Consider the following 57384-nt stretch of genomic DNA (forward strand, 5'->3'; position numbering starts at 1 on the left):
GGTCAGATCGCGGCCGTACTTGTCGAGGGTCGGCGTGGGCCCGCGCTGCTGACGGTCGGGGCGGGTCTGGACGCCCGGCGGGTAGCCCGCCGCCGAGGGCTCCGGTGACTCGGGCGGCAGCGACGGAGGGGAGAACCGGGCGGCGTTCAGGATGTGCCCGGCCGCCGAGTCCGGGTTGGCGGCCAGGGCGCTGAGGACGTGCTCGGGACCGATGTAGCCGGAACCCCTGATCCGGGCCAGCTCGTGGGCGTCGAGGAGGGCGCGCTTGACCGCGGGGGTCAGGGCGAGAGACGCGGGCGACGGGCCGTTTCCCTGCTGCTGTCCGGCCGGACCGATGCGTTCGTCGATCTCGGTGGCCAGTGAGTCGGGGTCGGCGCCGGCGCCCGCCAGCAGACTTCGGGTGGGTTCGATGGATACCGCGGCGCGCAGCAGGTGCTGCGTGTCGAGGTCGCTGCTGCCGTGATCGGCCGCGTACGCGGCCGCGTCGGCGACCAGTTGCCGGGCCTGCCTGCTCATCAGCCGTCCGATGTCGACGCGCTGGGGGTGCGGCCCGCCGAAGAAGCGTGCCAGGAACTCTCCGAAGGGGTCCGGGCCGTAGCCCTGCGGACCGGGAAACCCGCTGGTCATGGCCATCCGTTCCGGGGCCGGGGCCGGACTCGTGGCACGGCTCCGGGCGCCCTCGCCGATCGAGGTGTTCGTTCGGCACGCGAGTGCCCGATCACCCCTGTGTTACACCTGACCTCCCTGGTCCTGGAGTGCCGCGAGGCGGCCGACCGCGGTGGCGGTCCAGGTGTACTCGATCTCGTCGGCCTCGATGCCGTCGGCGATGGTCACCGAACGCTCGGCGGTGGCCAGGCCGCCCGCACGCTCGTAGAAGGCGATCGCGGCAGCGTTGCCCCGCAGCACCTCCAGGAAGACGTCCCGCCCCGGGTGCTCGCGGGCGGCCCAGGCGAAGCCGTGACGCAGCAGGCGGTACCCGATCCCGGTGCCCGTCCGTCCGGGCCGGACATGCAGGTTGTCCACGTGGACGCGCCCGTCCCGAACGTCGAGATGGATGAATCCGACCAGCTCGTCACCCTCCTCGGCCAGCAGCAGCCGTCCCGAGGGCTCTGCCGTGCGGGCCCGCCACCTGGCGCGGTGCTCCTCGCGCAGGGGGCCGTCGAGGTACTCGGCGGGCAGCAGCCCGACGTAGGCACTGCGCCGGCTGGCGGTGTGCAGGGCGGCGATGCGGTCGGCGTCGGAGGGGGTGCCGTAGCTGAGATGCATGGGGCAGGTTATCCAGCGCCTCTCGGGTCGCGCCCCTGATAAGGGGCGCGGGGCTGTGACACCGTGCGGCTCCGCCGCGCGGGCGCGACAAGCCACGGACAACCCGCAGCCGGAGACGAGCCGCACTGCAACGGCGCTCACCGTTCAGTGAGCACCCGCGGCCCCGACTCCGTGATCGCCACCGTGTGCTCCGCATGAGCCGCCCGGGACCCGTCGTTGGTCCGCAGAGTCCACCCGTCCGGCGCCTCGTGGTACCCGTCCCCGCCCCCACCGATCACCATGGGCTCGATGGCCAGCACCATCCCGTGCCGCAGCCGCATCCCACGGCCGGGACGGCCCTCGTTCGGCACTGGAGGGTCCTCGTGCATACGGCGCCCGATGCCGTGGCCGCCGAAGCCGTCCGGGATGCCGTATCCGGCCGAACGGCACACCGAGCCGATGGCGTGCGCGATGTCGCCGATGCGGTTGCCGACCACCGCGGCCCGGATGCCCGCCTCCAGCGCGCGTTCGGCCGTCTCGACCAGCCGTAGGTCGGCCGGGCGCGGTGTGCCGACGACGAAGCTGATCGCCGAGTCGCCGGCCCAGCCGCCGAGCTGGGCACCACAGTCGATGGACACCAGGTCGCCGTCCCGCAGCCGGTACGCCGTCGGGATGCCGTGCACGATCGCGTCGTTGACCGAGGCGCAGATCACGGCCGGGAAGGGCGTGGGCGCGAAGGAGGGGCGGTAACCGAGGAAGGGCGACCCGGCGCCCGCCTGGCGCAACACCTCCCGCGCCACCTCGTCCAGCTCCAGAAGCGAGACCCCCACCTCCGCGGCCTTCCGTACCGCCGTGAGCGCCTGCCCGACGACCTGTCCCGTCTCGTACATCGCGTCGATCGACGCGTCCGTCTTCAGTTCCACCATGCCAATTACTATACCGGTGTTGCGCAATTACTATACCGCCAGGGTCTTGCTGTCGTGACGGTCCGGCCGGCGGCGATCGGTATTAGAATGGGTCCATGGTCCGCAACCCCCTGACACCCGAAGAGCGTGAGCGCGGCGAGCGGCTCGGGAGGTTGCTGCGCGAAGCCCGCGGCGGCCGGAGCATGGCGGAGATCGCCACGGCCGCCGGGATCTCCGCCGAGACCCTCCGCAAGATCGAGACCGGCCGCGCTCCGACCCCGGCCTTCTTCACGGTGGCGGCGCTGGCCCAGGTGCTCGGTCTGTCGATGGACGACCTCGTCGGCCGGTGCGTACCGGTGGCCGCGGCCTAGGGTCGGCCCCGCGGGTCACGCACAGGCATCACTCGACCCCGCAGAGCGCACTGCGCCTCGTACGAAAAGCCCCTGTAGCAGTCCCGTAACACGGCTGGTGTTTTCTACGAGCCCGGAGCACTCCAGTCTGGCGGGAGTCGAGCGATGGCTGTGGACCAACTCCCCGTGCAGGCGAGGGAGTTCGCGAGCTACCTGAACAAGCTGCTGACCCGGCTCGATCCGGCCGGCGGCTGGTGCGCGGTGTTCTGGCAGCGGGATCCCGAGGGCATGCGTGCCTGCCTCGACGGCCGGGAGGTCCCTCCGTGGGACGTGGTGGAGGCCCTCCTCCAGGACCTCGCCACGGCATACGGCCCCGTGGCCGCGGCCCAGGAGGCCGAGCGGGCCCGCGCGCTGCACAGCGCCTCGGTCGTCGCCCACGACTCCGGGCCAGGAGCCCGCGACGCGCTGGGCGACCACCTCAGCGTCATGATCCGCGAACAGCGCCACGCCGCCGAACGCGCCGCCGAGCTGTCCCACCGGCTGCGCGCGGCCGCCACCCTGGACGAGGCCGAGTCCCTCCGTCTCGACCTGGCCTGGGCCCAGGACGACCACCAACGCGCCACGGCCCGCTGCGCCGAGCTCCGCGCCCGCCTCGCGGACCTCGACCACCGCGCCGCGCCTGCGCCCGCGCAGCGCTTCCCGGACGCGGACGCCGGAGCCGTCTTCCGGGTACGGGACCGCGGTGGACACGGCCGCACCGGCGGGGCGCCGGACCGTCACGAACACCCGGCGGAAGCAGCGGCAGGCGCCCGACACGCGGACGAAACCGACTCTCGGGCCGGAGCCCGCGCCCATGCCGCCGTGGCCTCCGACGCCCCACACGCCCACGATGCCCCCGCGGCCCCAGGCGCCGACGAGCCCTTCGGTCCCGCGTGGCAGGGCCGTACCGCCCCCGTCCCCGACCCGGCCCCCGAGTCGCCCACCGAAACCTTCGCCGACCCGGTCCCCGGCAGGACCGCCCCCGCCCCCGAGCCCCCCACCGAAACCTCCGCCGACCCGGCCCCCAAGCAGCGCACCAAGACCAAACGCCGCCCCCGCGGCGGCGCCCGCTACGCCTGGATGACGGACGCCGAGGAGACGCCCCCGGCCGCCGCCCCCGCAGCGGCACCGGCCCCTGCCGCCCCCAGGAGCCGTTCACCCCGGGGCGCCCGTTTCGCGGGTGCCGCCGACACGGCCGGGGCCCCGCCGCCCCAGCCGGAGGGCCGCCGGCCGCTCGACGACGCCGAGCGCCAGGAGGTCACCCTGACCGTCGAGAGACTGATCGCCCTGCGGCGCGAGGGGCGCAGCGGCGAGGCGCACGCCCTGCTCGTCGAAGCCGCCCACTGGCCCGCCGCCCGCTACCCGCTGCTCGCCGCCGCACTGCACCGCGCGGGCCTCGGCGCCGACTGGGCCACTCTCCTGTGGGAGGCCGCCTCACTGCCCGCGGAGAAGCTGGTCGCCGCCGCGGACGCGCTGGCCGCGGCGGGGCGCACCACCGACGGCGAGCAGATGCTGCGGCAGGGCGTGGCCCGCCCGGCCGGCGAGATCGGTGGCGCGGTCCTCGCGCTCGCCCGTGAGGGGCGCGACCGGGAGGTGCGCGCGCTCCTGGACGCGTACGTGCGCATCCGTACGCCCGAAGAAGCCGCCCGGAGCGCCGAGGCCGACCCGCAGCGCGTCGGACCCCTGCTCCTTCAGGCCGCGCGGCGCGTGTCGGAGGAGCGCTACTGGGACCTCGTCCACGCCCTCCGGGTCGCGGGCTTCGCCGCCTGAGGCGGCACACGCGGTCACCCGGAGGGGTGTGAAACATGATCGACTCGTACCGTTGACGGCGATGGTCTTGCCCAGGTGGGCGGGGAGGCTTACGTTCGAGCCTCTATGACCTGCTTCTACGGGCGTAGAGGCTCTCTGACGTCCCCCGTCGAAGGAGCAGCTGACATGGCCAACGTCGTACGCGCCGCTCTGGTCCAGGCGACCTGGACCGGGGACACCGAGTCCATGGTCACCAAGCACATCGAGCACGCCCGCGAGGCGGCCAGGCAGGGCGCCGCGATCATCGGCTTCCAGGAAGTGTTCAACGCCCCCTACTTCTGCCAGGTCCAGGAACCCGAGCACTACTCCTGGGCCGAGCCCGTGCCCGACGGACCGACCGTGACGCGGATGCGCGAGCTGGCCCGCGAGACCGGCATGGTGATCGTCGTCCCGGTGTTCGAGGTCGAGCAGTCCGGCTTCTACTACAACACCGCGGCCGTGATCGACTCCGACGGCACCTACCTCGGCAAGTACCGCAAGCACCACATCCCGCAGGTCAAGGGCTTCTGGGAGAAGTACTACTTCAAACCGGGGAACCTGGGCTGGCCCGTCTTCGACACGGCCGTCGGCAAGGTCGGCGTGTACATCTGCTACGACCGCCACTTCCCGGAGGGCTGGCGGCAGCTCGGCCTGAACGGCGCCCAGCTCGTCTACAACCCGTCCGCCACCCACCGGGGCCTGTCCTCCCACCTGTGGCAGCTGGAGCAGCCCGCGGCCGCCGTCGCCAACGAGTACTTCGTCGCCGCGATCAACCGTGTGGGCCGGGAGGAGTACGGGGACAACGACTTCTACGGGACGAGCTACTTCGTCGATCCCCGAGGACAGTTCGTGGGAGGGACCGCGAGCGACCAGGACGAGGAACTGGTCGTACGGGATCTCGACTTCGACCTGATCGAGGACGTACGACAGCAGTGGGCGTTCTACCGTGATCGCCGACCCGACGCCTACGAAGGACTGGTACAGCCGTGACAAGTGAACTGCTCGGGCGCCACAAGGCCGTCATGCCCGACTGGCTCGCCCTCTACTACGCGAACCCCGTCGAGATCACCCACGGCGAGGGCCGCCACGTGTGGGACTCCGACGGCAACAAGTACCTCGACTTCTTCGGCGGCATCCTCACCACGATGACCGCCCACGCGCTGCCCGAGGTCACCAAGGCGGTCAGCGAGCAGGCCGGGCGGATCATCCACTCGTCCACGCTGTACCTCAACCGGCCGATGGTCGAACTCGCCGAGCGGATCGCGAAGTTGTCCGGCATCCCGGACGCGCGCGTCTTCTTCACCACCTCCGGCACCGAGGCCAACGACACCGCGCTGCTTCTCGCCACGACCTACCGCCGCAGCAACCAGATCCTGGCGATGCGCAACAGCTACCACGGCCGCTCGTTCAGCGCGGTCGGCATCACCGGGAACAAGGGCTGGTCCCCGACCTCGCTCTCGCCGCTGCAGACGCTGTACGTGCACGGCGGCGTCCGCACCCGCGGCCCGTTCGCCGACCTGAGCGACGCCGACTTCATCGCCGCCTGCGTCGAGGACCTCACGGACCTCCTCGGCCACATCCGCCCGCCCGCCGCCCTCATCGCCGAGCCCGTCCAGGGCGTCGGCGGCTTCACCGCACCCCCCGACGGCCTGTACGCGGCCTTCCGCGAGGTGCTCCAGGCGCAGGGCATCCTGTGGATCGCCGACGAGGTGCAGACCGGCTGGGGCCGCACCGGCGACCACTTCTGGGGCTGGCAGGCCCACGGGCAGAACGGGCCGCCGGACATCCTCACCTTCGCCAAGGGCATCGGCAACGGCATGTCCATCGGCGGTGTCGTCGCCCGCGCCGAGATCATGAACTGCCTGGACAGCAACTCGATCTCCACCTTCGGCGGCACCCAGATCACCATGGCCGCGGGCCTCGCCAACCTCACCTATCTGCTGGAGCACGACCTCCAGGGCAACGCCCGGCGCGTCGGCGGGCTGCTCATCGAGCGGCTGCGGGCGATCGCCGCGCAGATTCCCGCCGTACGCGAGGTACGCGGCCGGGGGCTCATGATCGGCGTCGAGCTGGTGAAGCCCGGCACGGACGAGGCCGACCCGGACGCGGCCGCCGCCGTACTGGAGGCCGCCCGGGAACAGGGCCTGCTGATCGGCAAGGGCGGCGGCCACAACACCAGTGCGCTGCGCGTCGCCCCGCCCCTGTCGCTGACCGTCGCCGAGGCGGAGGAAGGCGCGGAGATCCTGGAGAGCGCCCTGAGGACGCTCTTGTAACACCTGGTCGGACCCGGCGCTGCCTGGTCATTCCTGAGCAAGGGGTACGCACCATGACCACCGCCCTGGAGCCCCTGGCACCCGCGCTGTCGGTGCGCCAGGTCCTCACCCTGGACCGGGTGCTCGCCGGAGAGCCCGAGGTGGTGGCCGGGGCCAAGCACCTCGACCGGCCCGTGCGCTGGGTGCACGTCGCCGAGGCCGCCGACGTCGGCGTGATGCTCAGCGGCGGCGAGATGGTGCTCACCACCGGGGTGCTGCTCGCCGGCGACACCGAGGCGCAGGCCGAGTACATCCACTCCCTGCACCGCGCGGAGGCCGCGGCCGTCGTCCTCGGACTCGGCCGGGCCTTCCCCTCGCCGCCCGACGTGATGCGCCGGGCGGCGGAGCGGTGCGGGCTGCCCATGGTGGTACTGCACCGGCCGTTCCCCTTCGCCGAGCTGACCGAGGAGGTCCAGTCGCGGCTGGTGCGCCGCAAGTTCGCGGCCGTCAGCCTGTCGGAGGCCGTACGGACGGCACTGACCGGGCTCATCACCGCGGGCGCCCCGCTGCAACGCCTCCTTGAGGAGATCGCGAAGCACGCGGGATGTCCCGTCGTCGTCACCAACCTCGCCCACCGGGTGCTCGCCACGGCGGGGGAGCGGTCCGCGGTCGACGACGTCCTGCGTGACTGGGAGCGCATCTCCCGCCAGGCCGGCGGCAACGAGGGCGACGGCTGGGTGCGCGCCGAGCTGGGCGGGCGCGGGGAGCGCTGGGGACGGATCGTGCTGTGCGGCTACCGCGGCGACACCGCCACCGGGCGGCTGCTCGCGGACCGCGCCGCCGAGGCCCTCGTCCTGCACCACATGCTCGGCGGCTCCGTGCACAGCTGGGAGGAGGAGTCGGCGCAGAGCCTGCTGACCGACCTGATCTCCGGGGTCGTTCCCGCGAGACAGCTGCTCCCGAGAGCCCGGGCGGCCGGTCTCCCGGTCAACCGCCGCACCTTCGTCCCCCTCGTCGTCCGCCACGGCGAACCCGCCGAGCTCGACCGCGTGCTGCGCATGGTGGGGCTCTCGGGTCTCGTCGCCGAACTCGCCGAGGGTGCCACGGCCGTCCTGCTGAGCCTGGCCCGCGACCAGGACGCGGAAGCTCTGGCCGCGCACTTCGCGACCCGGCTGCGGACGGAGTCGGGGAGCCACCGGACGGCCGTGGCCGCCGCGGACGCCCGTACCGCCTGGGAGGACGTGCCCGCCGGGCTGCGCGAGGCCCAGCACGTGGCCGACGCCGTGGCCCAGTCGGCGGCCGGACTCGATCTGCCCGTCGTCGTCCGTCTGCGGGACGTCCACCTGCGCGGGCTGGTCAGGCTGCTGCGGGACGACCCGCACGTACAGGCCTTCGCCGAGCGGGAGCTGGACGGCCTGCTGTGCGGCGACCGCCACGCCGAACACGACCTCCTTCCCGTGCTGCGGACCTACCTCGCGACCGGCCGCAACAAGTCCCGCACCGCGCAGCTCCACCACGTCAGCCGGCCCGCGCTGTACCGCCGCCTGGAGGCCATACAGACCCGCCTCGGCGTCGACCTCGACGACTTCGAGCAGGCCGCCTCCGTGCACATCGCGCTCCTCGCGCACGACGCGCAACAGGGCTGAACCCGGTTCGCCGCTTCAGCCGCGCCCGCACCCCGCGCAACAGCTGTGAAACATGGGAAGACCTGGGAAAACGGCGGTGAAACATGGGTCAGGACAAGGGTGACACCGTGGCACGCGACACGCCCCCAGACGTGACACCGTGCAACTCAAAGCCCGCTTCCAAGCTCCCTAAGCTCGCCGCACACCGAGCGACCGGAGGTCCCGATGAGCAGAGTGATCCGTGCCGCCGTCTTCCAGACCGCGTGGACCGGCGACAAGGAATCGATGATCCAGGTACACGAGCAGGCCGCCCGGGACGCGGCCGCGCAGGGCGCTCAGGTCCTGTGCTTCCAGGAACTGTTCTACGGGCCGTACTTCTGCCAGGTGCAGGACAAGGCGTTCTACGAGTACGCCGAGCAGATCCCCGGGGGGCCGATCGTCCAGCGCTTCCAGGCGCTCGCCAGGGAGCTGAACCTCGTCCTCGTGCTGCCGATGTACGAGGAGGAGCAGCCCGGCGTCCTCTACAACACCGCCGCCGTGATCGACGCGGACGGCTCGTACCTCGGCAAGTACCGCAAGCACCACATCCCGCAGGTCCCCGGCTTCTGGGAGAAGTTCTACTTCCGCCCGGGCAACGCCGGCTGGCCCGTCTTCGACACGGCCGCCGGCCGGATCGGCGTCTACATCTGCTACGACCGGCACTTCCCGGAGGGCTGGCGCGCGCTGGGGCTCGCGGGCGCCGAGATCGTGTTCAACCCCTCGGCCACCTCGCGCGGCCTCTCCCGCTACCTGTGGCAGCTGGAGCAGCCGGCGGCGGCCGTCGCCAACGAGTACTTCATCGGCGCGATCAACCGGGTCGGCGTCGAGGACCTCGGCGACAACGACTTCTACGGCACCTCGTACTTCGTGGACCCGGAGGCCCAGTTCGTCGGCGAGGTGGCGAGCGACAAGGAGACCGAACTCGTCGTCCGCGACCTCGACATGACCAAGCTCCGCGAGGTCCGCGACCGCTGGCAGTTCTACCGCGACCGCCGCCCGGAGGCGTACGACCCGCTGACGGCGCCGTAATCACGTGGGTTCTTCGCGCCCCTGAAAGGGGCGCGGGGAACCGCGCGATCAACCACATACGCCCCGCAGGCGACCAACTACCGCTCCGGAGACGGAACATGACCAGCCGTAAAATCATCCGCGGCGGTCTCGTCATCACCGCGTCCGACGAGATCCACGCCGACGTCCTGATCGAGGACGGCCGCATCGCCGCCCTCGCCGCGAGCGGCACCCCGGCCGCCGAGGCCTGGACGGCCGAGCACACGATAGACGCCACAGGGAAGTACGTGATCCCCGGCGGCGTCGACGCGCACACGCACATGGAGCTGCCGTTCGGCGGCACCTTCGCCTCGGACACCTTCGAGACCGGCACCCGGGCCGCGGCCTGGGGCGGCACGACCACCATCATCGACTTCGCCGTGCAGAACGTGGGCCACTCGCTCAGGGAAGGCCTGGACGCCTGGCACGCCAAGGCCGACGCCAACTGCGCCATCGACTACGGCTTCCACATGATCGTCTCCGATGTGAACGAGGAGACGCTCAAGGAGATGGACCTGCTCGTGGCGGAGGGTGTCACCTCCTTCAAACAGTTCATGGCCTACCCCGGCGTCTTCTACAGCGACGACGGCCAGATCCTGCGCGCCATGCAGCGCTCCGCCGAGAACGGCGGCCTGATCATGATGCACGCCGAGAACGGCATCGCGATCGACGTGCTCGTCGAGCAGGCACTGGCCCGCGGCGAGACCGACCCGCGCTACCACGGCGAGGTCCGCAAGGCCCTGCTGGAGGCCGAGGCCACCCACCGCGCCATCAAGCTCGCCCAGGTGGCCGGTGCGCCCCTGTACGTCGTGCACGTCTCGGCGATGGAGGCAGTCGCCGAGCTGGCCAGGGCACGCGACGAGGGGCTCAACGTCTTCGGCGAGACCTGCCCGCAGTACCTGTTCCTGTCCACGGACAACCTGGCGGAGCCGGACTTCGAGGGCGCGAAGTACGTGTGCAGCACACCGCTCAGGCCGAAGGAGCACCAGGCCAAGCTGTGGCAGGGCCTGCGCACGAACGACCTGCAGGTGGTCTCCACCGACCACTGCCCCTTCTGCTTCACCGGCCAGAAGGAGCTCGGCCGCGGCGACTTCTCCAAGATCCCGAACGGTCTCCCCGGCGTCGAGAACCGCATGGACCTGCTTCACCAGGCGGTCGTCGACGGACACATCTCGCGGCGCCGCTGGATCGAGATCGCTTGCGCCACCCCGGCCCGCATGTTCGGCCTGTACCCGAAGAAGGGCACCATCGCCCCGGGCGCGGACGCCGACGTCGTCATCTACGACCCGCACGCCGAGCAGGTCATGTCCGCCGAGACCCACCACATGAACGTCGACTACTCGGCGTACGAGGGCAAGCGCACCACAGGCCGGGTCGAGACGGTCCTCTCGCGCGGCGAACTCGTCATCACTGAGCGGGAGTTCACCGGACGCGCGGGCCACGGCGTCTACACCCCCCGCTCCACCTGTCAGTACCTGACCTGAACCAGGAGTGGCGCACATGGACTTCGGACTCGTCCTGCAGACCGACCCGCCGGCCTCGCGTGTCATCGAGCTGATGAAGCGGGCGGAGGACAACGGCTTCACCTACGGCTGGACCTTCGACTCCGCCGTGCTGTGGCAGGAGCCGTTCGTCATCTACAGCCAGATCCTGTCGAACACGTCGAACCTGATCGTCGGCCCCATGGTCACCAACCCGGGGACCCGCACCTGGGAGGTCACCGCCTCCACGTTCGCCACGCTCAACGACATGTTCGGCAACCGGACCGTGTGCGGCATCGGCCGCGGTGACTCCGCGATGCGGGTCGCCGGCCGCAAGCCCAACACCCTGGCCCGCATCAGCGAGGCGATGAAGGTGATCCGGTCGCTGGGCAGCGGGGGAGAGGCCGACCTCGGCGGCGGCACCGTCATCAGGTTCCCCTGGATCAGACCTGGGGCCGAACTCCCGGTCTGGATGGCCGCGTACGGGCCGAAGGCCCTGAAGATGACGGGCGAGGAGGCCGACGGCTTCATCCTGCAGCTCGCGGACCTGTACCTGACCGAGTACATGGTCAAGGCGGTGAAGGACGCGGCCGTCGCCGCCGGACGTGACCCGTCCGACGTCAGGATCTGCGTGGCCGCCCCCGCGTACGTCACCGAGGACGACTCGCCCGAGGCACTCGCCCACGCGCGTGAGCAGTGCCGCTGGTTCGGCGGCATGGTCGGCAACCACGTCGCCGACCTCGTCGCCAAGTACGGCGAGCACTCCGCGGCCGTACCCGACGAACTCACCGACTACATCAAGGCCCGTGAGGGGTACGACTACTCCCATCACGGGCGTGCCGACAACCCGGACACCCAGTTCGTGCCCGACGAGATCGTCGACCGGTTCTGCGTCGTCGGACCCGTCGAGAAGCACATCGAGAAGCTGAACGCGCTGCGCGAGCTGGGCGTGGACCAGTTCGCCGTGTACGACATGCACGACGCCCAGGAAACCGTGATCGACACCTACGGCTCACAGGTCATCCCGGCCGTCAACGCCTGACCCGCAGCACCACCGCTCTTCCCACGACCCCCCACTCCTTGTCCCCCTCCCCGCCCCCCCGGGGAGGGACTGGGTGCCGCAGGGCGCCGCCCAGGCCACCGCACGGCCTTTCCCGTCCCACCTCCCCTGATTGGCCTGCCCATGACCGAAACAGTCCCCACGGGGTCGCCGATATCCCAGACCGCCGACCGTGACGGCCGGATCGAGCTCGCCCCGGAGGCATTCCCCGCCGACAGTCCCTTCGCCAACGAGGACCTGCGTCCCGTCCCGGTCTCCGAGCGCAAGTGGACGACGTACAACTTCGCGGCCCTGTGGATCTCCATGGCCCACTGCATCCCCAGCTGGACCCTCGCCTCCGGCCTGGTCGCCCTCGGCATGGACTGGAAGCAGGCCGTCTTCACCATCGCCCTGGCCAACGTCATCGTGCTGCTGCCGATGCTGGCCACCGGGCACGCCGGACCCAAGTACGGCATCCCGTTCCCGGTGCTCGCCCGCGCCTCCTTCGGTCTGCGCGGCGCCAACATCCCGGCGCTGATCCGCGCCGCCGTGGCCTGCGGCTGGTTCGGCATCCAGACCTGGATCGGCGGCAGCGGCATCTTCCTCCTGGGCTCCAAGCTCACCGGCGGCGGCTGGGAGAACGCCGGCGAGATCGCCGGTAACCCCTGGCCGCTGTGGCTCTGCTTCGTCCTCTTCTGGGCCGTGCAGATCGCCATCATCTACCGGGGCATGGACTTCCTGCGGCACTTCGAGAACTGGGCCGCGCCCTTCGTGATCGTCGGTGCCTTCGTGCTGCTGATCTGGATCGCGGTCAAGGCGGACGGCTTCGGCGCGCTGCTCGACCAGCCCTCGAAGCTGGGCTGGGGCGCCGACTTCTGGCCGGTCTTCTTCCCGTCCCTCATGGGAATGATCGGCTTCTGGGCCACCCTGTCCCTCAACATCCCCGACTTCACCCGCTTCGGCGCCAGCCAGAAGGCGCAGACCTGGGGTCAGTCGCTGGGCCTGCCCACCACGATGACGCTCTTCGCGATCCTCGCCGTGCTGGTCACCTCCGGCTCCGAGGTCGTCTACGGCGAGGCGATCTGGGACCCGGTCGCCCTCGCGGCCAAGACCGACAACGCCTTCGGCCTGCTCTTCGCGCTCGTCGTCGTGCTGGTCGCCACCGTCTCCGTGAACATCGCGGCGAACGTGGTCTCCCCGGCGTACGACCTGGCCAACCTCGCCCCGAAGCTCATCAACTTCCGTACGGGCGCGCTGATCACCGGTGTCATCGGCGTACTGATCTTCCCGTGGAAGCTGATCTCCACGCCCGAGTTCTACATCTTCACCTGGCTCGGCGTGGTCGGCGGTCTGCTCGGCACGGTCGCGGGCATCCTGATCGCCGACTACTGGATCGTCCGCCGCACGGTCCTGCACCTCGCGGACCTGTACACGCCGGGCGGCCGCTACTGGTACTCGTCCGGCTGGAACTTCAAGGCCGTGGCCGCCTTCGTGGTCGGCGGTGTGCTCGCCGTGGGCGGCTCGTACTCGGGCGTCGACGCCAAGGGAGTGAAGACCGGCCCGTTCCCGGTCGACGGACTGATCCCGTTCCTGAAGCCGCTCGCCGACTACGGCTGGGCCGTGGGCCTGGCCGCGTCGCTGGTGCTGTACGTGGTGCTGATGGGTGGAAGGGAGCGGCAGCCTGCCCGTGCCTGAGCCGGCGGAGACAACCGCCCGACGGTGTGGCCGTGCCGGGACGCCCCGTTCTACTGGGCGTCGTCCAGCGCGGCCACCGCCTCCTTCGCGGCCTTGATGGCGCCCTTGTTGATCACGTCGGTGCCGGGCGCCTTCTTGGTCTCGAAGTTGCTGCCGTTGTACGTGACGATCACCAGCGCGTTGGAGGCGCGGGCGATCACCACGCCCTCGCGCGTCTGCTGCTTGTCGTCGGTCGTGAGGTTCACGACGGAGTAGCCCGCGTCACCGAGGCCGGGCACCGCCCCTCCGCCGCTCTTCTCCTTGGTGCGCTGCTCGTAGGCGGCCCGGGCCTTGGCGTCGGTGTCCTTGATCTCGTACGAGACGTCGAGCCAGCGGTAGTCGTACCCCTTGAGGGCGTTCCAGGAGCAGGTGCGGCGTACGGTCTTGTCGGTCGACGTTATCTCCTTGCCCGCCGTTTTCGCTCCGGGAACAAGGGATTTGACCGTCTTTCCCGAGATGCCCGTGCAGGGTGCGGGTGCCTGCTGGTACGTCTTGGAGGCCGCCGACGTCGCGGGAGCGGACTCGTCGGCCCCGGTCGCGGCGGCGTTCCTCCGGGCCGCGTCCTGGTCCCCGGCCGGCGTCGCGGCGGGGCCGGACGACAGCGCCCAGCCCGCCGCGGCGAGCACGACGACGGGTGACAGACGCGCGGTGAGGGCGAGCGGCAAAGGAAGGGAACGCACGGCGCACTTCTCGTGGGGGACGGTGCGGAGGGGGTCCGCACTGCGGACGGAACGCCAGTGTCACATGACTCCCTGTGGGGCGGAAGTGCCAACTCGCTCCGTGCCGACGCCGTTACGGGACGGCGGCGATTGTGCGGCGCCCTGGGTGGGTTGCCCTGCTTCAGGTGTGAAGCGGGCGGAAAACGCGCTTTCGATACGGTCCACGGCCGTGAACGCGCCGTACGCGACCAGGTGCACCAGACAGTGGTCGGTGTGCTCCGGACGCCGCCAGGCCGCCACGTCCTCGTCCGTGATGCGGTACGGAGCGAGCGCGGCCAGCAGCGCGAGCCGCGCTCCCGGGTGCTCCCGACGGTCGGGGAAGCCGTCCAGGGTGAGCGGCGGATGGGTGCCGTCCCAGTCGTGCAGGGCGGCCTCCACGAGGTCGTGGTCGTCGGCGTCGAGGAGGCCCGCGCCCGCCATGGCCGCCCTGAGCAGCGCCGCGTAGGCGAATCCGACGGGCGTGCCGCGCGCCCAGGCGGGGGCTTCGCCGGGTTCGACGTGGCCGAGCAGCGCGAGGGACTGGCCGGGGCGGGCGGTGCGGCGCACGGTCCGGGAGAGCGCCCGGCCCGTGAGGCTCCGTACCGCCCGGAAGCGCTGGGCGCCCGCCGGGAGCAGGTTCTCGGTCAGCAGGGCCGACGCGATCCGGTTGATGAAGTGGAAGGTGAGCGCGGTGCCGAGGTAGGCGGGGGCGTGCTCGCGCGGGAACGGGTACGGCTCCAGGGCGGCGCCGGGCACGCGCGTGCGCTGCCCCCAGGCGAGCAGGCGCGCGTGCTCCTCGCTCCGCGGCGGCTGACCGCCGGCCACCCGCTCGGCGAGCGCGTGGTCGCCGGTGGCGTGCAGGAGCACGGTGTGCGCGTCCACGCAGAACGGGCACCTGTTGGCGAGTGACACCCCGAGTGCCACCAGTTCCTTGCCGGTCCTGCCGCCGGCCCCCGCGATGAGCGACTCGCGCAGTAACGCCCAGGTGGGCGCGAGGAGTTCGGGGGCGGAGGACAGGACCACGAAGGTGGAGGGTTCGGCGATGCCGAAGTCGAGGGCGATCTGCCGGTACACGTCGGCGACGGTCCCGGTGGACGACCTGGGCGGGAGGGGCTCGGTGTGACGGAAGGGTGTGGACATGGGCATCAGCGTGCGCCGCGGGGGCGGGCCGGGTCGTCGTACGGCCGAAGGGAGTTGAGGCTGCGACGGCGGGGCGGCCCGGTGCCCGGCACTACTACCCGGGGAGTAGCCCAGGAGCCGTCCACAGGGCTGACGCCGTTGTCGGTGGGGCCGTCTACTGTGCGGGCATGAGCGGGCGACGCATCACACGTGAGCGGCTCGCCGACGCGGCCCTCGCGGTCGTGGTCGGCGCGATCACCGTGCTCGCGGCGGTGGCGGACGACCGCGCGGGACCCGTCGACTGGGCGCTGATCACGGCCGGCTCGCTGGCCCTGACCGCGCACCGCACCGCCCCGCGCCTGGTGCTCGCGGTCACCACGGGCTGCCTGCTCGCCGACGTCGTCCACGCCGGGCCGGCGAGCACCCTCGCCATGCCCGTGGTGGGCGCGGTGCACACGGCGTCGCGGACCGGGCATCGGGGCACGGCCGCCGCGGCCGCCGCCGTCTTCCTCGGCGGATACGCGGCGGCGGGCTCGGCGACCTCCGATATCAGACGCGAGACGCTGCTGCTCGCCGGCTGGTTCCTGTGCGCGGTGGTGACGGGCCTGGCCGACCGCAACTGGCAGGCGTATCTGCGGCAGACCGAACAGCGCGCGCTGGAGGCCGAACGCACCCGGGAGGAGGCGGCCCTGCGCAGGGCGGGCGAGGAACGCCTGCGCATAGCGAGGGAGTTGCACGACTCCCTCACCCACAGCATCTCGATCGTCAAGCTCCAGGCGGGCGTCGCCGTGCACCTGGCCCGGAAGCGGGGCGAGGAGGTGCCGCCCGCGCTGCTCGCCATCCAGGAGGCGAGCGGCGAGGCCATGCGCGAGCTGCGCGCCACGCTGGAGGTGCTGCGCACCGACGAGCAGGCCGGCACACCCGCCCAGCTCGTGGAGCGGGCCCGGGCAGCGGGACTCGCGGTCGACCTGACGGTGACGGGGGAGGAGCGGCCGCTGACGGCGACCGTCGACCGGGCGATGTACCGCATCGTCCAGGAGGCACTCACGAACGCGGCCCGGCACGCGGGCCCGGCGAAGGTGAGCGTACAACTCACTTACGCCGATCGAGACTTGGCGATATGCGTCGAGGACGACGGCACCGCCCACCCGTCCCGTCCGCCCACACCCGGCATCGGCCTGACCGGCATGCGCGAACGCGTCACCGCCCTCGGCGGCACACTGGACGCCGCCCCGCGTGAAGAGGGCGGATTCGCCGTGCGGGCGCGGCTGCCGGTGGGGGAGGCGGGATGACGGACGACGTGATCCGGGTGGCGCTCGTCGACGACCAGGCGCTGATGCGGGCGGGCTTCAGGGCCCTGCTCGACGCCGAGGACGGCATCGAGGTGGTGGGCGAGGCCGCGGACGGCGAGCAGGGGGTGGCCCTCGTGCGCGCCGAGGTCCCGGACATCGCGCTCATCGACGTGCAGATGCCGGTGATGACGGGCATCGAGGCCACCCGCCGCATCGCGGCCGACCCGGCCCTGTCCGGCGTGCGTGTCGTGATCCTCACCAACTACGGCCTGGACAGCTACGTCTTCGAGGCGTTGCGCGCCGGTGCCAGCGGCTTCCTGCTCAAGGACACCGAGCCCGCCGACCTGCTGCAGGCCATCGAGGTGGTGGCGGGCGGGGAGGCGCTGCTGTCGCCGTCGGTGACGCGGACGCTGATCGGCGAGTTCGTGGCCCGGCCGCCGGACCGGGCCACGGCCCCCGGCCTGGAGTGCCTCACCCGCCGCGAACGCGAGGTCACCGCTCTGGCGGCGCGCGGGCTGACCAACGAGGAGATCGCCGAGCACATGGTCATCAGCCCCTTCACCGCCAAGACCCATGTCAGCCGCGCGATGACCAAGCTCGGCGCCCGCGACCGCGCCCAGCTCGTCGTGTTCGCCTACGAGTCGGGGCTGGTGACGGCACGCGGGCGAGCGGAGTGAACCCTTCCGCGGAGGGCGCGTGCGAGGATCGGCACGTGATCGCGATACGACGCACCTCGTCCCGGCACGCCCTCCTCGTCGGCGTGCTGGCGCTGTGCGCGAGCGGATGCGGGCTCTCCGCCGAACTGGATCGTGAGATCGACCCCGATCCCGAACGTCCGCCGGCCACGACCCGGCCGCCCGCTCCACCGCCGGCGTCCGCGTCCGTGGCTCCCGACGCCTCGCCGTCGGCGGCGCTCCAGCCCCAGGGCTGCCCGCCGTCCGGCGTGCGCTTCGGCACCGGTCTCGTCGACGCCGCCATGGGACTGCGCGCCACGACCCTCACCGTGACCAACTGCTCGTCCAAGCCGTACCAGCTGAAGGGCTACCCCTCCGTCACGGTGCTCGACGAGTCGGGTGCCCCCATGGAGGGCGTACGCACCGTCGAGGGCACGGACGAGGTGCCCATGGCCCCGGACGACCCCGGCCCCGAGCCGCTGACCCTCGCTCCGGGCGAGACGGCGGGCGCGGGACTGTACTGGCGGATGCACGCCGAGAAGAGCACGCATCTGAAGGTCGCCCTGGGGAAGGGAGACGACGCCACGACCATACGTGCCCAGGACTACCTGGACATCGGCCCGGAGAACGTCCTGGGGACGACGGCGTGGAAGAAGATCCCCTGAGAGCGGGGCCGGCCGCCCGCCCCCGCGGCCGGGATTAACCGGTTGCGGGGCCGTGTACGGGATCAGCAGCCTTGACGTATGACCCAGTCACAGGCCGCCACCGAGTCCCAGCCACCCTCCCTGCGCGAGGAGATCCTCGCCTACTACGAGCGCGGTGAGGAGGACGGCCGTCTCAGACGGGGTGCCGGACGGCTGGAGTTCTGGCGCACCCAGGAAGTGCTGCGCCGACTGCTGCCCGGCGCGCCCGTGCGCGTGCTCGACGTCGGCGGCGGGAGCGGCGTGCACGCTCAGTGGCTGGCGGCCGACGGGTACGAGGTGGAGCTCGTCGACCCCGTACCCCTGCACCTCGAACAGGCCGCGCGCCTGCCGGGCGTCAGCGTCCGGGCCGGCGACGCCCGCGCGCTGCCCGCAAAGGACGCGGCGTACGACGTGGTGCTTCTCCTCGGGCCTCTCTACCACCTGCCGGAGCGCGTCGACCGGGTGCGTGCCCTCAGTGAGGCGTTCAGGGCGGTCAAGCCGGGTGGGCTGGTCGTCGCGGCCACGATCAACCGGTTCGCGTGTCTCCACGACGGCCTTCAGCTGGGGCACTACTTCATGCCCGCGCGCCGCGCACGGACCGACGCCGTCCTGTCCGACGGCCGGCACATGCCCGCACCCGAGGACCCGCTCTTCACCACCGCGTACTTCGCCGACCCGACCGAAGTCCCCGGCGAGTTCACCGACGCGGGCCTCGTCTGCGAGGGCCAGTACGGCGTCGAGGGCGTGGCCTGGCTGATGGGTGGCGTGGAGGAGTGGCTGGACGACCCGGAGCGGCGGGAGGCCGTCCTCGCGGCGACCCGGCGTATCGAGTCGGAGCCGTCGCTGCTGGGCGTGAGCGGGCACCTGCTGACGGCGGGCAGGCGGCGGCCGTAGCCCCCCGGGGGAGCCGGGTGTCGGGGACCGCACGGCGCGGTGCGAGCTCGGCGACCGCGGACTCCCCGGGGCTGACGGAAACGTGGCACGGCCTTTACTGCGACTTAGTTGCAGCTGCTATGCCCCCGCACCAGGCTGAAAGGGCGCTCACCACGAAGAAGACCCGCCCGGCACGAGAAGAAGGCACGCACATCCCCATGGCCCCCAGTCACCACTCCACCCGCTCGGCCATGGTCACGAAGAGCGGTATCTCAAGGCGCGGGATCGGCGCCTCGATGACACGCGGGGAGTGGGCGAGCCTGGGCGGGATGGCCGCGTTCATCCTGGCGCTGCACGTCATCGGCTGGTTCACCCTCGTGGTGATCGTGGCCCCCGAGCACTACAGGCTCGGTTCCGCGACCTTCGGCGTGGGGATCGGCGTCACCGCGTACACCCTCGGCATGCGGCACGCGTTCGACGCCGACCACATCGCCGCCATCGACAACACCACGCGCAAGCTGATGAGCGACGGGCAGCGCCCGCTGTCGGTCGGCTTCTGGTTCTCGCTCGGCCACTCGAGCGTCGTCTTCGCCCTCACCTTCCTGCTCTCGCTCGGCGTCAAGGCGCTCAGCGGACCGGTGCGCGACGACGGATCCCGGCTGCACGACATCACCGGCTGGATCGGCACCACCGTCTCCGGAACCTTCCTGTACGTCATCGCGGCCGTCAACCTCGTGATCCTGGCGGGGATCTGGAAGGTCTTCCGCGCGATGCGCTCCGGGTCCTTCGACGAGGAGGCGCTGGAGGAACAGCTGAACAACCGCGGCTTCATGAACCGGCTCCTCGGCCGGCTGATGAGGTCGATCACGAAGCCGTGGCAGATGTACCCGCTGGGCGTGCTCTTCGGCCTCGGCTTCGACACGGCGACGGAGGTCGCCCTGCTGGTGCTGGCGAGCTCCGGCGCGGTGTCCGGGCTGCCCTGGTACGCGGTCCTGTGCCTGCCGGTGCTGTTCGCGGCCGGGATGTCGCTGCTGGACACGATCGACGGCTCGTTCATGAACTTCGCGTACGGCTGGGCCTTCTCCAAGCCGGTCCGCAAGGTCTACTACAACCTCACGATCACGGGCCTGTCGGTGGCCGTCGCGCTCATCGTCGGCACGGTCGAACTACTGGGGCTGGTCGCCGAGAAGGCGGATCTGCACGGCCCGTTCTGGGACCGGGTCTCCGGGCTCGACCTCAACGTCGTCGGCTACGTCGTCGTCGGGATCTTCTTCGCCACGTGGGCGGTCGCCCTGCTGGTGTGGAAGGTGGGCCGGATCGAGGAGAAGTGGACGGCGGATCTCGCCCGGCCCGCCGCCGAGTGCTCGGCCGAGTGACCCGCGCGGCGAGGGGGACACGGGGGAGCCAAGACGCATGCCGCCTGCTCGGGTGGGCAGGTCCTGAGGGTCGACCGGACGGTCGGACGTGCGCGAACAGCGAGGTGAGAGCTGCATGTTCACCACCAGGCCCACCCTCACGGGCACCTTCGGCATGGTGTCCTCCACCCACTGGCTCGCCTCACAGTCGGCGATGGCCGTCCTGGAGGACGGAGGCAACGCCTATGACGCGGCCGTGGCCGCGGGTTTCGTCCTGCACGTCGTCGAACCCCACCTCAACGGCCCGGCGGGCGAGGTACCGATCATCCTCGCGCCGGCGGGCGGCGAGGTCAGGGTGCTGTGCGGGCAGGGCGTGGCCCCCGCCGGCGCCACGATCGGGCACTACAGGGGACTCGGCCTCGACCTCGTACCCGGTACCGGCCCGCTCGCGGCGGCCGTGCCGGGCGCCTTCGACGCCTGGATGCTGTTGCTGCGCGACCACGGGACGAAGTCCCTGGCCGACGTCCTGAAGTACGCCATCGGCTACGCGGAGGACGGGCACGCGCCCGTGGAGCGCGTCGGCGAGACCGTCGAGACGGTGCGCGCGCTCTTCGAGGAGGAGTGGCTCTCGTCGGCCGAGGTCTACCTGCCCGGCGGGAAGGCCCCGCGCCCGGGCGAGCTGCTGCGCAACCCGGCGCTCGCCGCCACCTGGAAGCGGCTGCTCGCCGAGGTGTCGGACGCGGGGGACCGGGTGGCCGAGATCGAGGCGGCACGGCAGGTGTGGCGGTCCGGCTTCATCGCCGAGGCGCTGGTACGGCAGGCCGCGCGCCCCACGATGGACACCAGCGGCGAGCGCCACACCGGCACGCTCACGGCCGCCGACCTGGCGTCCTGGTCCGCGTCCTACGAGCCGCCGGTGACGTACGACTGGAACGGCTGGATCCTGTGCAAGGCGGGCCCGTGGAGCCAGGGCCCGGTGCTGCTGCAGCAACTCGCCCTGCTGCCGCCTAAGTTGCCCCGGTACGGGTCCGCCGAGTACGTGCACCTGCTGATCGAGGGCTGCAAACTCGCGATGGCGGACCGGGAGGCCTGGTACGGGGACGCGGCCGACGTGCCGGTCGCCGACCTGCTGTCGGAGGAATACAACGCCGACCGGCGCGCACTCGTCGGTGACACGGCGTCGTACGAGCTGCGACCGGGCAGCCCCGGCGGGCGGGTTCCGCGGCTGAGTGGCCATGCGCGCGTGGTGGCGAGCGGTGAGCCAGGCTTCGGCGAGCCCGGCTTCGACGCGCTGGGCGTCGGTGAGCCGACGGTCGCGAAGAGCCCGCTGTCGCCGGTCCCCGGTGAGCCGGACGTCGCGGAGCACGGTGGTACCCGAGGCGACACCTGCCATCTGGACGTCGTCGACCGCTGGGGCAACATGGTCGCGGCCACGCCCAGCGGCGGCTGGCTCCAGTCCAACCCGGTGGTACCCGAGCTCGGCTTCCCGCTCGGCACCCGGCTGCAGATGGCGTGGCTGGACGAGGGCCTGCCGAACTCCCTCACTCCCGGCCGTCGGCCACGCACCACACTCACGCCGTCGCTCGCGCTGCGTGACGGCGTGCCGGTCATGGCGTTCGGCACGCCCGGCGGCGACCAGCAGGACCAGTGGCAGCTGCACTTCTTCCTCGCGGTCGCCCTGCGCCCCCACGTCCGCGGCGGCCTCGACCTCCAGGGCGCGATCGACGCGCCGAACTGGCACAACGACTCCTTCCCCGGCTCCTTCTACCCCCGCGGCATGCGCCCCGGCAGCGTCACCGTCGAGTCCCGCATGCCGTCCGGGGTGGTCGAGGACCTGCGGCGGCGCGGGCACGACGTACTGGTCGGCGACGCCTGGTCCGAGGGCCGACTGTGCGCGGTCGCCCGCGACCCGGAGACCGGGGTACTGTCCGCGGCGGCCAACCCACGGGGAATGCAGGGCTACGCGGTCGGCCGCTGACCACGACCCCAAAGTCCCCTGCCGCCCACCCCACCGAGCCGCCCACCTCACCGGGCCGCCCGCCTCACCGGGCCGCCCGCCCCACCGGGCCGCCCACCCCACCGGGCCGAACCTGCCCTCAGACTGCGGCGCCGCGGGCTGCGGCGCCTGGGGTTCCGGCGTTGGGGTTCCGGTGTCTCGGGTTCCGGTGCCTGGGGTTCCGGTGCCTGGGGTTCCAGCGACCTTGGGCGCCGCGCTCCTGGCGACGTGGCGCCTGAGGTCTCCGGAGCCCTGGGGCTTCGGCGCCTAGGGGTTCGGGGCCGGGAGCCCGGATCCGGCCCCCCGCCCCCCGCCCCCCGCCCCCCAGGCCCCGGTCCCCGGCCAACTGGTGTTCAAGATGATTCCACCCAGAGCGCACCAGACCGGTGGGGATTGTCAGTGGCGCGTGCTCTCATGGGGGCATGATCGAAGACAGTGAAACCATCGACGAGTTTCTCGCCCGGCACGGCACCGACGTCGAGGAGGCCATCCGCAAGGCGGCCGCCGCCGAGATCATGCCGCGCTTCCGTCGGCTCGCGGAGCACGAGGTGGACCAGAAGAGCGGCCCGCACGACCTGGTGACGGACGCCGACCGCAAGGCCGAGCTGTATCTGACGGAGGCGCTCACCGAGCTGCTGCCCGGTTCCGTCGTGGTCGGCGAGGAGGCGGTGCACGCCAACCCGGCGTCGTACGAGGCGCTCCAGGGCGAGGCGCCGGTGTGGATCGTCGACCCGGTGGACGGCACCCGCCAGTTCGTCCGCGGCGAGCCCGGCTTCTGCACCCTGGTGGCGCTCGCCCAGCACGGCGTCCTGAGGGCCTCCTGGACGTACGCTCCCGCCCTCGACATCCTCGCCGTCGCCATACGGGGCCGGGGCGCCACCCTCGACGGCGAGCCCCTGCGGGCCGGCTCACCCGTGCCGGGGGAGGACCTGCGGGTGGCCCACTCCCACCCGGACTACACGACCGACGAGCAGAAGCGGGCCCTCCTCGGCCTGCGCACCGACGGCGTCGCCGCGCGCCCGTGCGGCTCGGCCGGGCTGGAGTATCTCTCCATCGCCCGCGGTGAGTCGGACGCCACCGCCTTCTCCTGGGAGGCCGCGTGGGACCACGCCGCGGGCATCCTCCTGGCCGAGGAGGCCGGCGGCACCCACCTGACCCGTACGGGCGAGCCGTTCCGCATCACCGGGGGCAACGCCCTGCCGTTCACCACGGCCCGGGACGAGGCCACGGCGCGCCGGGTGGTGGACCTGCTGTCGGACGGAGCTTGAGGGCGCGGGGCGGGGCGTGCCGCCCGTCGCAGCCCCCACCCGTGGCCCGGCGCTGTCAGTCCCCCGGCATATCCTGATCCCGAGTGGCCATCGGCTGACGAAGGAGTCCGAAGGTGCCGTCGATGCTCGATGCCGTCGTGGTGGGTGCGGGACCGAACGGACTGACGGCTGCCGTGGAACTGGCCCGCCGGGGCTTCTCCGTGGCCGTGTTCGAGGCGCGCGGCACCGTGGGCGGGGGAGCCCGTACCGAAGAGCTCACCCTGCCCGGCTTCCGGCACGACCCGTGCTCGGCCGCGCACCCTCTGGGCATCAGCTCGCCCGCGTTCGACGCGATGCCGCTCGGGCGGTACGGACTTCAGTGGCTGCACGCCGAGCGGCCCATGGCACACCCGTTCCCCGACGGTACGGCGGCGGTGCTGGCCCGGTCGGTGGCCGAGACGGCGGCCTCGTTCGGGCCGCGTGACGCCGGGGCGTACCGAAGGCTGGTCGAGCCGTTCCTGCATAAATGGGACACCCTGGTCCGCGACTTCATGTCGCTGCCGCTGACCGCCCTGCCGCGCGACCCGGTGACCCTGGCCCGCTTCGGCCTGGTCGGGCTGCCGCCCTCCACCTGGCTGACGCGCCGCTTCCGCGACGAGCGCGCCAAGACCCTGTTCGCCGGGCTCGTCGCCCACGTCATGGCGCCGCTCGACGGCCTCGCCACCGGCGCCGTCGGCCTGGTCTTCGCGCTGGCCGCGCACGCCCGAGGCTGGCCCGTGGCCCGCGGCGGCTCGCAGTCCATCTCGGACGCGCTGACCGCGTATCTGAAGGACCTCGGCGGCACCGTCCACACCGACTACGAGGTCAAGCGCCTCGACGACCTGCCGCCGGCCCGCGCGTACGTCTTCGACACCTCACCCACCGCCCTGGCCCGCATCGCGGGCTTCGGCCGCTACTACGAGAGGTACCGGTACGGCGCGAGCGTCTTCAAGGTCGACTACGCGCTGGACGGCCCCGTTCCATGGACCGCCGAGGAGGCGCGCGGTGCTGGCACCGTCCAGGTCGCCGCGGGCGAGTCCGAGATCGGCGCCGCCCTGTACGCGGCCTCCCGCACGGACCGCGCACCGGACCCGCCCTTCCTGATCACCGTGCAGCCCAGCGTCGCCGACCCCACCCGCGCCCCCGAGGGCAAGCACGTCTTCTGGGCGTACGGCCATGTGCCGGGCGGCTGGACCGGGGACCTCACGGACGCCATAGAGCGCCAACTGGAACGTTTCGCACCGGGGTTCCGCGACCGCGTCTTGGCCCGCGCGACCGCCGGCCCGCCCGAACTGGCCGCGCGCAACGCCAACTACGTCGGCGGGGACATCGCCTGCGGCGCCGCCTCCGGCCTGCAGCTCCTGCTCCGCCCCAAGCTCTCCCTGTTCCCGTACGGCACTCCCCACCCGGCGATCTTCATCTGCTCGTCGGCGACCCCGCCGGGACCCGGTGTGCACGGCATGTCGGGCCACAACGCGGCCAAGGCGGTGTGGCGCCGGCTGCGGGCCCAGGGCACATGACGCGCCAGGACCGGTACACCGCGCGGTCTGGTACAGATGCACCCATGACCGCGATCACGCTCATCCAGGGCGACATCACCCAGCAGTCCGTCGACGCCATCGTCAACGCGGCGAACTCCTCCCTCCTCGGCGGCGGAGGCGTCGACGGCGCCATCCACCGCAGGGGCGGACCCGCGATCCTCGACGAGTGCCGCGACCTGCGGGCCTCCCGGTACGGCAGGGGCCTGCCCACCGGTCAGGCGGTCGCCACCACGGCGGGCGACCTGGACGCGCGCTGGGTGATCCACACCGTCGGCCCGCGATTCGTCCCGGGGGAGGACCGGTCGGAGCTGCTGGCCTCCTGCTACCGGGAGTCGCTGCGGGTCGCGGACGAGCTCGGCGCCCGTACGGTCGCCTTCCCGGCCGTCTCCGCGGGCATCTACGGGTGGCCCATGGAGGACGCCGCCCGCATCGCGGTGGAGACGGTGCGGGCGACCGCCACGGCGGTGGAGGACGTCACGTTCGTACTCTTCGACCAGCAGGCGTACGACGCGTTCGCACGGCACCTCGGATAGCCGCCCGGTGCTCCGACTCGTGGCGCGGCGCACGCGCATTGGCATAGCGTTGACCAGGTGAGTGACAACTTCACCGGGCTCGACGGAATCGAGCTGGCGGACGCCGTCCAGGCCGTACGTGACGAACTGCTCGCCGCCGCGGCGCGGGGCACTGGTCGTGACCTGCGCTTCGAAGTGGGCGACATCAACCTGGAGTTCACGGTCGAGCTGCGCCGTGACGCGCGCGTGAAGTCCGGGGTGCGCGCCTGGGTGATCTCGGCCGACGCCGACGCCGGCCGGTCCACGGCCCGCACTCACCGGGTCAGCTTCACCCTCCGGCCCAAGGACGCACGGACGAACGGCGGTTGGGAGGTCGGCAACGACGCACCCGCCGACACCTCGGCCTTCGGCCGGACCGAGTAGGGCGGGTGACGTGCGGTGTCCTCCCCCAGCAAGGAGCGCATCGCCGCCGTCCTGGGTGACGCACGCCAGGGCAGCGGATACCTCCTGACGCCCCGGCTGGTCCTGACCGCCGCCCATGTCGTCATCGGCAGCGACAACACGCACGTCACCGTCCCCGGGGGCCGGGGGGAGATCCCTTGCCACCGGGTCTGGGACGGAACCCACGAGAACTGCGACGTGGCGCTGCTGCTCGCGGACGACGACCTGGTCGGACCCGGCGTCTCAGCCGACTGGGAGCCGGTGCGCTGGGGCCAGACCAGCGATCTGCGGCCGCGCCCCAACTGCCAGGCCATCGGTTACCCGGCCGTGCAGCGCGGGGGAGCGGGGCAGCTGGACAGCGAGCAACTGGTCGGGACGCTCAAGCCGGGGTCGAGCATGGTCCGGGGCGGGTACGTGGTCGACCTCGACCACACGCCGCCGGCACCGCTGCAGGGCGGCGGCTCCCCATGGGCCGGGATGTCGGGGGCGGCCCTCTTCGACGGAGAGCTGCTGGTGGGCGTCGTGACCACCGACCCCGTCGGCTGGCAGCACGGCCGTCTCACGGCTGTCCCCGCGACAGCGATCCACATCGTCGCGGGGTTCTACGACGCCTGCCTCGAACACCTCGGCGGACTGCCCACGTTGGTGGACGCGGGACGCACACGCGCCCCGCGCACCGGCTTCGAGGCCGACTACCGCTCGTACGTGGAGCAGAACTACGGCGAACTCCGCATCTTCGGGCTCGACTTCAGCAGGGGCGACCACGGCCAGTGGCCGCTCGACACCGCCTACCTGAGCCTGGAACTGTCCCACCAGAGCGGCCAGGACCGCCCGGACTCCCTGGAGCCGGGCCTCCGGCACGAGGTGTCCAGTGGCCGTCAGCGCGTGGAGGCCGCCCTCTCCGGAAGAACCCGGGTACTCCTCCGGGGCCTCGCCGGCTCCGGGAAGACCACCCTCGTCCAGTGGCTCGCGATCACCGCGGCCCGCGACGAGTTCAGCTACCGGCTCGGTCACCTCGACGACAGCGTGCCCTTCGTGCTGCCGCTGCGCACCCTGATCCGGCGCGGCGAACTGCCCGGCCCGGCCGACTTCCTGGCCGCCACCGGAACCCCGCTGAGCCCGCCGCCCGACTGGGCGGAGCAGGTGATGCGCTCCGGCCGTGCCCTGCTCCTGATCGACGGTGTGGACGAGATCCCGGAACGCGACCGCGAACGCACCCAGCAGTGGCTCACCGGGCTGCTCGCCGCCTACCCGGACTGCAACTGTGTCATCACCACCCGCCCCACCGCGGTGGGCGAGGGCTGGCTGGCGCGCCGGGACTTCACCGAACTGAATCTGCTCTCGATGAACCAGCAGGACGTCGAGGCGTTCGTGGAGCGCTGGCACCGGGCCGCGTTCGGGGAGGGCACCGAAGCCGCCGCGGAGCGGGACCGGTACGTCGACCGCCTGCTGGACACCCTGCGCCGCAAGAGGGACCTGGCCCGTCTGGCCGCCAATCCCCTGATGTGCGCGATGATCTGCGCGCTCCACCGCGACCGCCGCACCTACCTCCCCGAGAGCCGGATGGAGTTGTACGGCGCGGCGCTCACCATGCTGCTGGTCCGCCGCGACAAGGAACGCGACGTGGGCGCCCCCGAGGGCTTCGACATCCCGGAGGACGCCCAGCGCCAGCTCCTGCAGGAGTTCGCGTGGTGGCTCATCCGCAACGGCCAGACCGAGGCGGAGCAGGACAGGGTGGTCAGGCTGATCGAGCGGCTGCTGCCCGCCATGCCCCATGTGGCTCCGCCCGAACGGGCCCGGGACGTGCTGCGCCACCTGGTGCGTCGCAGCGGGCTGCTGCGCGAACCCACCCCGCAGACGGTCGACTTCGTGCACCGCACCTTCCAGGACTACCTCGGCGCGAAGGCGGCGGTCGAGGCCCAGGACCTCCCGCAGGTCGCGGAGCACGCCGCCGACCCCCAGTGGGAGGACGTCGTGCGGATGGCCGTGGGCCACGGCCGCCCCGACGAGCGGGCCCTGCTGATCGGCGGGCTGCTCGACCGGGGAGACACCGCGTCGAGCGACGAGATCCGTACCCGGCTCCACCTTCTCGCCGCCGCCAGCCTGGAACACGCCACGATGCTGGCGCCGGAGGTGCGGTCGCGGGCGGAGGCACGGGCGGCCGCGCTGGTCCCTCCGCGGGACTCCGAAGCCGCGGAGAAGCTGGCGAGCGCCGGTCCCATCGTGCTGGATCTCCTGCCGGGCCCGGAACAGCTCGACGACGCGGAGGCCGCGGCCACCGCGGAGACCGCCGGGCGGATCGGGGGCGAGCACGCCTTCCAGATCCTGCGGCAGTTCCGGGACCACCCGAACGCCCTGGTGCGGCAGAGGGTGGTGGAGGGCTGGAGTGCGTTCGACGACCGTCGGTTCGCCGACGAGATCCTTGGCGCGATGGACCTGGCCGGTGCCCGCGTCACCGTGGGCACCGAATCCCAGCTGTCGGCACTCGACCGGGTCGGCCGAGTGATGACCCTGGAGATCAACGGTTCCTTCCCGGGAGAACGCATGGCGCCCGGGTTGCTCGCCACAGAGCCCAGGGACCTGCGACTGGTGAGCAACGACTCCTTCCGGGATCTCGGTTTCCTGACGGAGTGCGCGCCACGTCTGCGCTCACTGGAACTCGTCGACTGCGGAACCCTCGAGGACTACTCGGGCATCTCCGACATGAGCATCGAGGACCTGCGGCTGGAGATGATGCCGGTGGGGCCCGACATGAGCCCCCTCGCCGATATGCGGGACCTGACACGTCTCTCCATCAACAGCCGCCAGGCCTGGGGAAACCTGACCACCGACATGCCCCTGCCTTTGGGGCTGCGGGCCCTCGCCCTGGGGCCGTCGACCCTGCGCGCACCGTCACTCGACGGCATCGAACGCTGGCGGCGTCTCACGAGCCTGCGGCTGGCCGCTGACGCCGATTCCGCCTTCGACCCGGACGAGTTGTGGAAACTGGCGGCGCTGCCCGATCTCAGGGAGCTCGATATCGCTCTTGCCCGGGTGTCCCGTCTCGCGGAGCTCCGGCTGCCGCCGCTTCCGCGCATTCAGTCACTGCGTCTGACGGTCGAAGTCCGCAGCCGCCTTCACTTCGACGAGCTTCTGGAGGTGTTTCCCGGTCTGCGGACACTGACGGCCCAGGTGTACCACCGCTCCCTCACCACCCTGGACGCGGACGTGTCGGCGCTGCGGGCCGTCCCCGCCTCCACCGTCACGATCGACGGGCCCGGGAAGGTCCGGCTGACCGGAGAGAAGGGACTCCCGACCGGGAGCCACGTGAGGATCCACAGCGACCACGACGAGCACAACGGGGGCAACGGGCACAGCGAAACGGGCCCTCCCCGCGTACCTCTCGCGGGGAAGACCCGTTTCGGCCTTCGGTGGCCTCGCTCGACCTAGCGAACACCCGGGCGATCACCCGGACGTCGTGATCACGGCCGTGATCAGACGGCCGTGATCAGACGAGCGTGATCAGACGAGGTCGAACCGGTCGAGGTCCATGACCTTGGCCCACGCCGCGACGAAGTCCTTCACGAACTTCTCCTTGGCGTCGTCGCTCGCGTAGACCTCGGCGAGAGCGCGCAGCTCGGAGTTCGAGCCGAAGACGAGGTCGGCACGGGTGCCGGTCCACTTGACCTGGCCCGAGGCGTCGCGACCCTCGAAGGTCGTCTGGTCCTCGGACGTCGACTTCCACGTCGTGCCCAGGTCGAGCAGGTTGACGAAGAAGTCGTTGGTCAGCTTGCCCGGGGTCTCGGTGAAGACACCGTGCGTCGAGCCGCCCTGGTTGGCGCCGAGGACGCGCAGGCCGCCGACGAGGACGGTCATCTCGGGCGCGCTCAGGGTGAGCAGGTTGGCGCGGTCGATCAGCAGGTACTCGGCCGGAAGGCGGTTGCCCTTGCCGAGGTAGTTGCGGAAGCCGTCCGAGGCCGGCTCCAGCGCGGCGAACGACTCGACGTCGGTGTGCTCCTCGGTGGCGTCCACACGGCCCGGCGTGAAGGGGACCGCCACGTCGACGCCCGCGTCCTTGGCGGCCTTCTCGACCGCTGCGGCACCGCCGAGAACGATCAGGTCGGCCAGGGAGACCTTCTTGGCGCCGGAGTTGAACTCGGCCTGGACGCCCTCGATGACGCGCAGGACCTGGGCGAGCTGGTCCGGGTCGTTGACCTCCCAGCCACGCTGCGGCTCCAGGCGGATACGGGCGCCGTTGGCGCCACCGCGCTTGTCGCTGCCGCGGAACGTCGAGGCCGACGCCCACGCGGTGGACACGAGCTGCGAGACCGTCAGGCCCGAGTCGAGGAGCTTGGCCTTCAGGGCCTCGATGTCGGCGGCGTCGATGGCCTCGCCCTCGGCCTGCGGCAGCGGGTCCTGCCACAGCATCGTCTCCTCGGGAACCTCCGGACCGAGGTACAGCGACTTCGGGCCCAGGTCACGGTGGGTCAGCTTGTACCAGGCGCGGGCGAAGGCGTCCGCGAACTCGGCCGGGTTCTCGTGGAAGCGCTTCGAGATCGGACCGTAGATCGGGTCGAAGCGCAGCGAGAGGTCGGTGGTGAGCATCGTGGGCAGACGCTTCTTCGACGGGTCGTGCGCGTCGGGGATGATCGCCTCGGCGTCCTTGGCCACCCACTGCTTGGCGCCGGCCGGGGACTCGGTCAGCTCCCACTCGTAGCCGAAGAGGATGTCGAAGAAGTCGTTGCTCCACTGGGTGGGCTTGGTGGTCCAGGTGACCTCGAGACCACTGGTGATCGCGTCGCCGCCCTTGCCGGTGCCGTAGGTGGACTTCCAGCCCAGGCCCTGCTCCTCCATGGAGGCGGCCTCGGGGTCGTTGCCCACGTGGTCGGCCGGGCCGGCGCCGTGGGTCTTGCCGAAGGTGTGGCCACCGGCGATGAGGGCGACGGTCTCCTCGTCGTTCATCGCCATGCGGCGGAACGTCTCGCGGATGTCGCGGGCCGCGGCGACCGGGTCCGGGTTGCCGTTCGGACCCTCCGGGTTGACGTAGATGAGGCCCATCTGGACGGCGCCGAGCGGGTTCTCCAGCTCACGGTCGCCGGTGTAGCGCTCGTCGCCGAGCCAGGTGGTCTCCGGACCCCAGTACACGTCCTCGTCGGCCTCCCAGACGTCGGCGCGGCCGCCGCCGAAGCCGAAGGTCTCGAAGCCCATCTGCTCCAGCGCGACGTTACCCGTGAGGATCATGAGGTCGGCCCAGGAGATGGACTGGCCGTACTTCTTCTTCACCGGCCACAGCAGACGGCGGGCCTTGTCGAGGTTGCCGTTGTCCGGCCAGCTGTTCAGCGGCGCGAAGCGCTGCTGACCGCGGCCGCCACCGCCGCGGCCGTCGCTGATGCGGTAGGTGCCGGCGCTGTGCCAGGCCATACGGACCATCAGCGGGCCGTAGTTGCCGAAGTCGGCGGGCCACCAGTCCTGCGAGGTGGTCAGCACCTCGGCGATGTCCCGTTTCACGGCCGCCAGGTCGAGGTTCTTGAACGCCTCGGCGTAGTCGAACTCCTCACCGAGCGGGTTCGCGACGACCGGGTCCTTGGCGAGGATCTTCAGGTTCAGCCGCTCCGGCCACCACTGGCGGTTGCCGCCGCCCTGGGTCGGGTGCGGGGCGCGCCCGTGTGCGACCGGGCAGCCACCCGTGCCCTCGGCCTTGGGGTCGGTGACGATTGCATCAGGGTTCTCAGCCATGAAAAACCTTCCGGGATAGGTGGATCACGGTGCTCAGTCACCGCGGGGGGTTGAACAGGCGGGGCACAGGCCCCAGTAGATGACCTCGGCCTCGTCGATCGAGAAGCCGCGGTCGTCCGACGCGGTCAGACAGGGGGTGTGGCCGACCGCGCAGTCGACGTCGGCGACGACACCGCACGACCGGCACACGAGGTGGTGGTGGTTGTCCCCGACCCGTCCCTCGAACAGGGCCGGGCTGCCGGGGGGCTCGATGCGGCGTACGAGTCCCGCCGTGGTGAGCGCGTGGAGCGCCTCGTACACGGCTTGGAGGGAGATGTGGCCGACGCGCTCGCGTACCCCGGCGGCGACCGTCTCGACATCGAGGTGGTCACCGTCACGAACGGTCTCGAGCAGCGCGACGCGGGCGGCCGTCACCCGCAGGCCGGCACCGCGCAGCTCCTCGGCGGTGGTCGGGGTCTGGGGCGCAGTCATGGGAGTAAACCTACATCCACAAACACGAATGATTCAAGAGAATGAATCGTCCCAGTGTTGCGTGGCGTGATGGGTGGGTTTGGCGGGTTTATCCCGGTATGTTACGGCCTGCGGTATTGACGGGCGGCCGCGACGGCGGTCTGACGGCCGGCCTGGACGGCCGGCCTGGACGGCGGCTTGAGGGCTGGGTCTGGCCCGAGCCTGCCCTGACGGCCGCCCCCCGACTGAACCGGCCGTGGCCGCGCCGATCAACTCGGCCCGCGTGACGAGACGGTGAACAAGCAGTCCGCGCGGCGTGCTGCGCGGACGCGGCTGTCACCCGCCCGGACGTGGTCGTCACCCCACATCGCCCCGGCCCGCAGTACGGCTCACCGGTGGCGCGGCGGCTTCGCCCCGAACACGTGTCAACGCGGCGGCAGGCGGTGGTCGTCCGGTTCGACCGCCTGCCAGATGCGGCGCCCGATGTCGCGCAGCTGCCTCTGCTGGGCCTTGGTGACGGGGTCGAAGACGAAGCGGCGCACCGCCTCCGCGTGCCCCGGCGCGGTGGCCACGACCTTGTCCCAGCCGGCCTCCGTGAGGATGGCCAGGGTGTAGCGGCCGTCGTCCGGGTCGGGGGTGCGGCGTATCCAGTCGTTCCGCTCCAGCCGCTTGACCAGATGCGAGAGACGCGACAGCGACGAGCCGGTGTACCCGGCCAACTCGCTCATCCGCAGCGTGCGTTCCGCGGTCTGGGAGAGCATCGCCATCACCTGGTACTCGACGTGGCTGATGCCCGCGTCCCGCTGCAGCTGCGCGTCGAGCGCGCCCGGCAGTCTGATCAGTACCCCGGCGAGGGCGTGCCACGTCTCCATCTCGTCGTCGCTCAGCCGGCACGGCTTCTGCGGTGTCTCCATGCTCGGGCTAGTCCCCCTCAGGTGCGTCGCTGATCCCCAGGCGCAGGTGCTCCACGTGGTACACGGCCTGGTCGAGCAGTTCGGCGACATGGTGGTCGTGCAGCGCGTACACCACCGAACGGCCCCGCCGCTCTCCGACGACCAGTCCGAGGTTGCGCAGCAGGCGCAGCTGGTGCGAGCACGCGGACTGCTCCATGCCCACCTCGGCGGCCAACTCCGTCGCCGGCAGCGGCCCTTCGCGCAGCCGCGCGAGGATCAGCAGACGGGACGGGGTGGAGAGGGCCTGGAGGGTCGTGGCCACCTTCGCGACATTGGCCGCGTCGAGGCGCACGCGAGGTGTGGCGTCCTGCGCGGCGGTGACGGCTCCATGACCCATGGGCGCCATCTTACCCACCATACAGGAACACATGAATGACTCTTCATGTGTTCCTGTATGGTGGGCCGGGTGTCCACCGACCTCGCCCCACCACCGGTCCACCCGTCCGCCCCCTCGGCGCCCCGCCGCCGTACCCGTGTGCTCGCCCTGCCCGAGGCCCGCTGGGCCCTCGCCTCGACCCTCGCTTTCCTGCTCGCGCTCCCGCTGGACCTGTCCGGCGCCACCCCCTGGCTGTACGGGCCGCTCTACGTGATCGCCTACGCGGCCGGAGGCTGGGAACCCGCCCTTGAGGGACTGCGCGCCCTGCGGGGGCGCGCCGTCGTGGCGGCGGCCCGAGCCCGGGGCCTGCGGCTCGCACCCGCGAAGGACTTCGTGGCCGTGCCCGGACGGGGCGTGAGTGCCACGGTCGGGGAGCACGTGGTGTCGGTCGGGCGCGCGGGGGAGCACGGCGAGGAGGACGACGGGACCACGGTCCTCGTCGAACGCGACGGGGTTCCCGTCGGCACCCTCACCCTCACCGACCGCCTCCGTCACGACGCCCCCGCGGCGGTCTCCGCGCTGACCGCCGTCACCGGTACGGCGCCCGTCCTGCTCACCGGCGACAACCGGGCCGCCGCCGCGCAGGTGGCCGCGGACACCGGGATCACCGATGTGCGCGCCGGTCTCCTGCCGGAGGGCAAGGTGGATGTCGTACGGGACCTTCAGAGCGGTGGGCGCAAGGTGCTGTTCGCCGGGGACGGCAGAACGACGCGCCCGCGCTGGCCGCCGCCCACTCCGGTGTGGCGATGGGGCGTGCCGGGGCGGACCTGGCGCTGGAGACGGCGGACGCCGTCGTGGTGCGTGACGAGCTCACGGCGATCCCCGCCGTCGTACGGCTGTCGCGTGCGGCCCGTCGGCTGGTCGCCCAGAACCTGGTGATCGCCGGGGTGTGCATCGCCGTGCTGGTCGTGTGGGACCTGGCCGGGCATCTGCCGTTGCCGCTCGGTGTGGCCGGGCATGAGGGGTCGACCGTGTTGGTGGGGTTGAACGGGTTGCGGCTGCTCCGTGAGAGTGCGTGGCGGAGGGCCGTCGCACCGTAGGCGTTCATGCGGTTCGGCGGCTGCGGGTGCTGCGTGGCTGGTCGCGCCCACGCGGCGGAGCCGCATGTCCGGTGCAGCCCCGCGCCCCTTACGGGGCCGCACCTCGATGTCGGATTCCTGCCAGCCACGGCACCCTCCCGTCCCCGATCCTTGGTCCATGCGGAACGGAATGCACACCGACACCGAGCGCTGCGTGCGTGCCGTGCAGTCGAAGGACGCGCGGTTCGACGGGTGGGTCTACACGGCCGTCCTGACCACGGGGATCTACTGCCGGCCGAGCTGCCCGGTGGTGCCGCCCAAGCCGGAGAACATGACCTTCTACCCGAGCGCGGCGGCCTGCCAGCAGGCCGGGTTCCGGGCGTGCAAGCGGTGCCGCCCGGACACCAGCCCGGGCTCGCCGGAGTGGAACCAGCGGGCCGACCTCGTGGCCCGCGCGATGCGGCTCGTCGCGGACGGGATCGTGGACCGCGAAGGCGTCCCCGGGCTCGCCCGGCGGCTCGGCTACAGCACCCGGCAGATCGAGCGGCAACTCCTCGCGGAACTGGGCGCGGGGCCGCTCGCGCTCGCCAGGGCGCAGCGGGCGCAGACCGCGCGGCTCCTCATCGAGACGACCGCGCTGCCGATGGCTCGGATCGCGTTCGCGGCCGGGTTCGCCTCGGTCCGCACCTTCAACGACACCGTGCGGGAGGTCTTCGCGCTGTCACCGAGCGACCTGCGCGAGCGGGCCACCAAGAAGCCCGGCGCCCTCCCCGCCCCGGCCGGCCACGCCACCGGAACCCCGGGCGTGCTGGCCCTGCGCCTCCCGTTCCGGGCCCCGCTCAACCCCGACAACCTCTTCGGTCACCTCGCCGCCACCGCCGTACCCGGCGTCGAGGAGTGGCGCGACGGCGCGTACCGCCGCACCCTGCGCCTCCCGTACGGCCACGGCATCGTCGGACTCACCCCCGCCCCGGACCACATCGCCTGCCGCCTGACCCTCAGCGACCTGCGCGACCTGCCCGTCGCCATCAGCCGCTGCCGTCGCATGCTCGACCTGGACGCCGACCCGGTGGCGGTGGACGACCAACTGCGCGAGGACCCGGTGCTGGCGCCGCTGGTCGACAAGGCCCCGGGCCGCCGGGTACCGCGTACCGTCGACGAGGCCGAGTTCGCCGTACGGGCCGTGCTCGGGCAACAGGTCTCCACGGCCGCCGCCCGCACCCACGCCGCCCGCCTGGTCACCGCACACGGCGATCGGGTGGACGACCCCGAGGGCGGCCTCACCCACCTGTTCCCCTCACCGGACGCGCTCGCGGGCCTCGACCCCGAGTCCCTCGCGATGCCCCGGACCCGCCGCACGACGTTCACCACGCTCGTCCGCCAACTCGCCGACGGCACCCTCCACCTGGGCGTCGACAGCGACTGGGAGGAGACGCGCGCCAGGCTGCTCTCGCTGCCCGGCTTCGGCCCCTGGACGGCCGACGTCATCGCGATGCGCGCCCTCGGCGACCCCGACGCGTTCCTCCCCACCGACCTCGGTATCCGGCGCGCCGCACAGGAGCTGGGGCTGCCGTCGACTCCGGCCGCGCTCACGGCCCGCGCGGCGGCCTGGCGACCCTGGCGGGCGTACGCGGTCCAGTACCTGTGGGCCACCGAGAGCCACCCGATCAACTTCCTCCCCGTCTGACCGGTCAGTCCAAGGGGCATCCGATGAAACAGCACACGATCACCGACAGCCCGTACGGCCCTCTCACTCTCGTCGCCACCGACGGGGTCCTGTCCGGCCTCTACATGACGGGCCAGCGTCACCGCCCGCCGGAGGACACGTTCGGAGACCCCGACGACACGCCCTTCGCCGAGGCCATCGAGCAACTACGCGCCTACTTCGCGGGCGAGTTGAAGGAGTTCACGCTCCCGCTCCACCTCACCGGCACGCCCTTCCAGCGCTCCGTGTGGGAACAACTGCGCCGCATCCCGTACGGCGAGACCCGCTCGTACGGCGACCTCGCCGACGCCCTCGGCAACCGCGGGGCGTCCCGCGCGGTCGGTCTCGCCAACGGCAAGAACCCCGTCGGCATCATCGTCCCCTGCCACCGCGTGGTCGGCTCCGACGGCAGCCTCACCGGATACGGCGGCGGCCTGGAACGCAAACAGCGCCTGCTGGACTTCGAACGCGGCGCGGCCCTGTTCTGACGGCGACGGCGCCTCCACCCCTGCACGAGGCGCACCACGAACAGCGCAATCACGCAGCCGGTCCGCCCGGACCGGACCTTGGCCTGGCGGAAACCCAACCGGTGCGCCCACGCTGGGAACAGCACCCAAGCCACCTCAGCCGCCTCGGGAAGGACGAACCACGTGCCGCCGACCAGGAAGAACGTCACCGTCAACCGGGCCGCCCTCGGGCACCGCATCACCTACGCCCTGCGCCACCCCGACCGGGTGCCGCGCCACATGGTGCGCGCCGTCCGGGACATGTGGCTGCGCCACCGCCACCCGGACCACATCGCGTACTACCGCGCGGTCATGCGCTCCGACACCCGCGCCGACCCCGACGCGGCGGTCGGCAGCGGCAGCAGGGAACGGTGGCTGGCACTGGGGGCCATGCAGTTCGACTACCTGATCGGACACGGTCTGCGCCCCGAGCACCGCATGCTGGAGATCGGCTGCGGCAACCTGCGCGGCGGCTGGCGGTTCATCCGCCACCTGGAACCCGGGCACTACTACGGCATCGACATCTCGCCGGACATCCTGGCCGCCGCCCAGGACACGATCGTGGAGATGGGACTGCAGGACCGGCTGCCCACCCTCACCCCCGTCCGTGACCTGACACTCCGGTTCCTGCCCGACGCCCACTTCGACGTGGTCCACGCGCACAGCGTGTTCTCGCACTCGCCGCTCGACGTCATCGAGCAGTGCCTGGCCAACGTCGGCCGGGTGCTCGCACCGGGCGGCTGGTTCGACTTCACCTTCGACCGCACCGAGGGCAGGGAACACCATGTGCTGAGGGAGGACTTCTACTACCGCACCGAGACCCTCGTCGCCCTGGCCGCCAGACACGGCCTCGCGGCCCGCTTCATGGAGGACTGGGAGAAACTCCCGCACGGCCAGTCCAAGATCCGCGTCACCCACCCCTCCCGGTCATAGCCTCCCCGACTCCCCCCGCCCCCCGGCCGCTCAGTCGCTCCCGGTGCTGATCCTACGCAGCACCTCCGGCAGGGCGGTCCCGATCGGCTCCCGCACCACCTCGTCCGCGCGGTCGTCGTACGGCGTCGGCTCGGCATTGACGATGATCAGCCGTGCCCCGTGGTCGGCGGCGACACCGGCGAGCCCCGCGGCGGGCTGGACCTGGAGACTGGAGCCCACGGCGATGAACACCTCGCACGCCTTGGTGATCGCGACCGCCTCGCCCAGCACCTCGGGGTCGAGCCGCTGGCCGAACATCACCGTCGCCGTCTTCAGGATCCCGCCGCACTCCAGGCACGGCGGATCGGCCTCCCCGGCCTCGACCCGCGCGAGCGCGTCCTCCGTGGGCACCTTCGCTTGGCACTTCGTGCACACGACGGTCCGCGCGGTGCCGTGCAGTTCGAGCACCTTGCGGGCGGGCATCCCGGCGAGCTGGTGCAGTCCGTCCACGTTCTGCGTGATCACCCGCACCGGCACCCCGGACCGCTCCAGTTCGGCCACGGCCCGGTGCGCCGCGTTCGGCTCGGCACGCAGTACCTGGTTCTTCCGCCGCATCTGCCACGAACGCCGCCGGATCTCCGGGTCGCGCATGTAGTAGTCGTACGTCACCAGCTTCTCGGCCTCGGGATCCCGCCGCCACAGCCCGTTCGGGCCGCGGTAGTCAGGGATACCGGAATCGGTGGAGATGCCTGCGCCACTGAGCAGGGCGACAAGGGGCTTCCTCATGGGCCCGAGAGTAGGACGCGCGCCCGCGCGGGGCGAACGGATATCCGTGCGCGCCCCTCCGCGGCCGGTTCAGGAAGCCGGCAGGCCGTACGCGCGGTCGAAGTGCTGGGCCACCAGGTGCCCCGCGTCGTCGCAGGCGAGCTGCCAGTCGTTGACGCCGGTCTCCCGGCCGTCGGTGAAGTTCCACAGCAGCTTGCCCCGGGCGGCGTCGATCGCGTAGAAGCCGTCCTTGTTCCTCAGGGCGTGGACGAAGACCGCGCCAGGACCCACGGTGACCGGTGCCTCGACGTGGAGGCCGGGGGTCGGGCAGAACCAGCGCCTGGAGCCGTTCGCCGCGTTGAAGGCGTACACGCCGTAGGGGTCGGTACCGGTGACGTACACCGTGCTGCCGAAGACGCCGAGGGAGGCGAACTGGCCGCGCCCGGCCCGCACCCGCCAGCGGGTCCTGCCGGTGGCGAGGTTCAGCGCCATGAGTTCGCGGCCGACGGCGAACACCGTGCGGCCGAGCACGGCGAGCCCCGGACGGAGGTCGTAGCCGACGGCGTGCTTCCACCGGACGGAGCCGTCGTCGTCGGTGCGCCGGGCGGTCACGTTGCGCAAGCCGTCGGCGTAGACGAAGTAGCCGGGGATGATCACGGGGGTCAGGGTGATGCCGACGTCCTCCGGGCTGATGGGGATGACGTCGGCCCGGCGCCCCTCGAGGTCGACGCCGAAGACCGTGTTCGTGGACGTCGCCACGCCCTGCTCGTCGGACCGGCGCTCCAGCCGGAGCCCGATGATGGACAGGACGCTGTCGCTGTAGCTGCCGAGCAGCGTGTCGAACCGGTAGTCCTCGCCGAAATCGAGTGTGAAACGCTCCCTGCCACTGGCCGGGTCGACCCCGATCACCGTCGCGCCCTCGCCCAGTGCGACCGCCGCGCCGAAGGCCAGGACGGCCGGGGTGGGGGACTGGCTGATGCCCTGGTAGGCCCACTTGGGCCGCGAGCCGTCCCTGAGATCGAGGCAGACCAGATCGCCCTGGCGGCTCTTCACCAGGGCCGTGCCGTCGTTGAAGACGGCCGGTGCCTGCAGCAGCGGACCGCCCCGGTAGGTCCACAGCGGTTTCGGAGCGGGGCCGAGCGGCTCCACAGACTGCCCCTGCGTCTCCTCGCCACGGCTGATGAGCAGGGCCGTGCCGGCGACGACCGCGGCCGTGGCGCCCGCGGAGGCGGCGAGGACCCCGCGCCGGGAGAGACCGGGCCGTGCGAGGACGCGGCGATGCCCGGAGGAGGGGGAGCGGTACGGTCCCGGTTCCTCGGGCGGTGGGAAGGAGGAGGAGCCCGGTCCCGGCGGTTCGGCGACGGCCCGCACCCCGTCCGTACGGTCGGTGACGCCGGGATCGTAGGCCTGCGGCTGCGGCTGCGGCTGCGGCGCGGCGGCGGGGCTGTCCCAGGCCTGGCCGTACACGGGAGGCACCGAGCCGTCCGCGACGGCGGGTGCCGTGACCGGGCCACGCCGCGGGGCGGTGAGGGCCGTCACGGCGGCCGTACGCAGGGCGATCGAGGCGACCACCGGCGCGGGCAGCCAGCCGTCCCCCGTCACCTGCTCCGCCCCACCGGGCGCGCAGGCCGCCGACAGCTTGTCCGGAGTGATCCGAAGCCGCGGGTCCCGGGCGAGACAGAGGCTGATGATCTTGTCCAGCGGCTCGGGCACGTCCGCCAGGTCGGGCGTGCCGTGCACGACGTTGTACAGGAGCGTGGCCGCCGCGGAGCCGCTGAACGGCGCGTGGCCGGACGCGGCGAACGCGAGCACCGACCCCAGGGAGAAGATGTCCCCCTCCGGCCCCATCGGGTCCCCCGTGGCCTGCTCGGGGCACATGTACGCGAAGGACCCGAACAGGGCACCGGAACGGGTGAGGTCGTAGCCGTCGGTGGCCCGGACGATGCCGAAGTCGATGACGCGTGGGCCGTCGGCGGCGAGCAGTACGTTGGACGGCTTCAGGTCGCGGTGCACCAGCCCGGCGGCCTGCACGGCGATCAGCGCCTCGGCCATACCGGCGCCCAGCGCGAGCACCGATTCCACCGGAAGCGGTCCGTGCTCGGCGACCGCGTCGGCCAGCGTCGGGCCGGGGATGTACTCGGTGGCGAGCCAGGGCGTGGCGGCCTCCGGATCGGCGTCCACCACGGCGGCGGTGTACCTGCCGCCGACCGCCGTCGCCGCCGCCACCTCACGGCGGAAGCGGAGGCGGAAGCCCCCGTCTCCCATCATTTCGGGGCGGATCGCCTTGACCGCGACGGTACGCCCGTCCGGGGAGGCGGCCAGATAGACCCGACCCATGCCCCCCGCGCCGAGCCGTGCCAGAAGACGGTGGGGACCTAGCTGCTCGGGGTCGTCTGAGTCCAGTGGTTCCATGACCTGCGCTGCCTGTTCTCGGTGATGACGGGCGAGAATCGGCCCGCCCCGGGCCCGGCATCCGGAGTGTCGCCCCCGGTTCCGGGGCCAGGCGCAGTGGGGCGGGATCGCCCGGACAGGGTCTGGATGCACCCTAGAGGCTGGACCGTCGGCCAGTCAGCCATTCCCGGCACCTGTTTGAACTTTCCTATACCTGAGTCACTCTCCTCCCACCCGTCCCCCCGCCCGTCTCAACCCGGTCGAGGGACGGTGTGTCGACAAGCGGCTCAGTGCACCCGGTTGCCGTTCTCCAGCTCGGCCGTCCCCGCGTTCTCGGCCAGTACCTCCAGCGCGGTGCGCACGCGGCGGCCCAGGGCGCCGGGCAGGTAGGTGGCCAGCTCGTCCGGCTCCACCATCCGCCAGGACAGCAGTTCCTCCTCCTGGAGGCGGATCGCCTTGAGGTCGTCCTCGCCGAGGACCCCGCCGTCGTACAGGTACGCCACCAGCGGCGGCCTGGCCGTTCCGTGCACCCAGTCCACGGCGAGCAGGCGGCCCGGCTCGATGTCCAGCCCGATCTCCTCGGCGGTCTCACGCCGCGCGCCCTGGCGTGGGGTCTCGCCGGTGTCCGACTCGATGGTGCCCCCGGGAAGCGCCCACCCCTCCCGGTAGTTGGGCTCCACGAGCAGCACACGCCCCTCGGCGTCCCGGAAGAGCGCGGCGGCCCCCGCGAGGACGCGGGGGAGGCTCGCGATGTACGCGGCGAAGTCTGGAGTGCTCATCCGGGAAGGGTAACGAGCCGCGTCGGCCCCACCGGGGCGCGAGAGGGGGCGAAGGGAATCAGTCCGGGGCGCGCGTCCGCGAACCCGGTCGCCCTCAGTCCGCCGCCTCCGCCAACCGCAGTGTCCGCTCGGCCAGTTCACTGATCCGTGCTCCGTCGAAACCGAACACCGCGCTGCGGACCGTGTCCTCCAGAGGGTCCTTCCACTGCGGGGGGATCAGCTCGGCGCCGCACAGAACGCCGGCCACCGAGCCCGCTGTGGCACCGTTCGAGTCGGTGTCGAGGCCTCCGCGGACGGTGAGGGTGATCGTGCGGGTGAAGTCGTTCTCGCCGTACAGGAGGCCGGCGGTGAGGACGGCGGCGTTGGGGATCGTGTGGATCCAGCCGAGGCCGTAGGTCTCCTCGGTCAGGGTGGCCAGGGTGTCCTCCCAGCTCAGTCCCGTCTCGTGGAGCGAGAGGACCCGGCGCACCGTACGGGCCAGGCGGCTGCTCGCCGGGATCACCGTGAGCGCGGTGTCGACGGCCGCGCGGGCGGTCGGCTCGGTGAACGCGGCGGCGATGAGCGCGGCCGCCCACATCGCGCCGTACACGCCGTTGCCGGTGTGCGACAGGACCGCGTCCCGGCGGGCCAGCGAGGCCGCGCGGCGCGGCACGCCGGGGCTGGTCCACCCGTAGACGTCGGCGCGGATCAGGGCGCCGATCCACTCCTGGTAGGGGTTGTCGTACGTGGCGGTGAGCGGCGGCTTGAGCCCGTTCGCGAGGTTGCGGTAGGCCGCCCGTTCCGCCGTGAACGTCTGGAGGTACGGCAGCCGCAGCAGCCACAGGTCGCCGACCTGCTCGGTGCTGAACCCGAAGCCGTACGTCTCCAGCAGGTCGAGGCCGAGGATGGCGTAGTCCACGTCGTCGTCGCGGCAGCTGCCGTGGATGTGGCCGCGCACGCAACTGCGCCACTCCGGACGGAGTTCGAGGCCGTCGCTCTCGCTGAGGGGCTCGGGCAGGTAGTCGGTGAGCGGCAGGGCCTCGGCCTGCCGCAGATAGCGGTCGATTCGGTCCCGCGTCCAGTGGTCGCCCTGCTCGACCGGCTTGCCGAGCATGTTGCCCGCGATCCGGCCGAGCCAGCCCCCGAGGACGCGGTCGGCGAGGTCAGTGCCCACAGGGGTCATACGTCCGGTTTACCGAATCCGGCGCGGTTCCGCCCGGCCGGAGGCGCGGTTCGCCGCGTCCGTGTCCGTGCTCGATCGCCGCCAACGTCAATCTCCGTACGCGACCGCCGTCAACCTTCGTCCACGTCCACGACAGCATGAGATGTTCGTCTGGTTTACTTCCGGGCGTCCGTTTGGTTCCGGGCGGAAACCGTCCGTTCTCTGCGCCAGGAGTGTCATGACCCCGATGACCCGTACGACCCTGCTCGCGGCCTCGTCCCTCGCGGCCCTGTTCGCCGCCGCCCCGGTCCAGGCGGCAGCCGCCGAGCCTGTCGTCCGGTCCGGTGACGTCCACGTCCTCACGGGGGACGTCGACCTCCTGGAGGACGTGATGGAACACATCAGCATGCCCAGCGGCAAGGGCAACACCATGACGCACCAGCTGTACGACCACAGCGGGGCCTCCGTCCCGGAGTGAGTCCCGGCGCGGTGCCGTCTGCCCGGTGGCCTCTGTCCGGCGCCGGCTGCCCGGTACGCCCGCCCTGGGCAGCGGCCCTCGTGACCGGTTAGGGTCACTGCGGCGCGACTGCCTTGACGTGCGCAAGGCCCGGAAGCGAGGGGAATGCAGGTGACGGGAACTGCGCGGGTGCTGATCGCCGCGGACAAGTTCAAGGGATCACTGACGGCCGTACAGGTCGCCGAGCGGGTGACGGCGGGACTGCGCCGGGTCGTGCCGGAGGCCGGGATCGAGGCGCTGCCCGTGGCCGACGGCGGCGACGGAACGGTGGCCGCGGCGGTCGCGGCCGGTTTCGAGCGCCGCGAGGTACGGGTCACCGGGCCCCTCGGCGAGCCCGTCACCGCGGCGTACGCGCTGCGCGGCGACACGGCCGTGGTCGAGATGGCCGAGGCCAGCGGGTTGCAACGGCTGCCCGCCGGGGTCTTCGCACCGCTGACGGCGACGACCTACGGATCGGGCGAGCTGCTGCGGGCCGCGCTGGACGCGGGGGCGCGGACGATCGTGTTCGGCGTGGGCGGGAGCGCCACCACGGACGGCGGCTCGGGCATGCTCGCCGCGCTCGGGGCGCGCTTCCTCGACGCCGGGGGAGAGCCCGTGGGGCCGGGCGGCGGGGGCCTGGGCGGCCTGGCCACCGCCGATCTGTCGGGCCTCGACCCCCGGCTCGCCGGCATCGAGTTCGTGCTGGCCAGCGACGTGGACAATCCGCTGACCGGGCCCAAGGGCGCGCCCGCCGTGTACGGGCCGCAGAAGGGGGCGACCGCGGACGACGTGGCGGTGCTGGACGCCGCGCTGGGGCACTTCGCCGAGGTCCTGGGGCAGGTGATCGGCGCGCGGGCGGCCGAGTACGCCTCCGCGCCGGGCGCGGGTGCCGCGGGCGGCATCGGCTACGGGGCGCTGATCCTCGGCGCCGCGTTCCGTCCTGGCATCGAGGTCATGCTCGACGTCCTGGGCTTCGCGCCCGCGCTGCAGCGGGCGGATCTGGTGATCACCGGCGAGGGCTCCCTCGACGAGCAGACCCTCCACGGCAAGGCCCCGGCCGGCGTGGCCGCGGCCGCCCGTGCCGCGGGGAAGGATGTCGTCGCGGTCTGCGGCCGCCTCGCGCTGTCCCCGGACGCGCTGGCCGTTGCCGGCATCCGTCGCGCCTACCCCCTGACGGAGGCTGAGCCCGACATCCAGCGGTGCGTCTCCGACGCGGGTCCGATCCTGGAGTCGGTGGCGGAACGGATCGCACGGGAGCTGTTGCTCTGACGAGGGGGCGCCCACGGGTTGTTCTCGCCCCCGCCGCCCCTTCCCGTCCCATCCCCGGGGCTCCGCCCCGGACCCCGCTCCTCAGACTCCCCCAGCTACCGCTGGGAGGTGCCCCCAAGGGGCTGGATTTGTGCGGGCGGCGCTGACATCTCCCGGCCGGGGGCTGCACGTCTTTCAAGGGGCGCGGGGAACTGCGCGACCAGCCCCCACCCACCCGCACACGACCCACCAGCACATCCCCACCGGAGCCCCCAGGACACGACGAGGGCCCGAACCGAAACGGTTCGGGCCCTCGTCACAACGCGTCCGCCGGGACGGCTACGGCAGCTGCGCCGCCCGAGCCTCCCGCCTATTGCCACGGAAGTTGTTCACCCGGCGAGCCGTGGCGAACAACGGAATCACCGCTCCCATGACCAGCTGCAGCGCACAGCCCGTCTGGAGCAGCAGCTGCCCACCGGGCGCGCCGAAGGCCCAGGCCGCCAGCAGCCCCATGCTCAGCACGATCCAGGAGAGCATCGCCCCCGCGAGGCGCCCCCGCGGCTTCGGGTACTCCACCCGGCTCACCATCAGCCACGCCGTGCCCAGGATCGCGAGGAGCGTCGCCACGAAGGGCAGCTCCAGCAGGATGATCGCGACGACCGTCAGCGCGCCGAACGGTGAGGGCATGCCCTGGAACGTGCCGTCCTTCACCGTCACGCACGAGAACCGCGCGAGACGGAGCACCACCGCCAACAGCACGACGACGGCCCCCACCGTCGCCACCCGCTGGTACGCGTCGTCCGCCACCATGCCGTAGACGAGCACGAAGTACGCCGGCGCCAGGCCGAAGCTGATCAGGTCGGAGAGGTTGTCCAGCTCCGCGCCCATGGGGGAGGAGCGCAGCTTGCGCGCCACCAGACCGTCGAACAGGTCGAAGACCGCCGCGCACAGCATCAGGATGACCGCCGTGGCCGCGCTGTTGCGGGCCATGCCGGATTCCTGGCTGTCGGTGAGGTGGGGGATCAGGATGCCGGTGGTGGTGAAGTACACCGCCATGAAGCCGCATGTGGCGTTGCCGAGCGTCAGAGTGTCCGCTATCGACAGGCGCAGCGACAGCGGCATCTCCTCCTCGTCGTCGTCCTCCGCGTCCGGCACCCAGCCGGCCTGTGTCTCGGGATCAATCACGGTCAATGCGAGTCACCCCAGCCACGGTCTTCTGCCCGACCTCGACCGCGACCTCGACGCCCTCGGGGAGGTAGATGTCGACGCGCGAGCCGAAGCGGATCAGCCCGATGCGGTCGCCCTGCTCGACCTTCGTGCCCTGCGGGACGTACGGGACGATCCGTCGAGCGACCGCGCCGGCGATCTGGACCATCTCGATGTCACCGAGTTCGGTGTCGAAGTGCCAGACGACGCGCTCGTTGTTCTCGCTCTCCTTGTTGAACGCCGGAACGAACCCACCGGGGATGTGCTCGACCGACGTGACCGTGCCGGAGAGCGGCGCGCGGTTGACGTGGACGTTCAGCGGGCTCATGAAGATCGCGACGCGGGTCCGTCCGTCCTTCCACGGCATGATGCTCTGCACCACACCGTCGGCGGGGGAGATGACCCGGCCCTGGGCGATCTCGCGCTCGGGGTCGCGGAAGAACCACAGCATGCCGGCCGCGAGCGCGGTGGCGGGTACGGCCACGGCCCTGGCGGCGCCGGAGCGGCGCGCGCGGGTCAGGCTGAGGGCTGCGGTGGCGACGGTCGGGAGAAGCCACGGCGATGCTCCGCGCGCGAGGCGTACACCAGAAAACCTGTCGCGTGGTGCAGAGGTTTGGCTGTGGGGCATGGATGACCTTCGTAGCGGATGATGCCGCGCGGTGACTGGGGACGGCGGCTTTCCGGGATCGTACCGGTCGCGGGCCACAACTGGGCAAGCCAGGAAGCCGAGTCGGCGACAGAAGACCGTTCACGGGGTGTGATCTTCTTCTCGAAGAAAACACCCCTAAACGGACGTCTAGCCCTGGAACCGATACTCTTCGAGCAGCCTGCGTCCAATGATCATTTTCTGGATTTCGGCGGTACCTTCACCGATCAGCAGCATCGGTGCCTCACGGTAGAGGCGCTCGATCTCGTACTCCTTGGAGAAGCCGTAGCCGCCGTGGATCCGGAAAGCGTCCTCCACGACCTCTTTGCAGTACTCGGAGGCCAGGTACTTGGCCATCCCTGCTTCGAGGTCGTTTCGTTCGCCCGAGTCCTTTTTGCGAGCTGCGTTGACCATCATCGCATGAGCGGCCTCGACCTTGGTAGCCATCTCCGCCAGCTTGAACTGAATGGCCTGATGCTGGGCGATCTGCTTACCGAAGGTATGCCGCTGCTGCGCGTAGCCGACACCCAGTTCGAACGCACGCTGGGCGACGCCGCAACCACGGGCCGCCACATTCACCCGCCCGACCTCGACACCGTCCATCATTTGGTAAAACCCTCGGCCGGTGACGCCGCCGAGTACACGATTGGCCGGAATGCGCAGTCCGTCCATGATGAGTTCGGTCGTGTCGACACCCTTGTAGCCCATCTTGTCGATCTTCCCGGGGATGGTGAGTCCGGGGCGGACCTCGCCGAAGCCGGGCTCCTTCTCCACGAGGAAGGTCGTCATCGACTTGTGGGGCGCCGTGCCCTCGGGGTGTCCTTCGTCACTTCGGACGAGTACGGCAACCAGGGTTGACGTTCCGCCATTCGTGAGCCACATCTTCTGGCCGTTCAGAACGTACTCGTCACCGTCCTTCACCGCCTTCGATGTGATGGCCGACACATCGGAACCCAGCCCCGGCTCCGACATCGAGAAGGCGCCCCGGATCTCACCGAGTGCCATCTTCGGCAGGAAGTAGTCCTTCTGCTCCTGCGTGCCGTGCTGCTTGAGCATGTACGCCACGATGAAGTGCGTGTTGATGATGCCGGACACCGACATCCACCCGCGGGCGATCTCCTCCACGCACAGCGCGTACGTGAGGAGCGACTCGCCCAGACCGCCGTACTCCTCGGGGATCATCAGCCCGAAGAGGCCCAACTCCTTGAGGCCGTCGACGATCGCTTGCGGGTACTCGTCGCGGTGCTCCAGCTCGGTGGCGACCGGGATGATCTCCTTGTCCACGAAGTCCCGCACGGTGGACAGGATCTCCTGCTGGACGTCGGTCAGACCGTGGGTCTGGGCGAGTCGTGCCATGGCTACTTCTCCTGCTCCCTGAGTTCGGGCCGGCCAGGCTGCTCGCCGCCGCGCTCCTTGATGTACGTCTCGGTCGGCACCATCACCTTGCGGCGGAACACGCAGACCAGCGTGCCGTCCTGCTTGTAGCCCTTGGTCTCCACGTGCACGATGCCGCGGTCGTTCTTCGACTTGGAGGGCCACTTGTGGAGCACGGTCGTCTCGCCGTAGATCGTGTCGCCGTGGAAGGTCGGTGCCACGTGCTTGAGCGACTCGATCTCCAGGTTGGCGATGGCCTTGCCGGAGATGTCCGGTACGGACATGCCGAGCAGCAGCGAGTAGATGTAGTTCCCCACGACGACGTTCTTGCCGAAGTCCGTCGTCTTCTCCGCGTAGTTGGTGTCCATGTGGAGCGGGTGGTGGTTCATGGTGAGGAGGCAGAAGAGGTGGTCGTCGTACTCCGTGACCGTCTTGCCGGGCCAGTGCTTGTAGACCGCCCCGACCTCGAACTCCTCGTAGGTGCGCCCGAACTGCATCGCCTCATGCCTCCGGGATCTCGAACTTGCTGGTGCGCCGCATGCCGGCGGCGCGTCCCTTTCCCGCGATGACCAGTGCCATCTTGCGGCTGGCCTCGTCGATCATCTCGTCGCCGAGCATCGCCGAGCCCTTCTTGCCGCCCGCCTCTGACGTGCAGTACTCGTACGCGTCCAGGATCAGCTCGGCGTGGTCGTAGTCCTCCTGAGAGGGGGAGAAGATCTCGTTGGACGCCTCGACCTGACCCGGGTGGAGCACCCACTTGCCGTCGAAGCCGAGGGCGGCGGCGCGCCGGGCGACCTCGCGGTAGCCGTCGACGTTGCGGATCTGCAGGTAGGGGCCGTCGATCGCCTGCAGGTTGTTGGCGCGGGCGGCCATCAGGATCTTCATCAGGATGTAGTGGTAGGCGTCCGCCGGGTAGCCGGGCGGCTGCTCGCCCACGACCAGCGACTTCATGTTGATGGACGCCATGAAGTCGGCCGGGCCGAAGATGATGGTCTCGACGCGCGGGGAGGCCTGCGCGATCTCGTTGACGTTGTTCAGGCCCTGCGCGTTCTCGATCTGGGCCTCGATGCCGATCCGCCCGACCTCGAAGCCCATCGTCTTCTCGATCTGGGTGAGCAGCAGGTCCAGGGCGACGACCTGCTGGGCGTCCTGCACCTTCGGCAGCATGATGCAGTCCAGGTTCTGCCCCGCGCCCTCGACGACCGTGACGACGTCCCGGTACGTCCATTCGGTCGTCCAGTCGTTGACCCGCACGACCCGCGTCTTGCCGGTCCAGTCGCCCTCGTTGAGGAACTTCACGATCGTGTGCCGCGCCTCGGGCTTGGCGAGCGGGGCGCAGGCGTCCTCCAGGTCGAGGAAGACCTGGTCCGCCGGGAGACCCTGGGCCTTCTCCAGGAAGCGCGGGTTCGAGCCCGGTACGGCCAGGCAGGAGCGCCGTGGCCGAAGACGGTTGACCTGGGGAACAGGGCTGGTCATGCGGGGACCTCCAGGGGGTCGAGCTTGTTGGCCTTGCGGATCTCGTCGACGATACGGCCGATGATCCCGGTGATGTCGAAGTCCTTCGGGGTGAAGACCGCGGCCACTCCCGCGGCCCTGAGCTGCTCGGCGTCGCCGTTCGGGATGATCCCGCCGGCGATCACCGGGATGTCGGGCGCGCCGGCCTCCCGCAGCCGCTCCAGCACGTCCGGCACGAGCTGCGCGTGCGAGCCGGACAGGATGGACAGGCCGACCGCGTGCACGTCCTCGGCGAGGGCCGCGTCCACGATCTGCTCGGGGGTCAGCCGGATGCCCTGGTACACCACCTCGAAGCCCGCGTCCCGGGCCCGTACGGCGATCTGCTCGGCCCCGTTGGAGTGACCGTCCAGACCGGGCTTGCCGACCAGGAAGCGGAGCTTGCCCACGCCGAGGTCCTGAGCCGTCAGGTCCACCTTGCGGCGCACCTCGCTCAACGTGGAGCCCTCTTCCGCGGGAACGGCCACCGGCGCGGAGGAGACGCCGGTCGGTGCCCGGAACTCCCCGAACACCTCCCGCAGCGCCCCGGCCCACTCACCGGTCGTGACCCCGGCACGGGCGCACTCCAGGGTGGCCTCCATCAGGTTCTCCGTGCCCTTGGCGGCCTCCTTCAGACGTTCCAGCGCCTTGCAGGGGCGCGGGTGGTTGAAGGGTGGCTGGTAGCGGGTGTCGCGCCAGTCCTTCAGGGCTCGCACGACACGCTCCTCGACCGCCGGGTCGACCGTGTGGACCGCGGTGTCCAGATCGGCCGTCAGCGGGTTCGGCTCGGTCGTCTCGAAGATGTTGACGCCGACGATCCTCTCCTGGCCCGACTCGATCCGGGCCCGGCGCTCGGCGTGCGAGGCGACGAGCTGCGACTTCAGGTAGCCCGACTCGACGGCGGCCATCGCGCCGCCCATCTCCTGGATCCGCTCGATCTCGGCGAACGACTCCTCGACCAGCTCGGAGACCTTCGCCTCGATGACGTGCGAGCCCTCGAAGATGTCCTCGTACTCCAGCAGGTCGCTCTCGTGCGCGAGGACCTGCTGGATGCGCAGCGACCACTGCTGGTCCCAGGGCCGGGGGAGGCCCAGCGCCTCGTTCCAGGCGGGAAGCTGCACGGCACGCGCGCGGGCGTCCTTCGACAGCGTCACCGCCAGCATCTCCAGCACGATGCGCTGGACGTTGTTCTCGGGCTGAGCCTCCGTCAGGCCGAGCGAGTTCACCTGGACGCCGTACCGGAAGCGCCGGTGCCTGGGGTCCTCGATGCCGTAGCGCTCGCGGGTGATCCGGTCCCATATCCGCCCGAACGCCCGCATCTTGCACATCTCCTCGATGAAGCGCACGCCGGCGTTCACGAAGAAGGAGATGCGGCCGACGACGTCGCCCATGCGCTCCTGCGGCACCTGCCCCGAGTCACGGACGGCGTCCAGCACCGCGACGGCCGTCGACATCGCGTACGCGATCTCCTGGACCGGCGTGGCGCCCGCCTCCTGCAGGTGGTAGCTGCAGATGTTGATGGGGTTCCACTTCGGGATGTGGGAGACCGTGTACGCGATCATGTCCGTCGTCAGACGGAGGGAGGGACCCGGCGGGAAGACATGGGTCCCCCGCGACAGGTACTCCTTCACGATGTCGTTCTGGGTCGTCCCCTGGAGCTTGGTGATGTCCGCGCCCTGCTCCTCCGCGACGACCTGGTAGAGCGCCAGCAGCCACATGGCCGTGGCGTTGATGGTCATCGAGGTGTTCATCTGCTCCAGGGGGATGTCCTGGAACAGCCGGCGCATGTCACCGAGGTGCGAGACCGGAACCCCGACCCGGCCGACCTCGCCGCGGGCGAGGACGTGGTCGGGGTCGTAGCCGGTCTGCGTCGGCAGGTCGAACGCCACCGACAGACCCGTCTGTCCCTTGGCGAGGTTGCGCCGGTACAACTCGTTGGACGCCTCGGCCGTGGAGTGCCCGGCATACGTGCGCATCAGCCACGGCCGGTCCCTTTCTTTTTGCGCCTGTGGCTGAGGGCGCTCTGTGCCCGTGTCGACGTTCCTCAGCCCGCGGTCGCGGCGCTCCCTTGTCTTCGTCTCTTTCGACACGGGCGCGCCCTCAGCCACAGGCGCGGTCTGACGCTCGCTCATGAGTGGACCTCAGACGTTCCGGAAGCGGTTGATGGCGTCGAGGTGCTTGGCCCGCTTCTCCTGGTCGCGCACGCCCAGGCCCTCCTCGGGGGCGAGGCACAGCACGCCGACCTTGCCCTGGTGGAGGTTGCGGTGCACGTCGTACGCCGCCTGGCCGGTCTCCTGCAGCGGGTACACCTTCGACAGCGTCGGGTGGATCTTGCCCTTCGCGATGAGCCGGTTGGCCTCCCAGGCCTCGCGGTAGTTGGCGAAGTGCGAGCCGATGATCCGCTTCAGGGACATCCACAGGTAGCGGTTGTCGTACTCGTGCATGTAACCCGACGTCGAGGCGCAGGTGGTGATGGTGCCGCCCTTGCGGGTGACGTAGACGCTCGCGCCGAAGGTCTCGCGGCCGGGGTGCTCGAAGACGATGTCGATGTCCTCGCCGCCGGTGAGTTCGCGGATGCGCTTGCCGAAGCGCTTCCACTCCTTCGGGTCCTGGGTGCGCTCGTCCTTCCAGAACTTGTAGTCCTCGGCGGTGCGGTCGATGATCGCCTCGGCGCCCATGGAGCGGCAGATCTCCGCCTTCTGGGGCGAGGACACGACACAGACGGGGTTGGCGCCGCCGGCGAGCGCGAACTGGGTCGCGTAACTGCCGAGGCCGCCGCTCGCGCCCCAGATGAGCACGTTGTCGCCCTGCTTCATCCCGGCGCCGTTGCGGGAGACCAGCTGCCGGTACGCGGTCGAGTTGACCAGGCCCGGAGCGGCGGCCTCCTCCCAGCTGAGGTGGTCCGGCTTGGGCATCAGCTGGTTGGACTTGACGAGGGCGATCTCCGCCAGTCCGCCGAAATTGGTCTCGAAGCCCCAGATCCGCTGCTCGGGGTCGAGCATCGTGTCGTTGTGGCCGTCGCTGGACTCCAGCTCGACCGACAGGCAGTGCGCCACGACCTCGTCGCCGGGCCTCCAGGCGTTGACGCCGGGGCCGGTGCGCAGGACGACGCCCGCGAGGTCGGAGCCGATGATGTGGTACGGCAGGTCGTGGCGCTTGGTGAGCTCGCTGAGCTTGCCGTAGCGCTCCAGGAAGCCGAAGGTCGGCAGCGGCTCGAAGATCGAGGTCCAGACCGAGTTGTAGTTGACCGATGAGGCCATCACGGCCACCAGGGCCTCACCCGGACCCAGCTCCGGCAGCGGCACGTCGTCCAGGTGGATCGACTTGCGCGGGTCCTTGTCGCGGGTGGTGAGCCCGGCGAACATCTCCGTCTCGTCCTTGTGCACGGTGATCGCGCGGTACGACTCGGGGAGCGGCAGAGCGGCGAAGTCGGCGGACTTGGTGTCCGGGGACTGGATCGCGTCCAGGATTTCCTTCACGGTGTTGCCTCCGGCGACGAGCGTCCTGAGGGAAGACGCTTCTGAGGGTTACGTCGGGTGCTGATGACTGCTGCTGAGGTGTGCCGTCGGTTCGGCGGAGGGGTGGTGCTGCGGCAGCGCTTGGGTGTGGCGCGGAGGGTGCCTGTGACGCAGGCGTCCGGGCGCGCTCGCCAGGTGGCTCGCGGGGACAGCCGACGTACGAAGGATCTCTGCACGCCGGCCGCCCGGACAACTTCAAGGTATGGCACGGCGTGTCATGCGGCAAGGCACTGGGTGCCAGAAATTGCTCTCAGATGAAATCTTTACGTAACAAATGAGCGATGATCGATCAAAGCTACCGCTGGGTAGGTTGGAAATCCGGGCCATAGGGGAACGAAACATGCCGAACGGCCCGCAGGGACATCCGGCCGCTGGGGCGGCCGGCCCTTGGGCCGTTCGGGTGACGTATGGATGGGGGCGCGCCCCGAAGGGGCGCGGGGCCGCGTCGATATGCGGCTCCGCCGCGTGGGCGCGAGCAACCACCGACAACCAGCAGCCCGCGTAGAACCCGCCCCCCTACGGCGTGCCCCGCTCCCTCAACGCGTGCTCGATCGTCTTCATGACCTCGTCCAGCGGCGCATCCGTCCTCGCCACCGTCACCAGCACCTCGCCCTGCGACGAGACGGACGCCGGCGCTGGAGAGCCGTGAGGGGCGGGCTCGTACCGACCGGCGCCGATCCCCGTGCCGAACGTCCGGCGGACGATCGCGAAGGCGTGGTCCAGCTGTGCCTCCACGTCCCCCTGCCCCCCGGCCCGCAGCCAGCGGCGCAGCACGTGGTTGTGCGCGGTGACGACCGCCGACGCGGCGACCTCGGCCAGCAGCGGGTCGTCGTTGGCGTCGTCGTCGTGGGCGTGCTCGTCGAAGTGACCCAGCAGGTACCGGGTGAAGAGCCGCTCGTAGCGGGCGACCGACGCGATCTCCGCCTCACGCAGGGTGGGGACCTCCCGCGTGAGCTTGTAGCGCTGCACGGAGATCTCCGGCCGCGCCGCGTACATCCTCATGACTTCCTTGATGCCGCGGCACACGGTGTCGAGCGGGTGTTCGTGGGCGGGCGCCGCGTTCAGCACGGCCTCCGCCCGGACGAGGGTGTCGTCGTGGTCGGGAAAGATCGCCTCTTCCTTGGAGCGGAAGTGGCGGAAGAAGGTGCGGCGGGCGACTCCGGCGGCCGCCGCGATCTCGTCGACGGTGGTCGCCTCGTACCCCTTCGTCGCGAACAGTTCCATCGCCGCGGCCGCCAGTTCCCGGCGCATCTTGAGCCGTTGGGCGGCGGCGCGACCGCCCACGGCGCTTTCCGGGGTGTCGGGCGTAGCTGGTGTGCGTGAGGACCTGGCGGGCTGGGACATGACCCGAACGTACTGCATGTGCGCTGCATGTCGCGCGGATCTTTGGAACCCCTCGTCCCTGGTGGGCGGGGGAGTGCCGGGCCGTGGGGCCGGGGCGGAGCCGCCCGGATCCAGCAGTCCGCCCCAGTCGGCGCCCCCGCGTGACCGGTCGCCGGGCCGCTCAGCGCTTGGCATATTCGCGGAAGCCGCGGCCCGTCTTGCGGCCGAGGCAGCCCGCGGCCACCAGGTGCTCCAGGAGCGGCGCCGGGGCCAGGCCCGGGTCGCGGAACTCGCGGTGCAGGACCCGCTCGATGGCCAGCGAGACGTCGAGGCCGACCACGTCGAGCAGTTCGAACGGGCCCATCGGGTAGCCGCCGCCCAGCTTCATGGCCGCGTCGATCTCGTCCAGCGACGCGTAGTGCTCCTGAACCATCTTCACCGCGTTGTTCAGGTACGGGAACAGCAGCGCGTTCACGATGAACCCGGCGCGGTCGCCGCAGTCCACCGGGTGCTTGCGGACGGCGGCGCACAACTCGCGGACCGTGGCGTGGACGTCGTCCGCGGTCAGGACCGTGCGGACCACCTCGACCAGCTTCATCGCCGGGGCCGGGTTGAAGAAGTGCATGCCGATCACGTCTTGGGGCCGCGAGGTGGCGCGGGCGCAGGCCACGACAGGCAGCGAGGAGGTCGTGGTCGCGAGGATCGCGCCCGGCTTGCAGACCTTGTCGAAGGTCGCGAACAACTGCCGCTTGACCTCCAGGTCCTCCGCCACGGCCTCCAGCGCGAGGTCGACGTCCGCGAACGCGTCGTACGAGCCGGCCGGGGTGATGCGGTCCAGCGTCTCGGCCGCCGCCTCGACCGTCATCCGGCCCTTGTCGACAGAGCGCGAAAGCGACTTGCCGATACGGGCCTTGGCGGCCTGCGCCTTCTCCTCGCTGCGCGCGGCGAGCACGACCTGGTACCCGGCCTTCGCGAACACCTCGGCGATGCCGGACGCCATGGTCCCGGAGCCCGCGACACCGACGGAGCGGACGGTACGGCCGGCGACCGTGGACGCGTCGGACAGCGGCGTCAGCGCGTCCCGCACGACGGTGGCGCTGCCGGGCGCCTCGTAGGTGTAGAAGCCGCGCCCCGACTTGCGGCCGGTCAGGCCCGCCTCGCTGAGCTGCCTGAGGATGGGCGCGGGCGCGTGCAGCCGGTCGTGGGAGGCGGCGTACATGGCCTCCAGGACCGTGCGTGCCGTGTCGATGCCGATCAGGTCGAGCAGAGCCAGCGGGCCCATCGGCAGCCCGCAGCCCAGCCGCATCGCCGCGTCGATGTCCTCGCGGGATGCGTACTTGGCCTCGTACATGGCGGCGGCCTGGTTGAGGTAGCCGAACAGCAGCCCGTCGGCGACGAACCCGGGCCGGTCGCCGACCGCCACCGGTTCCTTGCCCAGTTCGATGGCCAGGTCCGTGACCGCGGCGACGGCCTGGGGCGCGGTGAGGACGGAGGAGACGACCTCGACGAGCTTCATCGCGGGCGCCGGGTTGAAGAAGTGCAGTCCGAGCACCCGCTCGGGCCGGGCCGAGTCGGCCGCCAGGCGCGTCACCGAGAGCGCGTTGGTGCCGGTCGCGAGCACGGTCTCCGGGCGGACGACGGAGTCCAGCTCGCGGAAGACCTGCTGCTTGGTCTCGTACGACTCCGGGGTCACCTCGATGACCAGGTCGGCGTCGGCCGCGGCCCGGAGGTCGGTGAACGTGCGGAAGCGCGCCAGGGTGTCGCCGCGCTCCCGCTCGGTGATCCGGCCGCGCTCCACGGCACGGGCGGTCGAGGACTCCAGGGCGGCGACGGCCTTCGCGGCCTGCGCCTCGCTGACGTCGATCCCGACGACCTCGCGGCCGGCCCGGGCCAGGACCTCGGCGATACCGGTGCCCATGGTGCCCAGACCGACGACGGCAATGGTCTTGAACGGGGACAAAGGGGTGTCGGACAGGGGAGTGGCCATCGCGGACTCCAGGAATGAGGGTGACGACTGGGAACGCGCCCGGCGGCGCCGAAGGCGTACCGGGTGCGAGAAGGAGTGAGGGTTGCGGGTGTTGCCGGGCTTCGAGCGCACACGCCCGGTGCCGCCGCCGAGGGCGCGCACACGCCCGGCGAACGGTGATGACCGACCGGCCCTGTCCCGGAGCCGGGTCGCACTGGGTACCCGAGGTACCGAACCGACTGCTCCCCACTGCCTCGAAGGCGTGGGAGGTGCCCCCACACGGCGGCTGCGTCACCAGGCCGCCACGAGGGAAGTACGCGAACGGGTAGTTCGCTCGTCTGAGCTTAACCCGCGGGTAACGAGCGCGCCAGCCCCCGTGTTTGTGATGTGCGTCCCGGGCGGCCCGGCGCGTCCGTAAGCTCGATGTCATGGACGAAGAGTCGCGATCCCTCACGGAGCGCTTACGGCAGGAGTCCAAGGCATCGGCCGCGTTCGAACGGCTCGCCGCGACCCGGGACCTCGATGAGCTGGCCGGTGTGCTCAGCGCTCCCGGACGGCCGCTGTGGGCGCGGGAGCTGGCCGCTTTCCGGCTCGGTCTCGCCGGGGACCGGCGAGCCTTCGAATCGCTTGTCCTGCTGCTCAACCACCGCGATCCGCAGCGCTGCGCCTCCGCCGCCCACGCCCTGGCCCGGCTCGGCGATCCGCGCACGGCCCGCGCGGCCGCCGCGCTCGCCACCAACGAACTCCGCGTCGCCTACGCCCTGCACCCCATACGGCTCCTGGTGGCGCTGCGCGCTCCCGAGGCCGTACCCGCCCTGATCACCACCCTGGCGCGGCGGCTGCGGCCGCACGACCCGTACCGCCGGGTCGCGCTCGCCTGTGTGGAGGGGCTGGGCGCCCTGGGCGACGAACGCGGCCGGGCCGTGCTCAACGAAGCGCTCGCCCACCCGCCTCTCGCGGCGGCGGCGGCCGGAGCCCTGAAGCGACTGCCCCCGCAATGAGCCGGCGTCAGGCGGTGACCGCGTTCCAAAGCGCGCGAACGTAACGCACCTCCGGGACCATCACCCCGTCCACCTCGAAGGGTTCCTCGGTGCCGTCCGGGGCGAAGGCATGGCCCTCGTAGAAGCGGCGTGCGCGGGTGTTCTCCTTCAGCACCCACAGCAGCATCCGCTCGTGCCCGGCGGTGGCGCACCGCCGGGCCGACTCCTGGAGCAGGGCGCCGCCCACGCCCGTCGAGAAATGACCCGGCCGCACGTAGAGGGCGTACAACTCGGCGTCACGGGTGCGGACTTCGCCTTCTCGGTACGGCCCGTGGCAGACCCAGCCGACGAGCTCGCCGCGACGTTCGGCGACCAGGTTCACGACTTCCCCGTCGCCCTTCGCCTGCTTC

The 57384-nt window shown here is 71.4% G+C and carries 49 protein-coding genes and 1 pseudogene (2 of these 50 running past the window's edge); 27 read left to right on the forward strand and 23 right to left on the reverse strand.

Translation table 11 applies throughout. The annotated features are described in order from the left end of the window. The 3 genes from ACZ49J_RS15795 to map form a co-directional block, all read right to left on the reverse strand. Nucleotides 1-627: the beginning of an ATP-dependent Clp protease ATP-binding subunit gene (locus tag ACZ49J_RS15795; RefSeq protein ID WP_467453115.1), read on the reverse strand. The gene continues 1959 nt to the left of window position 1, outside the view; the window shows 627 of its 2586 coding nt (coding positions 1-627); its start codon is at nucleotides 625-627; the stop codon falls past the left edge of the window. A gap of 102 nt (nucleotides 628-729) precedes the next feature. Further along, entirely contained in the window at nucleotides 730-1266 is a 537-nt protein-coding gene (locus ACZ49J_RS15800) for a GNAT family N-acetyltransferase (protein ID WP_467453114.1), read from the reverse strand. Between the two features lie 137 nt (nucleotides 1267-1403). After that, a complete protein-coding gene (gene map / locus ACZ49J_RS15805; protein ID WP_467453113.1) occupies nucleotides 1404-2171 on the reverse strand; it encodes a type I methionyl aminopeptidase in 768 nt (255 codons plus the stop codon). A 95-nt stretch (nucleotides 2172-2266) separates the two neighbouring features. On the opposite strand from map, the gene ACZ49J_RS15810 reads away from it, so the two are divergent. The 9 genes from ACZ49J_RS15810 to ACZ49J_RS15850 all read left to right on the forward strand — a co-directional run bounded on the left by ACZ49J_RS15810 (nucleotide 2267) and on the right by ACZ49J_RS15850 (nucleotide 13505). After that, the gene (locus ACZ49J_RS15810; protein ID WP_467453112.1) at nucleotides 2267-2521 is read left to right on the forward strand and encodes a helix-turn-helix domain-containing protein; all 255 of its coding nucleotides are present in this window, start codon (nucleotides 2267-2269) and stop codon (nucleotides 2519-2521) included. Between the two features lie 144 nt (nucleotides 2522-2665). Continuing rightward, nucleotides 2666-4309, forward strand: coding sequence for a hypothetical protein (locus tag ACZ49J_RS15815; RefSeq protein ID WP_467453111.1), 1644 nt, complete (start codon nucleotides 2666-2668; stop codon nucleotides 4307-4309). 165 nt (nucleotides 4310-4474) lie between these two features. Next, nucleotides 4475-5317 (forward strand): nitrilase-related carbon-nitrogen hydrolase, encoded by an 843-nt coding sequence (locus ACZ49J_RS15820; RefSeq protein WP_467453110.1) that lies wholly within the window; start codon nucleotides 4475-4477, stop codon nucleotides 5315-5317. Then, nucleotides 5314-6600, forward strand: coding sequence for an aspartate aminotransferase family protein (locus ACZ49J_RS15825; RefSeq protein ID WP_467453109.1), 1287 nt, complete (start codon nucleotides 5314-5316; stop codon nucleotides 6598-6600). Before ACZ49J_RS15820 ends, ACZ49J_RS15825 begins: the two co-directional genes overlap by 4 nt. 53 nt (nucleotides 6601-6653) lie before the next feature. Continuing rightward, entirely contained in the window at nucleotides 6654-8225 is a 1572-nt protein-coding gene (locus ACZ49J_RS15830) for a PucR family transcriptional regulator (RefSeq protein WP_467453108.1), read from the forward strand. 204 nt (nucleotides 8226-8429) lie between these two features. Continuing rightward, nucleotides 8430-9272, forward strand: coding sequence for a nitrilase-related carbon-nitrogen hydrolase (locus ACZ49J_RS15835; RefSeq protein WP_467453107.1), 843 nt, complete (start codon nucleotides 8430-8432; stop codon nucleotides 9270-9272). 98 nt (nucleotides 9273-9370) lie between these two features. Beyond that, a complete protein-coding gene (hydA, locus tag ACZ49J_RS15840; protein WP_467453106.1) occupies nucleotides 9371-10774 on the forward strand; it encodes a dihydropyrimidinase in 1404 nt (467 codons plus the stop codon). 16 nt (nucleotides 10775-10790) lie between these two features. Further along, the gene (locus ACZ49J_RS15845; protein WP_467453105.1) at nucleotides 10791-11813 is read left to right on the forward strand and encodes a TIGR03842 family LLM class F420-dependent oxidoreductase; all 1023 of its coding nucleotides are present in this window, start codon (nucleotides 10791-10793) and stop codon (nucleotides 11811-11813) included. Between the two features lie 141 nt (nucleotides 11814-11954). Next, the gene (locus ACZ49J_RS15850; RefSeq protein ID WP_467453104.1) at nucleotides 11955-13505 is read left to right on the forward strand and encodes an NCS1 family nucleobase:cation symporter-1; all 1551 of its coding nucleotides are present in this window, start codon (nucleotides 11955-11957) and stop codon (nucleotides 13503-13505) included. 50 nt (nucleotides 13506-13555) lie between these two features. Here ACZ49J_RS15850 and ACZ49J_RS15855 read toward each other — a convergent pair whose 3' ends face one another. Both ACZ49J_RS15855 and ACZ49J_RS15860 read right to left on the reverse strand, forming a co-directional pair. Continuing rightward, entirely contained in the window at nucleotides 13556-14224 is a 669-nt protein-coding gene (locus tag ACZ49J_RS15855; RefSeq protein ID WP_467453103.1) for a hypothetical protein, read from the reverse strand. A 60-nt stretch (nucleotides 14225-14284) separates the two neighbouring features. After that, nucleotides 14285-15382, reverse strand: coding sequence for a carboxymuconolactone decarboxylase family protein (locus ACZ49J_RS15860; protein ID WP_467453102.1), 1098 nt, complete (start codon nucleotides 15380-15382; stop codon nucleotides 14285-14287). Between the two features lie 167 nt (nucleotides 15383-15549). On the opposite strand from ACZ49J_RS15860, the gene ACZ49J_RS15865 reads away from it, so the two are divergent. From ACZ49J_RS15865 to ACZ49J_RS15915, 11 genes are all read left to right on the forward strand, one after another. Then, nucleotides 15550-16653, forward strand: a complete 1104-nt coding sequence (locus ACZ49J_RS15865; protein WP_467453101.1) for a sensor histidine kinase — start codon at nucleotides 15550-15552, stop codon at nucleotides 16651-16653. After that, the gene (locus tag ACZ49J_RS15870; protein ID WP_467453099.1) at nucleotides 16650-17330 is read left to right on the forward strand and encodes a response regulator; all 681 of its coding nucleotides are present in this window, start codon (nucleotides 16650-16652) and stop codon (nucleotides 17328-17330) included. The genes ACZ49J_RS15865 and ACZ49J_RS15870 overlap by 4 nt, the downstream gene beginning before the upstream one ends. A 35-nt stretch (nucleotides 17331-17365) precedes the next feature. Further along, complete coding sequence (locus ACZ49J_RS15875) at nucleotides 17366-17992, forward strand: DUF4232 domain-containing protein (RefSeq protein ID WP_467453098.1); 627 nt, start codon at nucleotides 17366-17368, stop codon at nucleotides 17990-17992. Nucleotides 17993-18070: 78 nt separating this feature from the next. Beyond that, nucleotides 18071-18904, forward strand: coding sequence for a class I SAM-dependent methyltransferase (locus ACZ49J_RS15880; protein ID WP_467453097.1), 834 nt, complete (start codon nucleotides 18071-18073; stop codon nucleotides 18902-18904). Between the two features lie 308 nt (nucleotides 18905-19212). Then, complete coding sequence (gene nicT, locus ACZ49J_RS15885) at nucleotides 19213-20259, forward strand: Nickel transporter NicT (RefSeq protein WP_467453095.1); 1047 nt, start codon at nucleotides 19213-19215, stop codon at nucleotides 20257-20259. Nucleotides 20260-20374: 115 nt separating this feature from the next. Then, the gene (locus tag ACZ49J_RS15890) at nucleotides 20375-22216 is read left to right on the forward strand and encodes a gamma-glutamyltransferase family protein (RefSeq protein ID WP_467453094.1); all 1842 of its coding nucleotides are present in this window, start codon (nucleotides 20375-20377) and stop codon (nucleotides 22214-22216) included. A gap of 440 nt (nucleotides 22217-22656) precedes the next feature. Then, the gene (locus ACZ49J_RS15895; RefSeq protein ID WP_467453093.1) at nucleotides 22657-23502 is read left to right on the forward strand and encodes an inositol monophosphatase family protein; all 846 of its coding nucleotides are present in this window, start codon (nucleotides 22657-22659) and stop codon (nucleotides 23500-23502) included. A 122-nt stretch (nucleotides 23503-23624) separates the two neighbouring features. Continuing rightward, complete coding sequence (locus ACZ49J_RS15900; RefSeq protein WP_467453092.1) at nucleotides 23625-25040, forward strand: phytoene desaturase family protein; 1416 nt, start codon at nucleotides 23625-23627, stop codon at nucleotides 25038-25040. Nucleotides 25041-25084: 44 nt separating this feature from the next. After that, nucleotides 25085-25594 carry an O-acetyl-ADP-ribose deacetylase gene (locus tag ACZ49J_RS15905; protein ID WP_467453091.1) on the forward strand — a complete coding sequence of 170 codons (510 nt, stop codon included), beginning with the start codon at nucleotides 25085-25087 and terminating at the stop codon, nucleotides 25592-25594. Between the two features lie 57 nt (nucleotides 25595-25651). Further along, the gene (locus tag ACZ49J_RS15910; protein ID WP_467453090.1) at nucleotides 25652-25996 is read left to right on the forward strand and encodes a trypco2 family protein; all 345 of its coding nucleotides are present in this window, start codon (nucleotides 25652-25654) and stop codon (nucleotides 25994-25996) included. Between the two features lie 15 nt (nucleotides 25997-26011). Continuing rightward, nucleotides 26012-29443, forward strand: coding sequence for an NACHT domain-containing protein (locus ACZ49J_RS15915; RefSeq protein ID WP_467453088.1), 3432 nt, complete (start codon nucleotides 26012-26014; stop codon nucleotides 29441-29443). 72 nt (nucleotides 29444-29515) lie between these two features. Here the strand turns inward: ACZ49J_RS15915 and katG are convergent, their stop codons facing one another. From katG to ACZ49J_RS15935, 4 genes are all read right to left on the reverse strand, one after another. Then, nucleotides 29516-31729, reverse strand: coding sequence for a catalase/peroxidase HPI (gene katG / locus ACZ49J_RS15920; RefSeq protein WP_467453087.1), 2214 nt, complete (start codon nucleotides 31727-31729; stop codon nucleotides 29516-29518). 33 nt (nucleotides 31730-31762) lie between these two features. After that, entirely contained in the window at nucleotides 31763-32200 is a 438-nt protein-coding gene (locus ACZ49J_RS15925) for a Fur family transcriptional regulator (RefSeq protein ID WP_467453085.1), read from the reverse strand. A gap of 404 nt (nucleotides 32201-32604) precedes the next feature. Then, entirely contained in the window at nucleotides 32605-33093 is a 489-nt protein-coding gene (locus ACZ49J_RS15930) for a MarR family winged helix-turn-helix transcriptional regulator (protein ID WP_467453084.1), read from the reverse strand. Nucleotides 33094-33100: 7 nt separating this feature from the next. Further along, nucleotides 33101-33469, reverse strand: coding sequence for an ArsR/SmtB family transcription factor (locus ACZ49J_RS15935; protein ID WP_366830066.1), 369 nt, complete (start codon nucleotides 33467-33469; stop codon nucleotides 33101-33103). 309 nt (nucleotides 33470-33778) lie between these two features. Here ACZ49J_RS15935 and ACZ49J_RS15940 point away from each other — a divergent pair. From ACZ49J_RS15940 to ACZ49J_RS15955, 4 genes and pseudogenes are all read left to right on the forward strand, one after another. Continuing rightward, a pseudogene (locus tag ACZ49J_RS15940) lies at nucleotides 33779-34548 on the forward strand (HAD-IC family P-type ATPase); the annotation flags it as partial. Nucleotides 34549-34717: 169 nt separating this feature from the next. After that, nucleotides 34718-36214, forward strand: coding sequence for an AlkA N-terminal domain-containing protein (locus tag ACZ49J_RS15945; protein WP_467453254.1), 1497 nt, complete (start codon nucleotides 34718-34720; stop codon nucleotides 36212-36214). A gap of 23 nt (nucleotides 36215-36237) precedes the next feature. After that, entirely contained in the window at nucleotides 36238-36720 is a 483-nt protein-coding gene (locus ACZ49J_RS15950) for a methylated-DNA--[protein]-cysteine S-methyltransferase (protein ID WP_467453081.1), read from the forward strand. 162 nt (nucleotides 36721-36882) lie between these two features. Next, nucleotides 36883-37671 (forward strand): class I SAM-dependent methyltransferase, encoded by a 789-nt coding sequence (locus tag ACZ49J_RS15955; RefSeq protein WP_467453080.1) that lies wholly within the window; start codon nucleotides 36883-36885, stop codon nucleotides 37669-37671. Nucleotides 37672-37701: 30 nt separating this feature from the next. On the opposite strand, the gene ACZ49J_RS15960 is transcribed toward ACZ49J_RS15955, so the two are convergent. From ACZ49J_RS15960 to ACZ49J_RS15975, 4 genes are all read right to left on the reverse strand, one after another. Further along, nucleotides 37702-38436, reverse strand: a complete 735-nt coding sequence (locus ACZ49J_RS15960) for an SIR2 family NAD-dependent protein deacylase (protein ID WP_467453078.1) — start codon at nucleotides 38434-38436, stop codon at nucleotides 37702-37704. 69 nt (nucleotides 38437-38505) lie between these two features. After that, a complete protein-coding gene (locus ACZ49J_RS15965; protein ID WP_467453076.1) occupies nucleotides 38506-40752 on the reverse strand; it encodes a protein kinase domain-containing protein in 2247 nt (748 codons plus the stop codon). 341 nt (nucleotides 40753-41093) lie between these two features. After that, nucleotides 41094-41585, reverse strand: coding sequence for an NUDIX domain-containing protein (locus ACZ49J_RS15970; RefSeq protein WP_467453075.1), 492 nt, complete (start codon nucleotides 41583-41585; stop codon nucleotides 41094-41096). A gap of 94 nt (nucleotides 41586-41679) precedes the next feature. Next, the gene (locus ACZ49J_RS15975) at nucleotides 41680-42747 is read right to left on the reverse strand and encodes an ADP-ribosylglycohydrolase family protein (protein ID WP_467453073.1); all 1068 of its coding nucleotides are present in this window, start codon (nucleotides 42745-42747) and stop codon (nucleotides 41680-41682) included. A 217-nt stretch (nucleotides 42748-42964) separates the two neighbouring features. Between ACZ49J_RS15975 and ACZ49J_RS15980 the strand changes: the two genes are divergently transcribed. Together ACZ49J_RS15980 and ACZ49J_RS15985 are read left to right on the forward strand one after the other, a co-directional pair. Next, complete coding sequence (locus ACZ49J_RS15980) at nucleotides 42965-43204, forward strand: hypothetical protein (RefSeq protein WP_467453072.1); 240 nt, start codon at nucleotides 42965-42967, stop codon at nucleotides 43202-43204. A gap of 144 nt (nucleotides 43205-43348) precedes the next feature. Further along, nucleotides 43349-44491 carry a glycerate kinase gene (locus tag ACZ49J_RS15985; protein ID WP_468349231.1) on the forward strand — a complete coding sequence of 381 codons (1143 nt, stop codon included), beginning with the start codon at nucleotides 43349-43351 and terminating at the stop codon, nucleotides 44489-44491. Between the two features lie 318 nt (nucleotides 44492-44809). Here the strand turns inward: ACZ49J_RS15985 and pssA are convergent, their stop codons facing one another. The 9 genes from pssA to ACZ49J_RS16030 all read right to left on the reverse strand — a co-directional run bounded on the left by pssA (nucleotide 44810) and on the right by ACZ49J_RS16030 (nucleotide 56015). After that, the gene (pssA, locus tag ACZ49J_RS15990) at nucleotides 44810-45592 is read right to left on the reverse strand and encodes a CDP-diacylglycerol--serine O-phosphatidyltransferase (RefSeq protein ID WP_467453253.1); all 783 of its coding nucleotides are present in this window, start codon (nucleotides 45590-45592) and stop codon (nucleotides 44810-44812) included. A 55-nt stretch (nucleotides 45593-45647) separates the two neighbouring features. Then, the gene (locus tag ACZ49J_RS15995; RefSeq protein ID WP_467453070.1) at nucleotides 45648-46304 is read right to left on the reverse strand and encodes a phosphatidylserine decarboxylase; all 657 of its coding nucleotides are present in this window, start codon (nucleotides 46302-46304) and stop codon (nucleotides 45648-45650) included. A 168-nt stretch (nucleotides 46305-46472) separates the two neighbouring features. Continuing rightward, on the reverse strand, nucleotides 46473-47678 hold the full coding sequence (locus ACZ49J_RS16000; protein ID WP_467453068.1) for an acyl-CoA dehydrogenase family protein: 1206 nt from the start codon (nucleotides 47676-47678) through the stop codon (nucleotides 46473-46475). A gap of 2 nt (nucleotides 47679-47680) precedes the next feature. Then, complete coding sequence (locus tag ACZ49J_RS16005) at nucleotides 47681-48193, reverse strand: MaoC family dehydratase (protein WP_467453066.1); 513 nt, start codon at nucleotides 48191-48193, stop codon at nucleotides 47681-47683. Nucleotides 48194-48197: 4 nt separating this feature from the next. Then, nucleotides 48198-49172, reverse strand: a complete 975-nt coding sequence (locus tag ACZ49J_RS16010) for an HpcH/HpaI aldolase/citrate lyase family protein (RefSeq protein ID WP_467453065.1) — start codon at nucleotides 49170-49172, stop codon at nucleotides 48198-48200. Beyond that, nucleotides 49169-51235 (reverse strand): protein meaA, encoded by a 2067-nt coding sequence (locus ACZ49J_RS16015; protein ID WP_467453252.1) that lies wholly within the window; start codon nucleotides 51233-51235, stop codon nucleotides 49169-49171. Before ACZ49J_RS16015 ends, ACZ49J_RS16010 begins: the two co-directional genes overlap by 4 nt. A gap of 93 nt (nucleotides 51236-51328) precedes the next feature. Then, on the reverse strand, nucleotides 51329-52666 hold the full coding sequence (ccrA, locus tag ACZ49J_RS16020; RefSeq protein ID WP_467453064.1) for a crotonyl-CoA carboxylase/reductase: 1338 nt from the start codon (nucleotides 52664-52666) through the stop codon (nucleotides 51329-51331). A gap of 555 nt (nucleotides 52667-53221) precedes the next feature. Continuing rightward, a complete protein-coding gene (locus tag ACZ49J_RS16025) occupies nucleotides 53222-54049 on the reverse strand; it encodes a TetR family transcriptional regulator (protein WP_467453063.1) in 828 nt (275 codons plus the stop codon). Between the two features lie 160 nt (nucleotides 54050-54209). After that, nucleotides 54210-56015, reverse strand: a complete 1806-nt coding sequence (locus tag ACZ49J_RS16030) for a 3-hydroxyacyl-CoA dehydrogenase family protein (RefSeq protein ID WP_467453062.1) — start codon at nucleotides 56013-56015, stop codon at nucleotides 54210-54212. A gap of 407 nt (nucleotides 56016-56422) precedes the next feature. Between ACZ49J_RS16030 and ACZ49J_RS16035 the strand changes: the two genes are divergently transcribed. Next, nucleotides 56423-56995: an adenylosuccinate lyase gene (locus ACZ49J_RS16035; protein WP_467453061.1), complete on the forward strand. Its 573-nt coding sequence runs from the start codon at nucleotides 56423-56425 to the stop codon at nucleotides 56993-56995. Nucleotides 56996-57002: 7 nt separating this feature from the next. Here the strand turns inward: ACZ49J_RS16035 and ACZ49J_RS16040 are convergent, their stop codons facing one another. After that, on the reverse strand, nucleotides 57003-57384 hold the 3' portion of the coding sequence (locus ACZ49J_RS16040) for a GNAT family N-acetyltransferase (protein ID WP_467453060.1). Its footprint extends 185 nt past the window's final position; only the last 382 of its 567 coding nucleotides appear in the window; its start codon lies off the right edge, out of view; it ends in the stop codon at nucleotides 57003-57005.

Source organism: Streptomyces sp. NPDC030840 (genome assembly GCF_055572015.1).

Coding starts and splice junctions, on each gene's coding strand:
- hydA (WP_467453106.1), top strand. CDS start 9,371: ATGACCAGCCGTAAAATCATCCGCGGCGGTCTCGTCATCACCGCGTCC.
- ACZ49J_RS16030 (WP_467453062.1), bottom strand. CDS start 56,015: ATGGCCACTCCCCTGTCCGACACCCCTTTGTCCCCGTTCAAGACCATT.
- ACZ49J_RS15935 (WP_366830066.1), bottom strand. CDS start 33,469: ATGGGTCATGGAGCCGTCACCGCCGCGCAGGACGCCACACCTCGCGTG.
- ACZ49J_RS15815 (WP_467453111.1), top strand. CDS start 2,666: ATGGCTGTGGACCAACTCCCCGTGCAGGCGAGGGAGTTCGCGAGCTAC.
- ACZ49J_RS15810 (WP_467453112.1), top strand. CDS start 2,267: ATGGTCCGCAACCCCCTGACACCCGAAGAGCGTGAGCGCGGCGAGCGG.
- ACZ49J_RS15925 (WP_467453085.1), bottom strand. CDS start 32,200: ATGACTGCGCCCCAGACCCCGACCACCGCCGAGGAGCTGCGCGGTGCC.
- ACZ49J_RS15845 (WP_467453105.1), top strand. CDS start 10,791: ATGGACTTCGGACTCGTCCTGCAGACCGACCCGCCGGCCTCGCGTGTC.
- ACZ49J_RS15945 (WP_467453254.1), top strand. CDS start 34,718: ATGCACACCGACACCGAGCGCTGCGTGCGTGCCGTGCAGTCGAAGGAC.
- ACZ49J_RS15980 (WP_467453072.1), top strand. CDS start 42,965: ATGACCCCGATGACCCGTACGACCCTGCTCGCGGCCTCGTCCCTCGCG.
- ACZ49J_RS15830 (WP_467453108.1), top strand. CDS start 6,654: ATGACCACCGCCCTGGAGCCCCTGGCACCCGCGCTGTCGGTGCGCCAG.
- map (WP_467453113.1), bottom strand. CDS start 2,171: ATGGTGGAACTGAAGACGGACGCGTCGATCGACGCGATGTACGAGACG.
- ACZ49J_RS15870 (WP_467453099.1), top strand. CDS start 16,650: ATGACGGACGACGTGATCCGGGTGGCGCTCGTCGACGACCAGGCGCTG.
- ACZ49J_RS15995 (WP_467453070.1), bottom strand. CDS start 46,304: ATGCCCCACAGCCAAACCTCTGCACCACGCGACAGGTTTTCTGGTGTA.
- ACZ49J_RS15960 (WP_467453078.1), bottom strand. CDS start 38,436: ATGAGGAAGCCCCTTGTCGCCCTGCTCAGTGGCGCAGGCATCTCCACC.
- katG (WP_467453087.1), bottom strand. CDS start 31,729: ATGGCTGAGAACCCTGATGCAATCGTCACCGACCCCAAGGCCGAGGGC.
- ACZ49J_RS16035 (WP_467453061.1), top strand. CDS start 56,423: ATGGACGAAGAGTCGCGATCCCTCACGGAGCGCTTACGGCAGGAGTCC.
- ACZ49J_RS15865 (WP_467453101.1), top strand. CDS start 15,550: ATGAGCGGGCGACGCATCACACGTGAGCGGCTCGCCGACGCGGCCCTC.
- ACZ49J_RS15965 (WP_467453076.1), bottom strand. CDS start 40,752: ATGGGTCGGGTCTATCTGGCCGCCTCCCCGGACGGGCGTACCGTCGCG.
- ACZ49J_RS16010 (WP_467453065.1), bottom strand. CDS start 49,172: ATGACCAGCCCTGTTCCCCAGGTCAACCGTCTTCGGCCACGGCGCTCC.
- ACZ49J_RS15800 (WP_467453114.1), bottom strand. CDS start 1,266: ATGCATCTCAGCTACGGCACCCCCTCCGACGCCGACCGCATCGCCGCC.
- nicT (WP_467453095.1), top strand. CDS start 19,213: ATGGCCGCGTTCATCCTGGCGCTGCACGTCATCGGCTGGTTCACCCTC.
- pssA (WP_467453253.1), bottom strand. CDS start 45,592: ATGCCGCTGTCGCTGCGCCTGTCGATAGCGGACACTCTGACGCTCGGC.
- ACZ49J_RS15890 (WP_467453094.1), top strand. CDS start 20,375: ATGTTCACCACCAGGCCCACCCTCACGGGCACCTTCGGCATGGTGTCC.
- ACZ49J_RS15975 (WP_467453073.1), bottom strand. CDS start 42,747: ATGACCCCTGTGGGCACTGACCTCGCCGACCGCGTCCTCGGGGGCTGG.
- ACZ49J_RS15820 (WP_467453110.1), top strand. CDS start 4,475: ATGGCCAACGTCGTACGCGCCGCTCTGGTCCAGGCGACCTGGACCGGG.
- ACZ49J_RS15905 (WP_467453091.1), top strand. CDS start 25,085: ATGACCGCGATCACGCTCATCCAGGGCGACATCACCCAGCAGTCCGTC.
- ACZ49J_RS15985 (WP_468349231.1), top strand. CDS start 43,349: ATGCAGGTGACGGGAACTGCGCGGGTGCTGATCGCCGCGGACAAGTTC.
- ACZ49J_RS15930 (WP_467453084.1), bottom strand. CDS start 33,093: ATGGAGACACCGCAGAAGCCGTGCCGGCTGAGCGACGACGAGATGGAG.
- ACZ49J_RS15880 (WP_467453097.1), top strand. CDS start 18,071: ATGACCCAGTCACAGGCCGCCACCGAGTCCCAGCCACCCTCCCTGCGC.
- ACZ49J_RS15970 (WP_467453075.1), bottom strand. CDS start 41,585: ATGAGCACTCCAGACTTCGCCGCGTACATCGCGAGCCTCCCCCGCGTC.
- ACZ49J_RS15900 (WP_467453092.1), top strand. CDS start 23,625: ATGCTCGATGCCGTCGTGGTGGGTGCGGGACCGAACGGACTGACGGCT.
- ACZ49J_RS15835 (WP_467453107.1), top strand. CDS start 8,430: ATGAGCAGAGTGATCCGTGCCGCCGTCTTCCAGACCGCGTGGACCGGC.
- ACZ49J_RS15850 (WP_467453104.1), top strand. CDS start 11,955: ATGACCGAAACAGTCCCCACGGGGTCGCCGATATCCCAGACCGCCGAC.
- ACZ49J_RS16000 (WP_467453068.1), bottom strand. CDS start 47,678: ATGGCACGACTCGCCCAGACCCACGGTCTGACCGACGTCCAGCAGGAG.
- ACZ49J_RS16005 (WP_467453066.1), bottom strand. CDS start 48,193: ATGCAGTTCGGGCGCACCTACGAGGAGTTCGAGGTCGGGGCGGTCTAC.
- ACZ49J_RS15895 (WP_467453093.1), top strand. CDS start 22,657: ATGATCGAAGACAGTGAAACCATCGACGAGTTTCTCGCCCGGCACGGC.
- ACZ49J_RS16025 (WP_467453063.1), bottom strand. CDS start 54,049: ATGTCCCAGCCCGCCAGGTCCTCACGCACACCAGCTACGCCCGACACC.
- ACZ49J_RS15950 (WP_467453081.1), top strand. CDS start 36,238: ATGAAACAGCACACGATCACCGACAGCCCGTACGGCCCTCTCACTCTC.
- ACZ49J_RS15860 (WP_467453102.1), bottom strand. CDS start 15,382: ATGTCCACACCCTTCCGTCACACCGAGCCCCTCCCGCCCAGGTCGTCC.